General features: G+C 60.1%; 44 protein-coding genes. 28 read left to right on the top strand and 16 right to left on the bottom strand.

Annotated features, from left to right (window positions below):
* Positions 1 to 244 precede the first annotated feature (244 nt).
* Together QP802_RS07490 and QP802_RS07495 are read left to right on the top strand one after the other, a co-directional pair.
* Positions 245 to 445, top strand: coding sequence for a hypothetical protein (locus QP802_RS07490; protein ID WP_256001199.1), 201 nt, complete (start codon positions 245 to 247; stop codon positions 443 to 445).
* Positions 438 to 1,190, top strand: a complete 753-nt coding sequence (locus tag QP802_RS07495) for a hypothetical protein (RefSeq protein WP_284818122.1) — start codon at positions 438 to 440, stop codon at positions 1,188 to 1,190. The genes QP802_RS07490 and QP802_RS07495 overlap by 8 nt, the downstream gene beginning before the upstream one ends.
* Positions 1,191 to 1,200: 10 nt before the next feature.
* Here the strand turns inward: QP802_RS07495 and QP802_RS07500 are convergent, their stop codons facing one another.
* Positions 1,201 to 1,707: a GNAT family N-acetyltransferase gene (locus QP802_RS07500; RefSeq protein ID WP_284818124.1), complete on the bottom strand. Its 507-nt coding sequence runs from the start codon at positions 1,705 to 1,707 to the stop codon at positions 1,201 to 1,203.
* A gap of 169 nt (positions 1,708 to 1,876) precedes the next feature.
* Here QP802_RS07500 and QP802_RS07505 point away from each other — a divergent pair, with 169 nt between their 5' ends.
* Positions 1,877 to 2,008: a hypothetical protein gene (locus tag QP802_RS07505; RefSeq protein WP_284818126.1), complete on the top strand. Its 132-nt coding sequence runs from the start codon at positions 1,877 to 1,879 to the stop codon at positions 2,006 to 2,008.
* A 12-nt stretch (positions 2,009 to 2,020) separates the two neighbouring features.
* Entirely contained in the window at positions 2,021 to 2,452 is a 432-nt protein-coding gene (locus QP802_RS07510; RefSeq protein ID WP_284818128.1) for a DUF488 domain-containing protein, read from the top strand.
* A 14-nt stretch (positions 2,453 to 2,466) separates the two neighbouring features.
* Here the strand turns inward: QP802_RS07510 and QP802_RS07515 are convergent, their stop codons facing one another.
* The 3 genes from QP802_RS07515 to QP802_RS07525 form a co-directional block, all read right to left on the bottom strand.
* On the bottom strand, positions 2,467 to 2,898 hold the full coding sequence (locus QP802_RS07515) for a cupin domain-containing protein (protein ID WP_255365852.1): 432 nt from the start codon (positions 2,896 to 2,898) through the stop codon (positions 2,467 to 2,469).
* 695 nt (positions 2,899 to 3,593) lie between these two features.
* A complete protein-coding gene (locus QP802_RS07520) occupies positions 3,594 to 5,669 on the bottom strand; it encodes a hypothetical protein (protein ID WP_284818131.1) in 2,076 nt (691 codons plus the stop codon).
* A gap of 124 nt (positions 5,670 to 5,793) precedes the next feature.
* Positions 5,794 to 6,096: a hypothetical protein gene (locus QP802_RS07525; protein WP_284818186.1), complete on the bottom strand. Its 303-nt coding sequence runs from the start codon at positions 6,094 to 6,096 to the stop codon at positions 5,794 to 5,796.
* A gap of 293 nt (positions 6,097 to 6,389) precedes the next feature.
* Between QP802_RS07525 and QP802_RS07530 the strand changes: the two genes are divergently transcribed.
* The 3 genes from QP802_RS07530 to QP802_RS07540 all read left to right on the top strand — a co-directional run bounded on the left by QP802_RS07530 (position 6,390) and on the right by QP802_RS07540 (position 12,007).
* Complete coding sequence (locus tag QP802_RS07530; RefSeq protein ID WP_284818133.1) at positions 6,390 to 9,131, top strand: AAA family ATPase; 2,742 nt, start codon at positions 6,390 to 6,392, stop codon at positions 9,129 to 9,131.
* Between the two features lie 697 nt (positions 9,132 to 9,828).
* Positions 9,829 to 10,674 carry a DNA adenine methylase gene (locus QP802_RS07535; RefSeq protein ID WP_256021878.1) on the top strand — a complete coding sequence of 282 codons (846 nt, stop codon included), beginning with the start codon at positions 9,829 to 9,831 and terminating at the stop codon, positions 10,672 to 10,674.
* Positions 10,667 to 12,007, top strand: a complete 1,341-nt coding sequence (locus tag QP802_RS07540; RefSeq protein WP_284818137.1) for a type II restriction enzyme — start codon at positions 10,667 to 10,669, stop codon at positions 12,005 to 12,007. Before QP802_RS07535 ends, QP802_RS07540 begins: the two co-directional genes overlap by 8 nt.
* Before the next feature lie 457 nt (positions 12,008 to 12,464).
* Here QP802_RS07540 and QP802_RS07545 read toward each other — a convergent pair whose 3' ends face one another.
* From QP802_RS07545 to QP802_RS07555, 3 genes are read right to left on the bottom strand one after another with little or no spacing between them, the layout of a single operon-like run.
* Complete coding sequence (locus QP802_RS07545) at positions 12,465 to 12,998, bottom strand: hypothetical protein (protein WP_256021875.1); 534 nt, start codon at positions 12,996 to 12,998, stop codon at positions 12,465 to 12,467.
* Positions 12,995 to 13,462, bottom strand: coding sequence for an HIT family protein (locus tag QP802_RS07550; RefSeq protein ID WP_256021873.1), 468 nt, complete (start codon positions 13,460 to 13,462; stop codon positions 12,995 to 12,997). Before QP802_RS07550 ends, QP802_RS07545 begins: the two co-directional genes overlap by 4 nt.
* Positions 13,432 to 13,908 (bottom strand): TIR domain-containing protein, encoded by a 477-nt coding sequence (locus QP802_RS07555; protein ID WP_256021872.1) that lies wholly within the window; start codon positions 13,906 to 13,908, stop codon positions 13,432 to 13,434. Before QP802_RS07555 ends, QP802_RS07550 begins: the two co-directional genes overlap by 31 nt.
* 157 nt (positions 13,909 to 14,065) lie before the next feature.
* Between QP802_RS07555 and QP802_RS07560 the strand changes: the two genes are divergently transcribed.
* Complete coding sequence (locus QP802_RS07560; RefSeq protein WP_256021870.1) at positions 14,066 to 14,341, top strand: hypothetical protein; 276 nt, start codon at positions 14,066 to 14,068, stop codon at positions 14,339 to 14,341.
* 962 nt (positions 14,342 to 15,303) lie between these two features.
* Here the strand turns inward: QP802_RS07560 and QP802_RS07565 are convergent.
* Both QP802_RS07565 and QP802_RS07570 read right to left on the bottom strand, forming a co-directional pair.
* Positions 15,304 to 16,647 carry a M20 family metallopeptidase gene (locus QP802_RS07565; RefSeq protein WP_407933407.1) on the bottom strand — a complete coding sequence of 448 codons (1,344 nt, stop codon included), beginning with the start codon at positions 16,645 to 16,647 and terminating at the stop codon, positions 15,304 to 15,306.
* Between the two features lie 15 nt (positions 16,648 to 16,662).
* The gene (locus tag QP802_RS07570) at positions 16,663 to 18,141 is read right to left on the bottom strand and encodes an anaerobic C4-dicarboxylate transporter family protein (RefSeq protein WP_284818142.1); all 1,479 of its coding nucleotides are present in this window, start codon (positions 18,139 to 18,141) and stop codon (positions 16,663 to 16,665) included.
* Between the two features lie 258 nt (positions 18,142 to 18,399).
* Here QP802_RS07570 and QP802_RS07575 point away from each other — a divergent pair, with 258 nt between their 5' ends.
* Entirely contained in the window at positions 18,400 to 19,215 is an 816-nt protein-coding gene (locus tag QP802_RS07575; RefSeq protein ID WP_284818144.1) for a hypothetical protein, read from the top strand.
* Between the two features lie 438 nt (positions 19,216 to 19,653).
* On the opposite strand, the gene QP802_RS07580 is transcribed toward QP802_RS07575, so the two are convergent.
* Complete coding sequence (locus tag QP802_RS07580; RefSeq protein WP_284818146.1) at positions 19,654 to 20,952, bottom strand: Fic family protein; 1,299 nt, start codon at positions 20,950 to 20,952, stop codon at positions 19,654 to 19,656.
* A gap of 186 nt (positions 20,953 to 21,138) precedes the next feature.
* On the opposite strand from QP802_RS07580, the gene QP802_RS07585 reads away from it, so the two are divergent.
* Together QP802_RS07585 and QP802_RS07590 are read left to right on the top strand one after the other, a co-directional pair.
* A complete protein-coding gene (locus QP802_RS07585; RefSeq protein ID WP_284818149.1) occupies positions 21,139 to 22,386 on the top strand; it encodes an inorganic phosphate transporter in 1,248 nt (415 codons plus the stop codon).
* A gap of 9 nt (positions 22,387 to 22,395) precedes the next feature.
* Positions 22,396 to 22,644, top strand: a complete 249-nt coding sequence (locus QP802_RS07590; protein ID WP_256021861.1) for a hypothetical protein — start codon at positions 22,396 to 22,398, stop codon at positions 22,642 to 22,644.
* 1,039 nt (positions 22,645 to 23,683) lie between these two features.
* On the opposite strand, the gene trpB is transcribed toward QP802_RS07590, so the two are convergent.
* Positions 23,684 to 25,027 (bottom strand): tryptophan synthase subunit beta, encoded by a 1,344-nt coding sequence (trpB, locus tag QP802_RS07595; protein WP_284818152.1) that lies wholly within the window; start codon positions 25,025 to 25,027, stop codon positions 23,684 to 23,686.
* A gap of 98 nt (positions 25,028 to 25,125) precedes the next feature.
* Here trpB and QP802_RS07600 point away from each other — a divergent pair, with 98 nt between their 5' ends.
* The 5 genes from QP802_RS07600 to QP802_RS07620 all read left to right on the top strand — a co-directional run bounded on the left by QP802_RS07600 (position 25,126) and on the right by QP802_RS07620 (position 31,078).
* The gene (locus QP802_RS07600; protein ID WP_084028516.1) at positions 25,126 to 25,650 is read left to right on the top strand and encodes a PepSY domain-containing protein; all 525 of its coding nucleotides are present in this window, start codon (positions 25,126 to 25,128) and stop codon (positions 25,648 to 25,650) included.
* A 170-nt stretch (positions 25,651 to 25,820) separates the two neighbouring features.
* Positions 25,821 to 27,173, top strand: coding sequence for a TRAP transporter large permease subunit (locus QP802_RS07605; RefSeq protein WP_284818155.1), 1,353 nt, complete (start codon positions 25,821 to 25,823; stop codon positions 27,171 to 27,173).
* A gap of 3 nt (positions 27,174 to 27,176) precedes the next feature.
* A complete protein-coding gene (locus QP802_RS07610; RefSeq protein WP_256060212.1) occupies positions 27,177 to 27,476 on the top strand; it encodes a hypothetical protein in 300 nt (99 codons plus the stop codon).
* 12 nt (positions 27,477 to 27,488) lie between these two features.
* Positions 27,489 to 30,299 (top strand): FAD-binding and (Fe-S)-binding domain-containing protein, encoded by a 2,811-nt coding sequence (locus tag QP802_RS07615; RefSeq protein ID WP_284818158.1) that lies wholly within the window; start codon positions 27,489 to 27,491, stop codon positions 30,297 to 30,299.
* Positions 30,300 to 30,322: 23 nt separating this feature from the next.
* The gene (locus QP802_RS07620) at positions 30,323 to 31,078 is read left to right on the top strand and encodes a nitroreductase family protein (protein ID WP_284818160.1); all 756 of its coding nucleotides are present in this window, start codon (positions 30,323 to 30,325) and stop codon (positions 31,076 to 31,078) included.
* A gap of 184 nt (positions 31,079 to 31,262) precedes the next feature.
* Here the strand turns inward: QP802_RS07620 and QP802_RS07625 are convergent, their stop codons facing one another.
* The gene (locus QP802_RS07625) at positions 31,263 to 31,883 is read right to left on the bottom strand and encodes a hypothetical protein (RefSeq protein WP_284818162.1); all 621 of its coding nucleotides are present in this window, start codon (positions 31,881 to 31,883) and stop codon (positions 31,263 to 31,265) included.
* Positions 31,880 to 33,247, bottom strand: a complete 1,368-nt coding sequence (locus QP802_RS07630; RefSeq protein WP_284818164.1) for an AAA family ATPase — start codon at positions 33,245 to 33,247, stop codon at positions 31,880 to 31,882. Before QP802_RS07630 ends, QP802_RS07625 begins: the two co-directional genes overlap by 4 nt.
* 119 nt (positions 33,248 to 33,366) lie before the next feature.
* Between QP802_RS07630 and QP802_RS07635 the strand changes: the two genes are divergently transcribed.
* From QP802_RS07635 to QP802_RS07660, 6 genes are all read left to right on the top strand, one after another.
* Positions 33,367 to 34,002, top strand: a complete 636-nt coding sequence (locus tag QP802_RS07635) for a hypothetical protein (protein WP_284818166.1) — start codon at positions 33,367 to 33,369, stop codon at positions 34,000 to 34,002.
* A gap of 144 nt (positions 34,003 to 34,146) precedes the next feature.
* The gene (locus QP802_RS07640; RefSeq protein ID WP_284818169.1) at positions 34,147 to 34,692 is read left to right on the top strand and encodes a hypothetical protein; all 546 of its coding nucleotides are present in this window, start codon (positions 34,147 to 34,149) and stop codon (positions 34,690 to 34,692) included.
* Between the two features lie 674 nt (positions 34,693 to 35,366).
* Positions 35,367 to 36,095, top strand: a complete 729-nt coding sequence (gluA, locus tag QP802_RS07645) for a glutamate ABC transporter ATP-binding protein GluA (protein WP_070361658.1) — start codon at positions 35,367 to 35,369, stop codon at positions 36,093 to 36,095.
* A 16-nt stretch (positions 36,096 to 36,111) separates the two neighbouring features.
* Positions 36,112 to 36,978, top strand: coding sequence for a glutamate ABC transporter substrate-binding protein (locus QP802_RS07650; RefSeq protein ID WP_070361657.1), 867 nt, complete (start codon positions 36,112 to 36,114; stop codon positions 36,976 to 36,978).
* A 22-nt stretch (positions 36,979 to 37,000) separates the two neighbouring features.
* The gene (gene gluC, locus QP802_RS07655; RefSeq protein WP_070478673.1) at positions 37,001 to 37,687 is read left to right on the top strand and encodes a glutamate ABC transporter permease GluC; all 687 of its coding nucleotides are present in this window, start codon (positions 37,001 to 37,003) and stop codon (positions 37,685 to 37,687) included.
* Positions 37,687 to 38,625, top strand: a complete 939-nt coding sequence (locus tag QP802_RS07660) for an amino acid ABC transporter permease (RefSeq protein ID WP_070975415.1) — start codon at positions 37,687 to 37,689, stop codon at positions 38,623 to 38,625. Before gluC ends, QP802_RS07660 begins: the two co-directional genes overlap by 1 nt.
* Before the next feature lie 189 nt (positions 38,626 to 38,814).
* Here QP802_RS07660 and QP802_RS07665 read toward each other — a convergent pair whose 3' ends face one another.
* Entirely contained in the window at positions 38,815 to 39,708 is an 894-nt protein-coding gene (locus QP802_RS07665) for an ADP-ribosylglycohydrolase family protein (protein WP_284818171.1), read from the bottom strand.
* A 200-nt stretch (positions 39,709 to 39,908) separates the two neighbouring features.
* Here QP802_RS07665 and QP802_RS07670 point away from each other — a divergent pair, with 200 nt between their 5' ends.
* The 6 genes from QP802_RS07670 (at position 39,909) to QP802_RS07695 (ending at position 46,541) form a co-directional block, all read left to right on the top strand.
* The gene (locus QP802_RS07670) at positions 39,909 to 40,667 is read left to right on the top strand and encodes a sensor histidine kinase (RefSeq protein ID WP_407933408.1); all 759 of its coding nucleotides are present in this window, start codon (positions 39,909 to 39,911) and stop codon (positions 40,665 to 40,667) included.
* Positions 40,657 to 41,370 carry a response regulator transcription factor gene (locus QP802_RS07675; protein WP_256001489.1) on the top strand — a complete coding sequence of 238 codons (714 nt, stop codon included), beginning with the start codon at positions 40,657 to 40,659 and terminating at the stop codon, positions 41,368 to 41,370. The genes QP802_RS07670 and QP802_RS07675 overlap by 11 nt, the downstream gene beginning before the upstream one ends.
* 102 nt (positions 41,371 to 41,472) lie before the next feature.
* Positions 41,473 to 42,843, top strand: a complete 1,371-nt coding sequence (locus QP802_RS07680) for an MFS transporter (RefSeq protein WP_256001491.1) — start codon at positions 41,473 to 41,475, stop codon at positions 42,841 to 42,843.
* A 31-nt stretch (positions 42,844 to 42,874) separates the two neighbouring features.
* Entirely contained in the window at positions 42,875 to 43,885 is a 1,011-nt protein-coding gene (locus QP802_RS07685; RefSeq protein WP_284818176.1) for an extracellular solute-binding protein, read from the top strand.
* Positions 43,882 to 45,519 (top strand): ABC transporter permease family protein, encoded by a 1,638-nt coding sequence (locus QP802_RS07690; protein WP_256001493.1) that lies wholly within the window; start codon positions 43,882 to 43,884, stop codon positions 45,517 to 45,519. Before QP802_RS07685 ends, QP802_RS07690 begins: the two co-directional genes overlap by 4 nt.
* A complete protein-coding gene (locus tag QP802_RS07695; RefSeq protein WP_284818178.1) occupies positions 45,507 to 46,541 on the top strand; it encodes an ABC transporter ATP-binding protein in 1,035 nt (344 codons plus the stop codon). Before QP802_RS07690 ends, QP802_RS07695 begins: the two co-directional genes overlap by 13 nt.
* Before the next feature lie 339 nt (positions 46,542 to 46,880).
* Here QP802_RS07695 and QP802_RS07700 read toward each other — a convergent pair whose 3' ends face one another.
* Positions 46,881 to 48,821 (bottom strand): ABC transporter ATP-binding protein, encoded by a 1,941-nt coding sequence (locus QP802_RS07700; protein ID WP_284818180.1) that lies wholly within the window; start codon positions 48,819 to 48,821, stop codon positions 46,881 to 46,883.
* On the bottom strand, positions 48,821 to 50,539 hold the full coding sequence (locus tag QP802_RS07705) for an ABC transporter ATP-binding protein (protein ID WP_284818181.1): 1,719 nt from the start codon (positions 50,537 to 50,539) through the stop codon (positions 48,821 to 48,823). The genes QP802_RS07700 and QP802_RS07705 overlap by 1 nt, the downstream gene beginning before the upstream one ends.
* Positions 50,540 to 51,395: the final 856 nt, after the last annotated feature.

The following is a 51,395-nucleotide window of genomic DNA, read 5'->3' on the forward strand; positions in this document are numbered from 1 at the left end:
ATAGTGGTGCGCAAGAGGCAGTTTCGGCACGATCGTGCCGGTTTGGGGTACTGGTGGCGTGGTGGGTTGCGACGGCTTCACGGAGTTTGGTCAGCATCGCATTCACGAAGAAAATCCAGAAACATATCGCACAGTCGTTCTATATCGTTTGGGGGTGGCAGGCTCCATTTGTCTTTTGCAAAGTTAAGATAAAGGCATATAGTTCATTTTCAATTTTCACTTGCCCTACCCGAAAGGAGCGATCATGACCGCCCCGCTCGTTGAAAATCTGTCGAAAGAAGCTGCACGTCATGAGCTTGCTGAACTCAAAAAGTCGATCGAATCCCTTTCTGGGGACTCGTTCGAAGAGTTTGAAGAGCGTGCGGACAACTACAATCTCACGCCCCGTGAATTCGCCGTGTGGGAGCGTATTTCGGAACTACGCTGGCTCCTTGGCGATGACTAAAAACGCTGAGCAATTACAGGCCCTGGTCGCCGAGTTCAGCGAAGACCTGGCCGCCACTGTGGAGGCGTTCACCGGACAGCATTTTGAGTTTAGTAGCAAAATAGTTGACAACGGCAGCATTTCGATCCGCCTAAAGCAGATAGAGGACCGTGTAGGCATCATTCCTCTATCTTGGAACGGGCACATAATACTCGGATTGCGTCCGACGTTTAAATGCACCTGGGATTCAACTCACAGTTTCTTGGCCGTGGAGAACTCCAGCTTCGCTGTTCACGCTCAAGCAAAATCAAACGACGAACCGCTTTTCAGAGTTGAGTACGACCGCAACAAAAGCAACAGACCGAGTTCGCACTTCCACGTTCACGCGCATCGGGACGAAGTAGCCCACCTTCTAGGCCTAACAAAGAAGTTGGATTCAACGAACGATCAGAAGATAAAGAAATTTACTTCGGAATTCCCTCGACTCTCAAAAATCCATTTCCCTACTGGTGGGCACCGTTTCCGCCCGTCATTGGAAGATGTCTTAGAGAGCCTCCGCCAGGAGTTCAACCTCGATACCGATCTAGGCAGATGGAAAGCGCACCTAAATAAGTCACGCTTGAAATGGCGAAAGATCCAAACAGCAGCCGTTATACGCGACTGCCCTCAAACGGCATACGAGATACTCGTGAATGAGTTCCAAATGCCCGTGCCCGAAAATTGGGAATGTCCGTCGGATAACGACGCCAAAATCGTTCGAGATTGAACGGAAGAGGTTAGAGGGCGGGGCGTCGGTAAATGAACTCGTGGTCGCGGTGGTTGCCGACCTTGAAGAAGTACTCGCCGGCCTTGGAGAAGCCGTAGCGGTGATAGAAGCGCTGCGCACCAAAGTTCTGTGACCACACGCCGAGCCACGCGGTACGCGGACCAATCCAGTCGAGGACGAGCTCGATGAGGGTGGAGCCGAGGCCGGACTTTTGGTGATCGGCAAGGAGGTAGAGGCGTTTGAGCTCGCGGTCCTCGGGGAGGACGTCGGGGTGGGGGAGACTGCAGGGGCCGGCCAGAGCGTAGCCCACGGGAGCACCGTCATCCTCGACGAGCCAGACGGCATGGTCCGGATCGGCGAGGAGGGTTTTGTGTTTCTGCAGGTCATAGGCTTCGGTAAGGAAGGCCACGAGGTCGGCGGGGTCGTAGAGGTGGCCGAAGGTCTGCGTGAACGTGGCGGTGGACAGTTCGACGAGGGCTTCGGCGTCGTCGGGCCTGGCGCGGCGGATCGTAGGCATGGGAACAGGATAGGGGAAGGGATAGGCGTCACGAGCAGAGTCGGGAATTTGTGAACAGAATTGCAGATGGGAGTAATCCGGGCTTACGGGACATTAGGGCACAGCGGAAGACGTTTGGTGGGACAGTGGGGCGTCGATAAGCAAGAGTCCCTGCGGTACCGTGGGCTGCGTGACTGATGCACTTGCGCCCAAGCCTGAAGACCTCTCGATCGACGCGCCGTCGGAGCTGCGCGCGCAGCTGACGCACCGCACGAACGCAAGGACGAATCGCTGCAGGCCGCCCGTTGGCAAGGCTTCGTGATCTAGGAGGATTATGCGAATTTACACACTCGGGTTTTCACACAAGAGCGCGGAGGAGTTCTTCGACATTCTGCGCGAGTCCGGCGTGCGGCGCGTGGTGGATATTCGCCGCTCGAACACGAACCAGCTCGCCGGGTTTACCAAGAAGGACGACCTGCGCTACTTCCTGCGGGTCATCCTGGACATGCCGTATACGCATGAGCTGGCTCTCGCGCCGTCGGCGGATCTGATGCGCGCGTATCGGCATGACGAGGTTGGCTTCGATGAGTTTTCGAAACAGCTGCGCGAGGAGTACGACGCTGGGGAGGTTTCGTCGCTCGATCGGTCGCTTTTTGACGACGCCGTGCTCCTCTGCTCCGAAGCAGATCCCTCCACCTGTCATCGGTTAGTTGCCGCCGAGTACCTCGCCGAAGTTTGGGACGACGTGGAGATCGTGCACCTTTAGGGTTGTGTTTGGGCTTAGCTGTCTTGCTCGCCGTGGCGTTCGCCGGTGAGCATGCTGAGCAGCAAAATGTTGCCCTGCGACAGGGCATCATCCGGGCAGTAGACCGCGTGCGGCACGTACGCGCGCAGGTGGACGACTTCTCCCTGCTTGAGCGGGAAACGCTCGCCACCGCACTCGAACTCGAGGGACCCGTTGAGGCACTGCACGGTGATCGGGTGGGCCGCCTTGTGATCCGGCAGCGTCTGGCCAGGGCAGAAATTGAAGACGATGAGGTTCGCGCCGTCGCCCTGCAGTAGTCGCTTGACCCCTGGCCGCGCGTTGTCCGGCCTTGGGGCGACGGCGTTGATCGTCTGGATGCAGGTGGCGTGGTCAGTCGAGTCTGCCGAGGCGGCAGCACCAAACACTTCGGGGCGGTTGACAGGTAGGTCGTCTTTTGGCTGAGACATCGTTGATCCAATCTGTGGGGTATCGGGGGTGGTGGCGTCTGGGCGTTTACGCACCATTTTATCGGCTCAGTCCGCAGCGTGTGGCGTACGCAGGATGACTCGTTAGCGGGGCTGACGTTTGGTCAGTGGGTGCATCTTCTCCCCAAGCCTCATGCGGGAGAACGCAATGCTCGCGTAATTCTTTGGAATGAGGCGCTTGAGCCGAACCTCTCATCCTATGGCCAAAACTCCACTAATCGCAGGCGTTTCCACGGCCAGGCACTTGCAGTCAAAGAATTACGCAACCGAGCTACTCATCGACGCCCGCTAGTCAAAATTGAGTCAACACGACCCACCGTAGGTGATGATGGGGCCGAATCGCGCCAACTGCACTGCGATCAACCGGATTCTACGGCGCATGGCGACGACTACGCTCACCCGCCCCAAACCGTGCTCCCCACCGAAGCGATGTGGACTCAAGCGAGTTCACCGTGCGGTGGATCGTTGGCCTCACTATGTTGCATGCCGCGATTATCGACGGCACGCTCGCCCAGTGGGTGCGGAGGCTGGAGGCCTTCTGAAGTAGTTGCCTCCAGCGGAGTCGGGAATTTGTGAACAGAATTGCAGATGGGCGTAATGGGGTTGAGGCACTACACAGTCGCCGCTCAATTCAGTTCACTGATATCCCGTTTCCGGTTGGAGCAGGACAGCGGGGATTAGCGGTTCCGGTTCAGGAAACGCTCCGCGGCACTGCTGCCCTCAATGGCGGTGAAGGCTTTGCCGGGCTCGGAGGAGCACCAGTCGTAAAGGATGGCGGAGGCGGCAGCTAAACCGAAGATCACTGCGGCGACCGTGCCGATACGCTGCACGTTCGGGTCGGAAGCAATCTCCTGGAACCTCCGGTTCGCGTCCGCGATTTGGGCGCGGAGGGCGGAGGAGGGGTCGTCGTTACGCGGGGTGCGACCATCGCGACCGCGATCTGGCGAATCCTGCTGGAACGCAGCCTGAATATCCGCATTGATGCGTGCGAGCTGCTCATTCAGCGCACCGGCGTACGGGCGGGCGAGCTCGCCGCCAACCGCCACAAGCACACCAACCGGCACCAGGTAAAACAGCGGCGACGCAATCGCGTTGGCGAAGCAGCGCTCGGCAGTCTTGCCAGGCGCGGTCGGGGTCGACGTTGCGGGGACGGTCGGGGTGGGCTCCTGCGGGTCCACCGGGGTAGCCGGGGTCGTGGTGACCGTGGTCGTGACGGTCTCCGTGGCCTTTTCGGTCGCTGTGGTGGTCGCCGTAGTGGTCTCGGTGGCTGTGGCCATTACGGTGGTCGGGGTGGTCTCCTTCGTAACGGTGGTCGGGATGGCCTCCTTGGTGGTCGCCGTGGTGGTTTCGGTGGCCGTGACCATTACGGTGGTCGGGGTGGTCTCCTTCGTAACGGTGGTCGGGATGGCCTCCTTGGTGGTCACCGTGATGGTTTCGGTGGTCGGCTCAGAGGTCTTCTCCGTCGTCGTCGCGGTCTCAGTCACCGTCGTTGGAGAGCAATCGCAGTCCGCCGTCGTCGTCGCGGTCGTCGTCGAGGTGGTAGTCGCCGTAGTAGTTACGGTTGTCGTTGGCGTCGTCGTCGAGGTGGTAGTCGTCACTGTCGTGGTCGACACAGTGGGCTCAGTTGGCTCAGTGGGCGGGGTTGTCGGTTTGACCTGGACGGTGGTTGCAGCTGTGGCACGGTTGATGGGGTTGATAATCACGCCACCGACGTAGCTGCTGTAGATGTCCGACGGGTATTCCGCTCCTGGTGTACAAAGCCGGTTGTCGTCATACACTGGTTGCTCGATCATGACGCGGCTGCCGCTGCGGAGGAAGACATCGCCAACCGTGTTGTTGAGGACCTTGTTATCTGGTGTGATTCCCCAGTCGTAAGTTTGCAGCCAGCGCGTATTAGGGAATTCCTTATCACGCTTATCCAAGGTGGCTTGGGCCGTTTGTCGCGATTCGGCGTCAAAAGCCCCGAGGGCAGCTTCGTCGGCGAGGTCCTTTCCGCTTGGGTCGAAAATTGAAATGCTAGCCTTGCCGAGCCTGACGGTATCGGGTTGGGTCACCCCGAGGAAGATTTCGCTGAGCCATGCCCCATATTCGCCCCCTTGAAGTTGGTACTGGGTCTTGGCTACCCAGGTGCAACGCCCGTCGACCATTTGCGCTTCAACGTGAGAATGGTCGGTGTCCCGCACGAACTTAAACTCTGGCGTAATCAGTGCTTGTGCCGCAGCTTTGAATGAAGCCTCACTCTCCGAGACGTCTTCACTGACCTTGGCGGGAAGCGTCAGCGTGAAGTCCCCACCAGTGCCCGCTGCCCCGAGGTCCGCTTCGTACGTTGTGATGTCGGGATCAGTGGATTCAATGGTTTTCAACGGGATGTCCTCAAACGTCTGCGTCCCCCACACGAGCTTCGTTCCTTTTTGGAGAGCGAAAGTGCTCGGCAGTGAGAACTCAATGGACAACCCAGTGATGTCTGACTCTCCTGGCGCCGCGCTCGCCCCTGTTACTGGGTGAGGGGCCTTGACAGAACCTGTCACCGTAGCTGTGACCGTATCCCCGGCCTCGACATCTTTCTTATCCGTTTCAACCTTCACGTCCACGGCCGGAATCTTCGTCGGGTTAGTCACATCGGGGCTCGCCTCCATTCCCTTTGTGTCTTGCTTCACCACATACGCGCCCGCGGTCGGCCCATCCACCGCAGTAATTGACCCGCACGCAATAGCAACTGCGCTGCACACGGCAAGTAGCTTTTTCTGGTTCATTCTCTATTTCTCCACAAATCTGTACAACGCCGAACACAGGCGACTTACACAGATAACAGTAACCCTTTCCTGATGGTTTTCCTAGCGTTTTAATTATCGACGCCCCTCCGCATACCGGGTGCCCCTACACCTCCGGGAGGATGTCGGAGGGCTCGCCGTGGGTGGTGACGAGGAGGGCGTCACGGGCGCGGGAGGCGGCGACGTAGAGGAGGGAGCGCTCTTGCCGGAGGGCGTGTGCCACTTCGGCGTCGGCAAGTCCGCGGAGACGGAAGCGCTGAGGGAGGAGGATGCCAACGACAGCGTTCACCCCGCCCCAAACCGTGCTCCCCACCGAAGTGATGGGGGACTCAGGCGACTTCACCGGGCGGTGGATCGTTGGATTCAAATACCAAGACTTCTCCAAAACAGTAGAGAGCTGGGTAGACATGGTTGTTGTTCACCGACCTGTTCGTAGGCGCGCTGTAGTGAGCAGGACTCCAAGCAGACCATTTCAATGATCTTATGGACCGCCTTCCTCTTAAACTCGACGGAATACTTTCTGGACATAGTGCCTGATCTTTCCTTACCTGAGGTAGGAACTAAATCCAGGACGCTTAACAATTTTGATTGAGTGGTCCTAAAACCGGTGGCTGCTAAACTCTCAGGACAGGCCCTGAGCAGGACTTTGTTATATTTAATTATACATGTTTAGAAATAATGCTTCTTTGAGGGGATGGAATTTTGGCTACTGATTTAAGTGAAGAAATCGTTACCTGGCTCAAGGCGAGAAAAGGACCAGAATGGCAAACTGCACTGCTCCAAAAAATTGCGCACGGAGAGCTAGTCACTAACGAAGACATCGATAACTTTGTGAGCCACTCCATTAATGACGAAATTAAAAAGGTCAAATGCTGGTTTGAAACACCGTCTTTCGACACTTCGGAGCTTTCGAATCAGCTGAGTGTTGATGATTTTGGAGTTCGAACTGAAGCCGACGATCCAATCTCGCTAAAGGAAATAACGCACGTCAGAGGTGTGAATGCCCTGAAACCTGGAGCATCCCTCTTACTTTCTGAATCTGGACTGAATATTGTTTTCGGACACAACGGATCTGGAAAATCTGGCTTTACGCGGATTATGAAGCAGTTTGCGGCCTCACGAGGCCCGGAGACTGTTCTCCCTAATGCTTTAGGTGAATCTACAGAAACTAAGGCAAACGTCACATTTTGCACAGGAGACGACACCGCGACATCCGAATGGACTGGAGGGGAAGCGTTAGTAACAGGAAGCCTTAACCGGGTGAGGGTTTTCGATTCGGTTTCAGCCAGAAGTCATATCAGTGAGAGCAACGAAGTAGCTTATGTGCCCCCACAACTAGAGGTTCTTTCTTCTATGGTGGATTTGCTGGGGCGAGTAAAACAGGCGATTGAAGATCGCCAACTAGGCCTCAAACCACCGCCCGCAAGCTGGAACGCCGTAGGCGATCAGGAATTCAACGACCTGGTGGAAATCCTAGGGACCGACGAAAGTAAAAAGATAATCGAAGAAATACTAGAGTTTACAGACGAGGATTCTGACCGGTTAGCGAAGCTTGAAGCGGATCTGGCAAAGCTAAAAACATCCTCCCCTCAGAAGCTTGCAACGCAACTTTCTTTACATGCAAAACAAATCACCGAGATAGCGAAGACTTTAGAGACCGGCGATCAAAGACTTTCGCTGGACAATGAGAAACAGCTGGTCAGCTTGATCACTCGAAAAGAGTCGGCTTCGAGAAAACTTGAAGAACAAGCCAAAAGCCTACGCTCTTATGACTTGATAGATGGTCTTTCGGAGCCCAGCTGGGGTGTGCTTTGGGAGTCTGCCGTAAAATTCCACAGCTCGATAAGCGGCGCATCTGGTAAGCAATCCGACTTACATAAGGCTGATCGCTGCCCGTTATGCCAGCAAAACTTTTCCGATGAGGCTAAAGACAGAATCAAAGCCTTCCAAGATTTCAAGAAGGGAGAGCTTTCTGTTCAACTAGAACAAGCGACGAAAGCACTTGTTGATTTCAAGGAGATTGTCAATTCGGTACAAACTCGTTCCGACGAGGAACTGGAAGATGTATTAGACCTTATCAGTGCTTACGCAAAAGAGGATGGTGACGATTCCGAAATGTTAGCCCTAGAGGGGTTAATCGTAGCGAGCCACCGGGAAATTGAAGATAGAAAAATCAGATTCCTGGATTTGATTGCTAGCGCGCAAGCAACAAAAGCGGGGGATGAAATAGCACCTTCTGCTCGCGAGCAAGCCGATAACCCCAGTTCTTCCATTGCAAGAACGATTTCGTTGCTTGGCGAGCTATTAGACAGAATCAATGACGAAGCCGCTAAGAATCGTGCTCTTGCGGAATCTGATTCGGCCGAGACGAACGTTGCAAAAGAAATCGAAGTACTCACGCGAAAGAAGCTTTTTGCAGAGGAAAGGGCTGCTTTAAGAGAGCAACACGACGAAGAAGCGCTGAAGAAAGCTATGAAAAAGGCGCTTGGTCGGTGCTCGAGCCAGGCGTACACAAAGCTCATTAAGAATCTATCCTCGGATTATGTCAACGAAATCGGAAGTGTATTCCAGGCCGAACTAAAGGAGCTTGGTCTAGACCCGTCAATTCCTGTCAAATTGCAGTTTGATAAAGCCAAAAAGGGAATTAATCACATCCAGGTTGTCTACAACGATACGAAGAGCCATTCCGTTGGCAACATTCTCAGTGAAGGAGAGCAGAGGATTATCTCGATCGCAGGTTTCTATGCCGACCTGACGAGCACAGGAGACTTTTCCACTCTCATATTCGACGATCCGGTGTCAAGTCTCGACCAGAGGTTTCGAAAAGCAGTAGCGCTGCGCTTAGTTAAAGAGTCGACAAAGCGTCAAGTGCTGGTTTTTACCCACGACAACGTATTTGTGCGACTATTAGAAGAAGCGAGGGGAGATATCAACCTCGATTTAGCAGCGAAGGGCCAAGACAGACTCCCTGAGTTTTCTGAAATAGAAATTGTACGGACAGAGGAAGGTGCTGGTGTCCATCCGCCAGTTGACTGGCGCAGAAGAAATTTGAAGGCTCAAATTGGACAGCTTAAAGATATGGCCCAATCCATAAGGTCAAAAGAAAAGTCTGATCCAGATAATTACCCGCAGAATGCAAAAGTCTTGATGTCTGCAGTCCGTGAAACTTGGGAGCGGGTAGTCGAGGAAAGGCTACTAAATGGCGTCGTATCCCGCTTCGGCCGCGATATCCAGACGAAACGCCTTAAGCCTCTGCATGATATTTCCCCTCAAGATATTGCCAAAGTTAATTTGGGGATGACGATAGAATCCCGGCTTATGACTGGTCACTCAACCCCGCTGTCTGTATCTGCAGAAACCTACCCCACGGCAGATAAAATATCCCAGGAGGTACAGAATCTCGATGACTTCTATAAAGAGCTGGGGCGTAGGGGGCGATCCTAAAAACTCCCGAGACTAAATCTTTGTGTTTCATCCCGTCACGTCCAGAAGTAGCTCAAATGAGCCCACTTTCCGGCCTCTAGAGAGGGTGATCAATCTCTCTCATTTACTGAGGCTGGGGGTCAAGTCCGTGTATGTCTCTCCTGAGAATGATATGGGTTTTCCAGTCGGGTGGAGGCTGTTATCGCTATGGAGCTAGTTTCCAAAAGACCAACGACCACCGCCCCGGTGCTCTAGGTGTCTAGCTAGTGGCCAATTCCAGTAGGCAAAAACCGGCCAAGCCGGGCGTGTCGTTGCCTCGGCCGTCTCGGTTGTCGGCGATGACCACACCGCCGCCGTAGTGCCGGGCATCAATGCGTGCCCGGTAGTGTAAAGGTCATCGTTTGAGCCCACGGCGGTAGCCGAGCGCACCTCGTCTAGGCGCCACCGCTCGGGCTTAGACGTGTCGTCGGCGGTCGCCTGTTCGCGGCTTACCGCGCCGCGCCCCAGTCACCGAGGGCGTCCATGTCGTCACTGTGACCGTAGACCCGCCCGCCGCGTGTGTCGGCATCGGTCGTGGCGTCATGTCCGTAGATACAAGCACCAAATCGGTCAAGGTTGAAGCTTCCTGAGCTGCGGCAAAGGGGCGTCGGAAAGTTTTGTCCTCGGCCTTGAGTAGACTGCACCTGGATTACTCACACGCGACCTCAAGGAGCCCTACATGACACAGGCGCAACGACCTTTGGCCCCAATTTTGAAGTGGGTCGGCGGCAAGCGGCAACTGCTGCCGGAGATAGCGAAGCATGTGCCGGACAGCTACTCGCTATACGTCGAACCGTTCCTCGGGGGAGCCGCCGTGCTGCTGCACGAGCAGCCCGCGAAAGCACGTGTAAATGACTCGAATGCAGAGCTCATCAACGTGTACAAGTGTGTGAAGGAGTCAGCATCAGAGCTCATAGAAACACTAGAAGAACACGCCCAACGCAACGCCGAGCAAGGCAGCGAGTACTACTACTCCGTGCGCGCACTCGACCGGAGTGAAAAATACCGCGAGCTTAGTGACGTCCAGCGAGCCGCCCGCATCCTTTACCTGAATAAAACCTGCTTCAACGGACTCTTTCGCGTGAACTCCGCAGGCCAGCTCAATGTGCCGTATGGGAAATATAAGAACCCGAACATCGTCAACCGCGAGCAGATTTTGGCGCTAGAGGAATATCTGAACGAAGCGGAGGTCGATATGCGTTGCGGCGATTACAAAGACTGCCTCGTAAACCTGCCAAAGGACAGTTTCGTGTATCTAGACCCGCCATACATGCCGCTAAGCCAAACCTCCTCCTTTACTGGGTACACCCAAGAGGGGTTTGGTTACCAAGATCAGGTCACGTTGCGTGACGAGTGCCTTAAACTGCGAGAGCAAGGAATCGCATTTCTACAGTCCAACAGTGACTGCGAAGCGATTCGAGAGCTCTACAAAGACTTTGAAATTCGCTCGGTGAGCGCTCGCCGTGCGGTCAATTCTAACGCAGCCAAACGCGGTTCAATTACGGAGGTACTCATTCGTGGCTAGTACAGAAAGCAAAACAAACACGGCGTGGAACGCACTGCTGGAAAAGTATCCCATTGAGGAAACCGTCGAGACCGAAGGACTCTACCACATCACTGCAGCCGCGATTAAAGAATTCCGCGAACCGCGCCTCATGACGAAATTCGACACTTCCGAATCCGTCGCAGCTCCGCTGAAAGAGAAGAAACTCAACGTCCTACCCACGAGCCGGAGCTCATACGTCATCGGTAAGTTCAACCTCTACCAGGAATTCCCAGAAAGCAGCGACCGCACGCCCACAGCCATCCCGCTGCCAGAGCTCGAAACCCTACGAATCGACAACCTCACCAGCGAATCTAACGCTATTAACGCGCTCGTCGTCTCAGGCGCCCTCAACGACTTCCTCGGCGAAGAACAGGGCGCCCTCATCGAGACTTTCAACGGACGAATGGGCACTGGTAAATTCGACTTTCGCGTGAATCTGCACAGCCCCACGACTCTTGGGGAGAGTTCACCTCTCGAGCATGCCTTGAACGAGCAGGTTCGTATCAACGTGAACAAAGCACAACTTGAGATCGACGGTGGCTTCGAATCTCCAGGCTCCGTGGTGATCATGGAAGCTAAGAACGTCATCAACGACGACTTCAACGTCCGACAACTTTACTTCCCATACCGCCTTTATAAGTCCCGCGTACACAAACCAATCCGACTCGTCTTCTCCCAATTCACTAACCTGACCTACCACCTGTACGAATACACCTTCACCGACCCTGAGAATTTCTCTTCAATTAAACTGATAAAACGCAAGGCCTACAGCTTCGAAGACCAAGGCATCACCGTCGAAGACCTACTGTCCGTGGTACGTGGGACCCTCGTCACCAAATACGACACCCCAGGCAGCTCCGACATCCCATTCATCCAAGCTGATCGCTTCGACCGGGTCCTTTCCCTTATCGAATTCCTCTCCAACCAACCCGACTACGAAGCCACTTCCTCAGAAATCACCAACTTCATGGGCCTCGTCGTCCGACAAACCGCCTACTACACCGCGGCGGCACGCTACCTTGGGGTCGTCGATAGGGTCGGGCCCGGGAAGTACGTTCTCAACGAACAAGGCAACGACATTCTCAACTTCGGATACAAACAACGCCAACTCGCCTACGTCCGTCTCTTCAGCCAGCACCACATCTTCAACACCCTCTTGCGAACCGCGCTCACCACCGGTTGTGTACCCAGCATCGACATCATCACGGACGAAATGCGCCAACACAATATCTGCATCGAAGAATCCACCATCACTCGACGCGCACACTCTGTCGCTAGCTGGATAGGCTGGGTCCTGGCACTCGTGGAGTAGGGGCAGAGAAGCCGCTGAAAAAGTCTTTCCAACTACGGAAACTCCATCGCTTCATTCAGAGAACAAGGTGTGCCACCCATCGAGAGCTCGTGTTTCCAGTGCTACGGGTCCTCTACGAGATGGGGGCTCTGCAGCCTCGCGGGACATCATCACGCAAGTTGCCGAGAACTATGCCGATGATGAAAGGCTACGCCAAATTACGTGCCCCGCCAGACCAAAGGTTAGAGTTCTCGAGTATAAACCTCACGGGTGACTACAGCTCCAGGGCTATGCCTCCAGGGCTATGCCAAGACTCGAATGACCCAAGATAAGTCTCGCTACGACGGCATCCTCACCGATGGTCGCACATGGTGGCTCAGGCCACCTGTCGCGGCGTCGTGAAACGCTAAACTCGTTTTGAGGAAGCGCAAATCTGGTTAGGTCACGTTGACGCGTCGTTCAGTACGGGCCGTTTGGCTCAGTGGGTGGCTGCATACCAAAGAACCGCGATTCCCACGGCGAGGAACCCGCCGTAGAAGGGGAAGATCGACCACGAGAACCAGACTCTAGGATCAAAGAAGAACCAACCGCAGAAGGCTATCCACAAATTCTTCCAGAATCCTAGCCCATTGTCATCCTTGTCCTGCGATGATGGATCGCCATCCGCGTCTGGGATATTTCGGTCGATATCATGCGGGTCGAGCGAGAGTTCGGGAACTCTTTTTCCCGCAACGACGGCATTGTAAAGTCGCCTATACGCTCGCTCTTGCCGCAGGTAACTCGCATCCATGTAGCCGAAGAGTAGAATGGCTGCGATTCCAAGTATTGCCACAGTTTCTGATCGTTGGGTAAGCGCGTATCCGAATGTCGCGGTGACCACAGGCAGGAGCCAGCTCTTCGCCTGCGTCGAGGAGTGGGCCATCCGAGAAACGACGCTTTGAACATAGTCAAGGTGCTTTAGCCAAACGGTTTCGCTCGTGGCCCTGGTCTTCGGCCCGTCTCGCTCCGTCACGGCCGAAGCTTTCTGCAAGCGTCGCGGAGCGCGTCCCAAGTTTCATCTTTCGCGTGTTCAGAGTAGTGAGTCTCCGGAGGCCAGATGCGTCCGATAGCATCGTCCTTCCATCTCGGGACGAGGTGGACGTGAACGTGGTTGACACTCTGCGTGGCGACTTCGCCGTTCGACTGAATAACGTTAAGCCCTTCGGCCCCGATGGCTTCCACGATTACCCGTGACATGCGCGAGATTAGTAGACCGATGTGCTCGGCGTCGTCGTCGCGCAACTCCCAAATAAACGGGACATGCGCGCGCGGGACGATCATGGTGTGGCCCAGTACGGCTGGTTCCGTGGGAAAGAATGCCACTGCCCGATCGTCCCGATACACCTCGCGCGCATCAGGATCGTTCCGTTGCACAATTGTGCAAAACGGGCAACTGGGTTCAGCCGTCACAGACGAGTCTTGCCCTGCGTTGCCCATGTCGTCAAATGATCCTTCAAGTAGTTGTAGGTGGCTTTGGAATCGATCTTCCCTGTCCAGTCGGTCTGTGTCGGATCAAAGATCGGAACTCCTGAGACGCCTGAGACTCTGTCAAAAGGGTTGGGGCCCGATGAATCGACACTTCCCATTGAGGACAGGCCATGGATCCGAATACCGAGAAGAGGCTTCTTGTCATCCCATGCCTTCTGGATCTCATAGCGGACCCATTCACGCGACGCAGTTTCTTTGCCGACAAGAACGATGACGGCTGACTTCCACTTCATCTTGTCAGAGATCCATTCTTTGATGGCATTGTCGCCACCGCTCTTGACAGTCTCCCATTCTTGATGATTAAGGATGGGTTGTCCTTCGAGTGCTCCCATCTGTTCGATGAGTTGCACTCGATGAACATCTCGGTCGTAGTGGAAAGAGTAAAAAACGGCCATGTCCTTCTCCTTTGAACTCGTTCTCGGAGAGAAGCTCGCTCTCCTTCGTTAGTATATCCGAACTCCAGGGCCCACACCCTAGCTTCTGAGAGCGTGCCGGCTGTCGACAGCCGACCTACAGGCCCTGTGTCGGCCCGTCGCGCCGCGGGTCGCTTCGGTGCCGACCGTACTCGAACGGATCTCTGATCTGCCGCTCCCGCTTCGCCACTTGCCGTCGCTGTTGCTCTTGATCGGCACGTTTGGCCTCGAGCAGGCGTACAACCTCGTTCACTGGGAGATTGCAGAGTTCGTCGGCCTCGGCGCGGAGCATGGCGACCTGGTTCTTGGCGTCTCGCGCCACACGGTGCGAGTTGGGCGCGGGGTGGCTTCGATCCGTTCCGCGACTCGCGCGCGTTGCTGCACCCACATGACCTTATCGATGAGCCCGTTGTAATGGTCATCGTTGAGTTGCGCTAGGCGCTCTCGGTCCGCGTCGAGCGTCGCAGCAAGCCCGACCCGCGCAGTCAAGTCACCGCCGGTTGCTTGGCGTGTGGTAGGGTTCAGGAGGATCTGCTCGAACGTTGCCAGCACCGCCTCCTCCACGAGTTTGGAGATTTCGGCGGAGCGGACCGACCGGTGACACCCGCCGTGCGCCGACTGAATGCACCAATAGACGGGACCTCAGTGAATCATCGCAGTTCCACATGTCGAGGAGCTGATCAGACCTGATAACGAGTCAAGCCTGAGCACCTCTATCAAATCCAGTCTTACGTACTTGCACACGCAGCAGTACTTGCTGAGACGGAAAAATCCGGCCGGTCGCAGGCGCGATGGTTTATGCAACTCTGGGCGCACCGACAGCAGCTTTTGACCGGCATCAACATTTTCGTATTCATGGCCACGATTTTGCGTTTACCGCTTTAGACTTGAGTGGTCACACAAGCACAGTGCGGGATGAGGCGCTTGCTGCGCTTGGAGTAGAAGTCCCCATAGCATCGGCAGCTCACGCGGCGCTTTATGCCGTGAGTCCAGCTGAACCTACTTCTTAAGCCCAGCGCAGTGCTGTTAGCGACGGTCGAACTCGATCGAGCCGGTATTCGGGAACACGTCGTAGACATCCTGGACGGAGGTGAGGCGGCATTCATCAAACGACGCCAAAAGTACAACCTGTAATGAGCAGTATTTGGGTGTTCCAGAAGTAAATGTCCGCTTCTATCCACGCGCCACCATAAGTACATGCACCGATCTCACGCCCGGTTGCATGTCTGTCGAATAACACCCTCACTTATTCTGATGGAGCGTTTGCGCTCTGTGGAGGATTCGCCTTTTCCGCGATACGTACGCGGAGTGAGCAGGGGAGAAATCGCTAAGGGCGACACCCAATCCCTTGGGTGTCGCCCTTCGAAGCTCTGGCTATTAGTCGAAGTAATGCTCGACGTCGATAGAGCCGCCGGCGGCTTCGAATTCGTCCTTCACTGCCTTGCGCAGGTCAGCGTCGGTCAGGAAGTCCAGCGCGACTTGGGCTAGGCCGTATGCGCCGTCGACTGCACCGCGGTCACCCTTTTCCGTGCCGACGGATGCTTCGAACTCGCGGGTATGCAGAGCCTGATCCTCGTTCGCGACCTTGATCAGCGGGTGGATGCCCGGCACGCGGTACGACACGTTGCCGAAGTCCGTTGATGCAGCAAGGATCTCGGACACGACGCCGCGCGGAAGTGGATCGCGGCCACGACGACGCTGCGCCTCAACCCAGCGGGAAACCAGTTGATCGTTCGCGCGAACACCGAGGGTTGCGGGGCTGTAGTCCCATTCGATGTCGACGCCACAATCGGTCATCTGCGCGGCACCCCTCACTACGTTCTCAACACGTCGCGAAAGGTCCTTCAGCGTGTCTGGGTACTTGGAGCGGACGTAGAACTTCATCTCCGCTTCCTCAGTAATGATCGATTGGCGGGTGCCGCCCTTCGTGATGATCGCGTGGATCCTATCTGATGGCGGTACCTGCTGACGCAGCACAGCAAGACCTTGGTACGTCATCGCCGCGGCGTCGAGCGCGTTTCGGCCCATGAACGGCTGCGAGGAAGCGTGGGCGGCAACGCCATGGAAGGTGACGTTCAGGACGCGGCGTCCGAGCCAGACCTGGTCTGCAAGGTCGTAGCCGTAGGAGTGGACCATGATGCACGCGTCCATATCCTCTGGCTTGAATGCGCCACCGCGGGCCATGACCTCCTTACCCGACGAGCCCTCCTCAGCTGGGGTGCCGATGTACTTCACGGTGCCCTTGAACGCATCCGGGTTCTCGCGGACGAGTGCTGCCAGGGCAAGGTAGGCGCCCAGGCCGGTTGCAGCCATCACGTTGTGGCCGCAAGCGTGCCCGATCTCGGGGAGGGCGTCGTACTCGGACAGGATCGCGATCGTTGGGCCGTCCCCGTTGACGAGGTGGGATTCAAACGCGGTCTCTACTCCGTAGACACCGACCTCGACATCGAGGTCGTGCTCCTTCAGGATTTCAGCGATGCGCTTGACCGAACCGTATTCTTCAAATGCGGTTTCTGGGTTCGCGTGGAGGTATTGAGACAGACCGATGATGGTGTCGGAGTGGGCGTCGACAAGCTCTTCGAGCCGATCGCACAGCTCCTTCGGCGCACCTTCAGCCGTCGGCGCATGGTAGCGCATCGTCTCCTTCGCGATCTGCGTCTCTGCAGCGAGATGCTGCGTAAATGCGGGATTCGGGGGAGTTGGTTCGTGCATATCGCACATAATGATTCCTTTCTTTTAACCAAATATGGAGCCAAGTGCCATGCCTGTCGCGACAGCGGCGACGATCGCCACTACGCCCGGCAGCATGAACGAGTGATTGAATACAAACTTTCCGATTCGGGTCGTACCAGTGCGGTCGAAGTTGATCGCCGCAACAATCGTGCCGTACGTCGGCAGGAAGAATGCGCCATTGACCGCTGGCCACATACCAGCCAACAGACCCGGCGCGAGCCCAAGCGAAAGACCAAGCGGCATCAACGTACGCGTTGTCGACGCCTGCGAGAACAGCACAATCGAGCACGCAAACAGGGCGATAGCGAACATCCACGGATACTGCGAAACAAGACCCTCCAGGCCACCGACGATAAAGTCTTCGTTCGCCTCAATAACTGTGAGGCCCAGCCACGCGAGGCCGAAAATACCCACAATCGCGATCAAACCGGTCTTCGCAATCGAGGAAGTAGCAACCGCGCCGACCTTCACGTGCGTCACCGCAACCATGATCGCCGCCGCCGACAGCATCAGAATCTGCAACAGCACCGCAATACTCAGCGGCTTTCCTTCTTCCCCTGGAGGACGAAGCTCTGGAATTGCGCCGAAGATCACGACGAGCACGACAGTGACCAAGAAGATCGCGGCAGTGATCCGCGGGGAACCAGGCCGTGCACCATTCTTCTCAGCAGTGATGTCCTCCTCGAGGCGGCCGTCAGCACCAATACTTGCCGACGCCCCCTCCGTCTCCTCGAGCAACGCCACGGAACCCTTGGAGGAAGCCAAAATCTGATCCTTCGCCTGCTCAACCGAGATCTTCTCCCGCTTTGCCTTACGCTGCGCCTTCACAAGAAGCGGAATGTCCTCGACCTCACCAGCCGCCACACGGCGCTGGAACTCCGGATCATCCTCCAACTCCTTGCCATAACGCAACATCACAAGCGACGCGACCAGCACACCAACGATCGTCGCCGGCACCGCAATCAACATGATCTTCGGAAGCGAATAGCCAGCACCCTCAACCACCACGATGAACGCAGCCATCGCAGCCGACACAGGGGAAGCAGTGATGCCCTGCAAACTTGCAACAACACTGACCGAAATCGGGCGCTCAGGGCGAATACCGTTACGCAGCGCCGTATCGTGAATAACCGGCAACAGCGGGTACAAAATGTGGCCAGTACCAGCAGCAAACGTGAAAATATACGCCACCATCGGCGCAATAAAGGTGATGCGCTCCGGGTAACGCTTAATGATCTTCTCCGCCATCCGGACGAAGAAATCAATACCACCAGCAGCCTGCATCGTCGCCGTCGCGCACGTGACTGCCAGAATAATCAGCATCACGTCCACAGGCGGCTTCGCCGGTGTCTCTCGAAAAACAAAAGTCAGAATGAGAAGGCCGATACCTCCCCAGAAGCCGAGGGCGATGCCACCGTGCCGTGAACCCAACCAGATGCACGCCAGCATTACCGCAAGTTCGGCAAGCAAAATCCATGCCATAAGAATCTCCTTAGCGGTGTGTCATATATTTATCCATCTTAAGTTTGATATAGGTAAAATAAATATTTATTCGGAAACTAACCACATGAGATAAGTCACGCCAATAGCGGTCTGGCGTGTGGTATTTTGCGCGCGCATGTGGGGGTGGGGGTATCTTTGGGCTCGGCCGCTGACCGGCCGAAACTTGACAAATGATGAGGGGGGGGGGGGCTTGAATGGTCCTGAATTTTGTTTTTCTCCACCGACTAGGGAGTAACCATGACTCAACCTATCCCAACGCCTGAGCAGTCAATGCCCATGTACGCGCAGCCCGCGCAGCCGGCACCGACGAAGAACACGCTGGGCCTCATTGCGCTTATCGTCGCGATCCTCGGGCTCATTCTTTCGTTCGTGAAGGGCGCGCTGATCGCGGGCTGGGTCCTGCTGCCGATCGGGTTCATCCTGGGCATCGTATCCCTGTTCATGAAGAACAAAAAGAAGGGCATGGGCATCGGGGCGATCGTGGTCTCGGTGGTGGGTGCGATCGTAGCGCCGGTCATGTTCCTGGCCTACATTGGCGACGCCGCCGACGAAGCACTCAACGCACCTCCCGCTCAGACCGGCCCAGAAGGCACAACCATCGAGAACAAGGGGAAGGACGCGCAGGGCACAAGCCGCGACAACCCGCTTCCGATGGGCTCCAGCGTCGAGTCCAAGGAGTGGTCCTACACCATCAACAGCGTCGACCTCAACGCCACCGACGCCGTCATGGCCGAAAACCCATTTAACGACGCCCCGGCCGACGGCCAGCAGTACATCCTGATCAACGTCACCGCCACCTACACCGGCAACGACCCAGAAGGATCCATCCCACTCGGCTCGGTTGCGTACGTATCCGCTGACGGCAACACCTTCTCCTCGCACGATAACCTCGCCGTCGCGCCAGATGACTTCGACCAGCTTGGCACCCTGTACGAAGGCGCAAGCACCACCGGCAACATTGCTATCGCGGTACCTTCGGAAGGAATCGAGAACGGTGTGCTGGCGGTCTCGCCAGACATGTTCTCCGGAAAGTCCTTCGTGGCGGTGCAGTAGTTAGTTTCTTGGGCTCCCCTCCAGGTTGCTGGTAGGGGAGTTTTTTCGTGTCTGGTCGAGGGGCTTAGTCGGCGGGCGCGGGCGGGCGCACCAAAATCCGGGTTTTCTGTTTGCCTCGTTTGTGTTTCCCCAGGTCGCCGCTGTCTCGTGCTGGATTGTGGTGCACAGCTAACGTTCAGGAAGCGCCTTTAGTTGCTTGTGCTCCTCTGGCGCCCTCTCGAGCCGGGTTAAAAGCGTGGGCTTTAAGGAGTGCGACGCTGGTCGGCGAAAATCGGCCGGGCTGGGTGAGAAAGCACGACCTGCATCGCACGCTTCGAAGCGAACGCTTTGAGTGCACAGGGGCGTGCTGCCCGGAGAACCAGGTCGGGACCGTTGCGCTTGGTCTCGGTCGTGCCGTTCCTGTTTGTGGGGTTGCCGGGGTGAGCTGCCAGGGGTGAGCTACCCCTTGAACGCCCGCACCGCGTCGGCGAGTACGACTGCCGACCAGGCGCGGATGCGGGCAGTCAGGCTCACGCTGATGTCCGGGGTGAGCTCGCGACGAAACACTTCCAGGTTCCGTGGACCAGGACGACCAGATGGCTGCGCATACGTACAAGCCACGATGTATTCGGGACGATCGGTAGCCTGCAGATTGGCAAACACGCTGAAGTTTGCGGTCACTTGGGAGCCGGAAGATGAGGTTGGCGTGAGGGAGAAAGAAAAGCCGTCAGCGTCGGTCCAGGTTGGGGTGGTGCAGGTGCGGGCGATGGTGGCGTCGAAAAGTGGGTGGTGTTGCAGTGCCTCAAACTGGCGCTCGAGCTCCGTGAACACCATGTCCGCGAGGCGGAGTGCGGAGGCATCGCCGAGGTCGGCGAGGGCGGAATCGACGTCATTTGTGCCGCCGAGTTCGAGCATCGCGACGTTCATCGTGTCAATCGCCCGCTGCTCAATGAAATCAATGAACGGGCGGAACACACCCGCATCGGCGCTCTCGAGGGCGTCGTAGTAGTGGTGCTTCTGGTCGTCGAAAATTACAAGGGGGATGCCCGGATCCCGATACAAAAACACCGACGCCAACGCGCGCGCCACACGCCCATTGCCATCAGCAAACGGGTGCACGCACACAAACGCATAATGCACATACGACGCCTGCACCACCGGATGCGCCGCCACAAACTCATCCGAACGACACTGCTCCACCAGGCGCTGCATCTCACTCGGCGTCTCCTCCGGGGACGCGTACACGTGCTGCGAACCATCCGGACGCACCGGGGAATTCTGCTGCGACTTATACACGCCACGCTGCAGCGGCTGCTTCTGTCGACGAACCTCACCAGCAATCAGCACCCTGACCTCATACTCGTCCTGGCTCGCCATGATCGTTTCGTGCAGGCGACGGATCAACGACTCCGTCAACGGCCAACGGCCCGTAGCCACATCAAGCGCCAGGTTGTAGCCGTCCATCGCCGCTTCAAACGACGGCCGCGCATGGACACCGCGCTCCTCCATCGCAGATTCCCAACCATGCGCCTGCTTCGCCACCGAATACGTAAAACCACGATCCGAACGAAACACCCCCTCAATCGCATTCGTATCGACGGCAGCAAAGCGCGTCGACTCACGCGAATAGCGAGCACGCTGCTCCGCCCCAAAACACCGAAACTCGGCAGCAAGCCGCTCAAACGACCCGTGCCCGTTCGCTTGGTCGGACCACTCAGCAAACGTCGGAAACGGAACGTACGCAGCGGAATCGTTCACGGTACACCTCCCCAACCTCGGCGTGTCCTCATTGGCACAGACTCTAACACGAACACACCCCCACGCCAGCCCCAGAAGGTGAACAACCGGCGGACGGGCTGGGAAAAGGCCTGGTGGGAGGTGAACAATAGGTAAAAAGTGGAAAAGAGTTTTATTCCGCGCTGGGGAGGAGAATAATGCCAGGTTGTGAGTATCACTATCCTTCTGATTCTGATTATCGCCGTGGCGCTGTTCTTCGACTTCACGAACGGTTTTCACGACACGGCGAACGCGATGGCCACATCCATCGCGACGGGGGCGCTCAAGCCGAAAACGGCGGTGGCGCTCGCGGGCGTCCTTAATCTCATAGGGGCGTTCCTGTCGGTGGCGGTGGCGAAGACGGTGGCGAGTGGCATCGTGAAGTTGGATGGGTTCGACCTGACCGACACCATCGAATCCGAAAAGCTGCTGCTCGTGGTGTTCGCCGGGCTGACCGGTGCCATCATGTGGAACCTGTTCACGTGGCTGTACGGGATTCCATCATCGTCCTCGCACGCGCTGTTCGGCGGGCTGATCGGCGCGGCGATCGCAGCAATCGGGTGGGGAGGTGTCGTGTGGGAAGGCGTCCTGGACAAAATCATCCTGCCCGCAGTATTCGCGCCGTTCGTCGCGGGGATCATTGCGGCCGTCGCGACGTGGCTGGTGTACCGACTCACCGCCAACGCCGAACACGAACACCGCGACACCTACTTCCGCTGGGGACAGGTCGGGACCGCGTCGCTCGTCGCGCTCGCGCACGGCACGTCCGACGCCCAAAAAACGATGGGCGTCATCTTCCTCGCCATGGTCGCCGCCGGGCAATTCGACGCCGACCACACCATGCCCTTCTGGATCCAAGCAGCGTGCGCCCTGGCCATCGCCATCGGCACCTACTCGGGCGGGTTCCGCGTCATCCGCACACTGGGCAAAGGGCTCGTCGAGATCCACCCGCCACAAGGCCTCGCCGCGGAAACATCGTCCGCAGCAATCATCCTGACCTCCTCCCACCTCGGCATGGCACTATCGACGACCCACGTCGCCACCGGCTCCATCATGGGCTCCGGGCTCACGGGCCCAAAGGGTGAAGTGCGCTGGGGAGTCGCCGGAAGGATGGCGCTCGCCTGGATCACCACACTGCCGATCGCGGCAGCCATCTCCTTCGTCACGTGGTGGGTGGCGAAGTGGGCGTCGACAATTGGAGGCGACCTCGTCTGGGGAGGCATCCTCCTCACCGTCATCCTCGCAATTGGCGGCGGCTACATGTTCTACCGCGCGCAACTGCAGCCTGTGCACCGCGACAACGTCAACGACGACTGGGACCCAATCGACGGCCCCGAAGGCCCCCAAACCGGACCGACCGGGCCCGCGCACATCGTCGACACCACCCACGGACTCAACCACCACCTGGGCAAATAGGAGACACCAATGCTGAAATCACTACTCATGGTCCTCGGCGTAGGCATGCTCCTCGGCGCCGGACTGCCGACTCTGTTCTCCATGGCCATCCACTTCCTCTCCCCGGACGAAGACGGCACGGCGGCGAGCGGAGTGCGGCGTTTCGTTGGGTGGGCCTTTTTGGCCGTTGTGCTCGTGGCCGTGGTGGCCGCCATTTTGCTGATCGCGCGCGAACGGATCGAATACTTCACCGGGTGGGACCCGTACCCGTTCCTGTAGGTTTTCGTTCCGGTCGAGGTGTTAAAGGGCAGGGCCATGCTGGTAGCCAGAAACCGTCCTTGGCCAGTGCGAATGCGCGACCTGCATCGCACGCTTCTAATCCCACGCTTTAAATGGGTTGGGAGGTACTTCTGCGGTTCAGCCGTAGATCCTGACTGCACGAGAATGAGGGAAGGTCCGGAAAGCAATCGGTGCGATTACGATCCGGACCTTTATGGCGTTAGTGGCCAACTCGCTAGTCTCACGAAGCCCTTCACTTTGCTTGCCGGCGGGTGAGGGGCTTCGCCTTTACGCTGACATGGAGGCGTTGGGCGACTTCATGTCATACCCCATTATAGACGAGTTGTTGCCCTTCGGTTCAAGCCTGGGGAAATGAGTGTGCTGGCCACCGGGACTCGTTCCAGAAATACCTGCGACACGCCAATAGTGGGTGTTGACAAACTAATTTTGTGGCCCTAGAGTTACCTCAACGTGAACAGAAGGTTAACAACCTTCACACTTTGAAAGGAGGGACCCACATGATGCAGTTGATCAACCAAATCCGCACGTGGTTCCGCGACGAGAACAACGGCGTTGCCACCGGCTTCGACGTACTACCGCTCGCAGTCCTTCCACGGGCATAATTGCAAATGGGTTTGAGCCCGCACCCCTAGCTTTCGTGGCTGGGGGTGCGGGTTTTTGCGTTGGTGAGGGAGTGCGCACCAGATTCCAGGATTTTGGGAGGGCACCTGGGCAAAAGACCAGGTCGCAGGTTGGGCGGGAGGGAATGTGGTGTCCCCCCAACCGAGTGAGTGCCAAAGGACGCAACCCCTTTTTCGCGACCTGGGCTTTTGCCGGATCTGGCAGATGGAATTGCGTCCTTTGGCACTACTGCGAGGAGGCGCGCACCAAATTCCAGGATTTTGGGAAAGCGCCGGGGTAAAAGCCCAGGTCGCCGCAACGTCCAAAGGGAATGTGGTGCACAGGCCATGCACAGGCAGCACACAGGCAGGCGCGGGAAGAAAAAAGGGCCCCACGAGGGACCCTCAAGAACCCAAAACTAGTGGGCGACGGTGTGGCCGGCCTCGCGTTCGTTGGAGGAGCTCGTCATGGAGGCGAGGACTTCGCTGATGTGGAGGTCGCCGATGGGGGCTTGCTCGGGGTCGTCGAAGAGTTGGTCGCCGAGGATGTTGTAGACGTAGTCGAGGTCCTTGTCGCCGCGGCCGGACAGGTTGACCAGCAGGTTGAGCTCGTGGCCGTCGGCGTCGGCGACTTCGGCGAGCTTCAGGGCGTAGGCCAGGGCGTGGGACGACTCGAGGGCGGGAATGATGCCCTCGTAGCGGGAGAGCAGGCGGAAGGCCTGGAGGGCGTCCTCGTCGGTGACGGCGACGTATTGGGCGCGGCCGATCTCGCGGAGGTAGGCGTGCTCGGGGCCGACGCCTGGGTAGTCCAGGCCCGCGGAGACGGAGAAGGACTCAGGGAGGACTTCGCCGTCCTGACCTGTGACGATGTAGGAGCGGGAGCCGTGCAGGATGCCCAGCTTGCCGTGGTTGAGTGGTGCGCCGTGGCGGTCGGTGTCCAGGCCTTCGCCGGCGGGTTCGACGCCGATGAGTTTGACGTCGGCGTTGCCGGGCTCGTCCTTCAGGTATTCGGCGAAGGCGCCGATGGCGTTGGAGCCGCCGCCGACGGCGGCGATGACGGCGTCGGGAAGTCGGCCGGTGTCCTCGAGCATCTGCTGGCGGGACTCGCGCGAAATGACGGCCTGGAACTCCTTGACCAGGGTCGGGAAGGGGTGGGGGCCGCACGCGGAGCCGAGGACGTAGTGGGTGGAGTCAATGTTTTCGACCCAGTCCTGCAGGGCGATGTCGATGGCGTTGGACATGGAGCCGCCGGTGTCGTTGGTGACGGGGACGACGGTGGCGCCCATCAGGCGCATACGGCGCACGTTCGGCTGCTGGCGGGCGACGTCCTGCGCGCCCATGTAGATCGTGCACTCCATACCCATCAGTGCTGCGACCATGGCGGTGGCGGTGCCGTGCTGGCCGGCGCCGGTTTCGGCGATGAGGCGGTTCTTGCCCAGCCGCTTCGCGATCAGCGCCTGCGCCAGCACCTGGTTGCCCTTGTGGGCGCCGCCATGCGCGAGGTCTTCACGCTTCAGGAAAATTTTCGACGACCCAACCCTCGGCAGGTTGGCACATTCGTAGACCGGGGTCGGCCGGCCGAGGAACTTCGCTTGGAGGCGCGAGAGCTCGTCGAGAAACTCCTTGTCCTCGCGGGCCTCGACGAAGGCGCGCTCCAACTGATCGAGCACCGGGTAGAGCGGCTCGGGAACGTACTGCCCGCCGAACTCTCCGAAATATGCAGGTAGAAGCGTGTCGCGCTCAATCTTTTCCACATCGGTCATGGTGAATTTCCTCCGCGTTTGTGAACCTTTGTTGTGCGACACTCTACCTCCAAAACGGGTACGGTGGGGGCTTTCTGAACCCGAACGAAGGAGCAATCATGAAACGCACACTGACAGTCTTGGCCGCGGCGGCACTGCTCGCAGGCTGCTCGAACGGCACGGACGAGGCACCAGCGACGAAGACCGTGACGGAGGCTCCGGAGACCACGGTGGCGACGACGACCACGGCTGCGGCGTCTGAAAGCGCGGGCGAGGCCACCAACGACGCCGCGTACGACGCGATTGAGGCGGCGCGACCATTCGGCACCGTCATTGCCATCGACCGCGAGGACAACACCAACGCCTTCGAGGTCAAGGTCGCGGCAGAGGACAAGATCGTTGAGCTGCATGTCGACGGCAACCACGTGATGGAAAAGGAGTCCGAGCAGGACGCGGAGGACGTCGCGAAGGCGGGCCAGGCAACCGTGGCGATCGAGGACGCGATCAAGGAGGCACTGGGCCAGCACGACGGCATCCTGGACTCGGCGGAGCTCGACGAAGACAATGGCGCGCTGCAGTGGGAGATCAGCATCGATAACCCGGACGGCTCTGACCTGGCGGAACTGAACGTCCCGGCGAAGTAGGGATTACCGCTACTGGGGGTCAAACCCGGGCGGGTGCAACAACGCACCCGCCCGGGTTTTTGCGTTGATGGGGGAGGAGGGGCGTCGATAATTAGTTTGAGCATATAGGCCCGACAACATCCAACGCGTAATGTGTGCCGCGTCACTAATTGGAGTTGAAGGGAGTGAACATGGGCATCGTTGCGTTGATAGTGTTCATCGCGATCACGGTTGTGTTCAATGTTTTGCTAAAGCGCAATATTGCAGAAGCGCTGCTGATCGGCCTGGTGGGCGTGGCACTCGTCGGCGGAACGAGGGCGCCAGAACTGCTGTGGCTGGGAATTAAAAAGGCCGTCTCCTCGGAGGTCACGTTCGCCGGTATGGCGTTCGTGTTCATGGGGATCATTGTGCAGTCGACGGGCTTGATTGACAGGCTAATTACCATCCTGAACTCGATCTTCGGCCGGCTGCGCGGCGGGGCGGGCTACGTGTCCACCCTGGCCTCGGCGATGATGGGACTCATCGCGGGATCGACCGCTGGCAACTCCGCCACAGTCGGCTCCGTGACCATCCCGTGGATGAAGCAGACCGGCTTCTCCTCCAACAGGGCAGCGACCCTTGTCGCAGGTAACTCCGGCCTGGGCGTGGCGCTGCCGCCGAACTCCACCATGTTCATCATTCTGGCGATGCCGGCGGCTGCGGCGTCGTCGGCAAGTCAGGTGTACGTCGCGCTGGCCTGCGCCGGTGCGTATGCGGTGCTCTACCGCCTGGCGGTCGTGTTCTTCTGGACCAAGAAGGACCGCATCCCCAAGACCCCGAAGGACCAGATCGTGCCGTTCGGGCAGGCGTGGGCGCAGGGGTGGCGCTCGCCGTCGATCTTCCTCGGCATCATCATCCCGGTGCTGCTCACCATCGGCCCGCTGGCCAACTGGTTCAAAAACTCCACCGGCGTCGGCGAGGACGGCATCAAGGCCATCTCCATCATCGTGTGGGTGCCGGTGCTGATCACGCTCATCGCGCTCATCGAAGGTGCGGGCCGCATCCGCCGCAACAACGCCCAGTTCAGGGCGCAGATCGTCCGGGACCTGCCGAGCTTCGCCACCGTGGGCATCTCGCTGTTCGCAGCGCTCGCGGCCGCGTCCATCATGGAGGAACTCGGCGTGGGCGACCAGCTCTCCAACACGCTCGGGGCGATGGACCTGCCGAAGTGGGTCATGATCCTCGTCGTCGGCGTGCTCGCCGTCGTCGTGGCAACCCCGCTGTCTTCCACTGCGACGGCAGCCGCCATCGGCGCCCCGGCAGTCGCGGCGCTCACCACGGTGGGCATCGACCCGACGGTGGCGATCGTCGTCACCCTGCTGTGCACCTCGACGGAGGGGGCGTCGCCACCCGTGGGCGCGCCGATCTACCTCTCGGCCGCGATGGCGGAAGCCAACCCGACCAAGATGTTCATCCCGCTCATCATCTACTTTGTCCTGCCGATGATCCTGCTGGCGTGGCTCGTCGGCATGGGACTGGTCCCCGTCTACGTACCAGGAGCGTAAACCATGAACCCAATCTTCAAGCTCTTCTATTTCCTGTTCTACGTCTTCCTCGCCGCGTTCCTCCTCGGCGGGCTCGCGCTCGTCGGCATTCAGGCGGTCGGCCTTGTCACCGGCAGCGGCGACACCATCACCGGCGCCAAAGCGGCGCTCGCGCCATGGGTCTTCGGCGCAGCTACACTTTGTGCAGTATCCGCATTCGTGCTCGGCTACCGCCCAGAAGCGCTCCGAGCACAACGCGAACAACGCAAACGCGACAAAGAAGTGCAGTTCCACGAGCACCGCGACGAAAACAGCGCAGAATAACAGAGGACACGCATGAACACCACGCCACACGCCATCCGGGCCAAGCTCCGCAAAGACATGCCGACCCGGGCCGCCTACTCCTCTGACGCATCACTCTTCCGACGCGTCCCGGCGGCAGTACTCGAACCCAGCAGCGCACAAGACGTGCTCGACGGCATCGCCTACGCACGCGAACGCGGCTGGTCCATCGTAGGGCGTGGTGGTGGATCCTCCGTGGCTGGCAACGCCATCGGCGACGGCCTCGTCATCGACACCTCCCGCTACTTCAACCGCATCCTCGACATCGACCCGGATGCCAAAACGGCCACCGTGGAACCCGGCGTCATCTGCGACCAACTCCGCGACGCCGCCGCACCCCACGGCCTGACCTACGGTCCCGACCCCTCCACCCACTCCCGTTGCACCATCGGCGGCATGGTGGCCAATAACGCCTGCGGCTCCCACTCGGTGGCCTACGGTACCTCCGCCGACAACCTCGTCGACATCACGCTCGCACTCGCCGACGGCAGGGAAGTCACCTTCAGCGCCGACGGCTGCGACGACCCCACGCTTCACGACGCCCTCTCCGCCCTCTACACCCGAAACCAGGAACTGATCCAGCGGGAACTCGGGCGCTTCCCGCGCCAAGTCTCCGGGTACGGACTGCACTACCTGGGCACCGACATGGCCAAAGCCATCGCCGGGTCCGAAGGCACCCTCGGGGTGATTACGCGGATGACCGTGAGGCTCGTCGATAAGCCGAAGTACACCGCACTGGCCGTGCTGTCCTTCGCCGACGTCTTCGCCGCCGCCGACGCCGCCCCCAAACTGCGCCAACCCGGTGTGGCCACCATCGAAGGCATGGGCGGCGACCTCCTCGACGCCCTGCGCAGCAAAAACGGGCAAGAACACGCCGGCGAGAACCTCCCCGGCCAACCCCACGCCGGCGGCTGGCTCTACTGCGAAACCGAAGGCAACACCCTCGAGGAAGCCATCGCCGCCGCCGAGGCGCTCACCACCACCGTCGAACACACCGGGGCCGTCGTGGTCAGCGACCACACCGAAGCCCGCGCGCTGTGGCGCATCCGCGAAGCATCCGCAGGCACCGTCACCCGCCTCCCCGACGGCGGCGAAGCCTGGCCCAACTGGGAAGACTCCGCCGTACCGCCCGAAAACCTGGCCAGCTACCTGCGCGGACTCTACGACCTCATGGACACCTACGGCTACCGCGGCATCCCATTTGGCCACTTCGGCGAAGGCTGCGTCCACGTCCGCATCAGTTTTGACTTCCACTCAACAGAGGGCATCACCAACTTCAACAACTTCATGAACGACGCCGCCACACTCGTCACCAAGCACGGCGGGTCCCTGTCCGGCGAACACGGCGACGGCCGCGCACGCTCATCCCTGCTGCACACCATGTACAGCCCCGAAATGCGCGCCATCTTCGAAGAATTCAAACTGCTCTTCGACCCGCAACGCATCATGAACCCCGGTGTCCTCGTCTGGGCCGACGCCGTCACCGACGGCCTGCGCATGGAACCCGCCCAACGCACCCACGAAATCACACCCGTCCAACTCTTCCCACGCGACAACGGCAGCTTCACCGACGCCGTCAACCGCTGCGTCGGCGTCTCCGCCTGCCGCTCCATGGACGGCTCCATGTGCCCCTCCTTCCAAATCACCCACGACGAAATCCACTCCACCCGCGGCCGCGCCCGCATCCTCTCCGAACTCTTCCGCGGCGAAACCATCACCGGCGACGACGCCGAATCCGCCCTCGACCTGTGCCTCTCCTGCAAAGCGTGCGCCTCCGAATGCCCCGTCAACGTGGACATGGCCACCTACAAAGCAGAGTTCCTCAACGACCACTACGCCGGCCGCGTCCGCCCACGCGTCCACTACCTCATGGGCTGGCTGCCAATCCTCAGCCACATCGCCCACAAACTCCCGCTCGTGCCACGCATCACGAACTGGGCCCTCCACGCCCCCGGCGTATCGACGGCCGTCGCGAAACTCGGCGGCGTCGACACCGGGCGGCCGCTCATCAGCTTCGCGCCGGAGTCGCTGCAGAAGTGGGCGCGGAAGCGTTCGGGTGCTGCTGGTTCGGGAGCTTCGCGTGAGCGGATTGTGCTGTGGCCAGACAGCTTCAACAACAAACTCAACACCGGCCCGGCGCGAGCGGCCGTCGAAACGCTGGAGATGCTCGGCTACGAGGTCATCATCCCCGACGGCTTCGTGTGCTGCGGCCTGACCTGGCACTCCACCGGCCAACTCGCGATGACGCGGCGCGTGCTCGAGCACTCCGCGCACGTGCTCAAGCCGTACCTGGACCAAGGGCTGCAGGTTGTCGCGCTGGAGCCGTCGTGCACCGTCATGCTGCAACACGACGCCACCACCCAAACCGCCGACCCCGCCGTACGCGAACTCGCCGAAGCCACCCACACCTTCGCCGAAATCGTCGCCCCGAAGATCCAGGCGCTCGTCGCCGAGGGCAAGGTACGCAAGCACAGCGGCAGCATCCTCACCCAAGTGCACTGCCACGAGAAGTCACTCGGCGACCCGCAACAGTCCTCCCTGATCCTGGCGGCGCTCGGCTACGACGAGGAACAGATCCAAACCGGGTGCTGCGGCCTCGCCGGCAACTGGGGCTTCGAAGACGGCCACGCCGAAATGTCCCTGGAGCTGGGAGAACGCGAGCTGTTCCCGCGCGTGAGGGAACACGACGGGCCCGTCGTCGCCGACGGATTCTCCTGCCGCACCCAAGTCGAGCAGGGCACGGGCACCCAGGCGCAGCACGTCGCCGAAATCGTGCGCGATGTGCTTCGGGAGGAGCTCGGGTAGCCGATTTCAAGTACCGTGTGGGCATGAACCACACCATCGAACACCAGCTACAGCACAGGACGATCCGCGAGTTTGAGCGGAGGGGCGTCGATAAGGAGGTGCTGGACCAGCTCTTCGAGGTCGCGATGCGCACAGCGAGCTCGCGCGGCCTGCAGCAAGCCAGCATCATCCACGTCACCGATACCGACCTCCAGCGAAAGCTGGCGGAGATCGGGCAGCAGGAATACGTCGGGCGCGCGCCCGTCTACCTGCTCTTCATCGTCGACACCGCGCGCAACGCGGCGCTGCTGGAGGAGCCTTCGGCGGCCGGGCACACCCGTCCATTCGTCGAAGGGTTTACCGACGCCTGCCTCATGGCTCAAAACGTTGTCAACGCGGCGGAATCGCTCGGGATGGGAGCCAACTACCTCGGCAACATCCACAACGACCTCCAAGCCGTCGTTGACCTGCTGGAACTGCCACGCTTTACCTTCCCGGTCGTCGGGCTGACCCTGGGCTGGCCCGCCCAAGACCCACAACTCAAACCACGCATCCCGGCGCGGCTTCGCGTCATGGAAAACACCTACCAGGCCCCCGCGAGCTGGTCCGAGGCGCTGGGGGAGTACGACCAGGAGATGACCACCTACTACGACCTCCGAGACGCCAACCGCAGGTCCGACAACTTCTTCCGCCAAGTCCGCGCAGGGTTGCCGACGCACGCCGTGCCGCAGGACGGGTCCCTCGACGTGGCGAGGCGACAGGGGTTCGAGATCTGGTTTTTTGGGAGCGAGTGCCAATAGACGCAATTCCTGTTGGGGGAGGGGGTAAAAGCCCAGGTCGTGAAAAGGGGGTTGCGTCCTTTGGCACTGGGGTGAGGGGGAGCGCACCAAATTCCCCCTCGTGGAGTTGGCGAACTGGGGAAACGCCGAGGGGGTCTGGCGGAAAACGGGAATGTGGTGTCCCATCGGGAGGGAGTGAGTGAGGCTAGAGGCCTGTTTGTGCGCTGAGGATCTCGTCGCGCAAGCGCTCGAAGGACTCGCACCCCTCCAAGAAGCTCACATTGGTGAGTGCCTCGACCCAACGGGACCGGTCCGTCGTGAAGCGGGAATCGTGCTTTCGCTTTCGGCGCCCGCGGGTGGCGAAGTGGGCGTCGTGAAGCTGTTTTAGCCGATCCTTCGCCGCAATATTCGGGATAGTTTTCCTGGCTGGCAGATCCTTCGCAGGAATGTTGATCCCCAGCTGTGCCTGATACTGCGGACTGTGCAGTGCGTGGAGCACCCACGCCTCAGTCATTTTCACCGGCACAACGGGAACAACCGCGAACTCCGGGCTGACCTCTTCGGACGCCTGGTGGACTTCAAGCGCACGGCGCTCATAGCCGTCATTGTCTGCATCCCGATGGACAAAAACAATGTCAGGCGTCTGGCCCTCATCCATGATGAGCTGAAGGACATCAGCCGTGCGCTTCGACCCCGCGAAAGACTGAGGCAAGATTTGAGAATCAGCCCCAAAGCCGAGATCAATGAGCAGCGCCTTGAGCGGGCTCATTAGGCCGTTATCGCTAGAGCCCTCGCGAACTAGCAGACAGTACAGTGGCCTACTCATCGATCCCCCTCATGATCTGCCGCAAAGAGCTCCCGGAAGTTGAGCTCCGGGAAGGACTCGCGAAGAAGCTCCTCAACGTTCGCAGCCGACGCCTTCACCTTCGACTTCCTCCAGCTCCCCTCCGCCACCACCGGGGTAAGGACGAGCGAGCCATCCATCGGATCCTTCGACCCCAGCAGTAGCTCATCGAAATTGTCTTTGTGCAGCGCTAAAAATGCTGGTGAATGGGTATTCACGATGACCTGACGAAGCGGATTCTCCAACCCGATTGCTTCCTCAGGGTCCACGCTCAAATCGTGCAACAGCCAATACATCGCCTGAATCTTCAACGGGTGAATGCCGTTCTCGGGCTCTTCGAAGCAGATCAGGCGACTGCCCTCTGAGTCCAACAAGATCGTCCCCAGGACTAGGAAGCGCAACGTCCCGTCAGAAAGAGAACGGGCAGACACCACACCGCCATTACCGACCTGCGCCTGCAGCGTAAACACCTGGCGTGCCTCGTCAAAGTCCACCGTAACGCTGCGTACATCGACAAGATCTCCGACGACATCAGCAAGCTCCGCAAGCACATCATGATCCGGCGACTGCCCCACAAGACGGTCCAGCGTCTTCGGCAGGTTCCCGCCCTTCGCACTAATAAAGTCGGGAGCCAACGCCTCGCTCGGCGCGCGCATGGCACTCGGCTCAAGGGAAAGGTACATCCACGCATCCAGCTCCCGGCGCGCCGCCATAATCACCGGATACTGGTCCTGCTGCCCATACACCGACAGCGCAGTACGGGCCGGCGCATCCCCGCTCAGCGACACCAACGACGGCCTTCCCTGACTTCCATGCCGCACATGGATTTGTCGTTCCTGCTCACTCGTCTCAATAAACGCTTTTCGACGTCCGCCCATGATCGCAGACTCAACAAAGCTTTTCTTTGCCCAACCCAGCTTCTCTCGAGCATCCGCCTTCGTGAGCGGTTTTAGCTCCTCACGGGTGACAACAATGCTGGAAACATTCCTATTGTTGCCAACAGTCACGTACCGCAGCTCAAGATCAACCTCATACCGGAGATACGTCTGATCAGCAGTAATCGACTTGCCGAAGGAATCCTCAAACTCCTTCTCCGTAATCATCTCCGCAGAAAACGACATCTTGCCACCCGGCGCGAAAATATCGCGCACGTCGCCGCCATTGCCCCGGATCTTGATGGCAGCCTCATTCAACGTCCGCGACCCAGTGAGCGCTAGGAACTGGAGGGCGTCGAAAAGATTAGATTTACCAATAGCATTCGCCCCGGCGACACAGGTGTATGGGCCGAGGTCGATAGCTAGGTTGCGCAGGTTCTTAAACCCATCAACTTCAAAGCGGGTAAGCATACCGAAATACTAACCCACGCCTAGCTAGTCAAAGACGCGATGGAACCAAAGCGCGCGACGCAGCGTCAAACTCTTGAAGAACCTGAACCATCAGGTTCCCCGACAGGAAAGGACACCACATGAAGCGAATCATTACTTCCGCAACCGCCGTAGCCCTGTTGGCTACGACCGCAACACCAGCACACGCAGCGAACGTTGAGTACCGGAATGGCACCTGCACGTTCACCCTGTTCGACGACGAACTTCCCAGCCTCAAAGCAAGCACCATCGCACCCAAGAAAGCACTTTCGGAGGATGGGTTACGCGAGGCATTCGCGCTGGTAACGCCACAAGAAGCATCCGAAAAGCTGGCGCTCCTCGATCAGGAGGTCACCGCACTCACCAAGCAGCGCTCCGAACTTCTCGACGCCACCACCATCGGCACAGCCGACGAACAACAACTTAAACAGCTCAACTCCCAGCTCAAGTTCCTTCGCGCTTTCGAGCCTGCCCTGAAAGCCTGCTCTCAGCGCGAAAATCACGGGAAATGGACAGTTAAGACCACAAGCCCACGGCCAAAGCAAACTGCACCAAAGCAGACCGGGTCAATCGGCAACAGCGAAGGAAGTAGCATTAAAGATGTGAGCCCAGCAGAGATGCGCGATTGGCTCAGCGTCGCTGGCCCACTCGCCGGGATCTTCCTCGCAGTAGTGCTCGGCGCGGCCGCACTCGTGACCGTGGTATTCCCAACATTGGCGCCGAAGCTGCCGTTCTAGGCGCACCTATTTCGGGGGTAGTTAGGGGATGAACTCCAAACATTTATCGAAAAACTGTTTCCCGAATAGTGGGGATTCAATATATTTTCGAGCTAGGTAGTTCACCTAAAGCCCCTTATTTCTTACCCCTGAAAAGAGGTTCACATGAAGAAGATCATCACCGCCGCAGTTGCTTCGGCAGTCATCGCTGGTGGCCTGGCCGCTCCAGCACAGGCAGCTGACAACCAGCCACAGGAGACCAAGTGCAAGATCACCTACCCGGTTGCCAAGGAAGGCGACAAGGCCGAAACGAAGGAATTCACCAAGGCTGAGGCTGACGCACGGCTGAAGAAGGACATCGAGGCTTCGGCCAAACTGGTCAAGGAGCGCGCTGAGGTCGAGGCACAGCTCAAGGACAAGAAGATCAAGCAGGAAGACGCCGACAAGAAGTTCAAGGAGATCGACGCAAAGCTCGCCACCCTGAACGCCACCGCCCCAGCACTTCGCGCTTGCGCAGCTGGCAAGGACCTCTCCCCATCCAGCTCCAAGATCGAGTCCACCCTCAGCTCCATTGACGGCAAGCTGAACAACTACGGCATCGGTGCCGTAGCTGGTGGCTCCGTTCTCGCGCTGATCGCCCTGATCGCAGTGGCCCTGCCACAGGTTGCACCGATGCTGCCACCAGCAGTGCGCGACGCGCTTCCTTTCTAAGAAGCATCTCACCGATAGATGTGGGCGACCCATGTGGGTCGCCCATTTTTTATGCGCTTGGGCTAGAAGCCTAGGGGGCGCGCACCAAATTCCAGGATTTTCGCAGGCGGGTTTGGAAAAGACCAGGTCAGCTAGGGCGCGGGAGGGAATGTGGTGTCCCATCGGGGGTGCCAGTGCCAAAGGACGCAATTCCTGGTGGGGGTGAGGGCAAAAGCCCAGGTCGTGAAAAGGGGGTTGCGTGCTTTGGCACTGGGGTGAGGGGGAGCGCACCAAATTCCCCCTCGTGGAGTTGGCGACCTGGGGAAACGCCGAGGGGGTCTGGCGGAAAACGGGAATGTGGTGTCTGGGCGGGGGACACGCGCACCAGATTCCTGGTTTTTCGGCGGCCAGGTTTGGAAAAGCCTAGGTCGGCGGGGGTACGGGAGGGAATGTGGTGCGCGCGACAGGGGAGTGAGTGCCAAAGGACGCAATTCCTCGTGGGGGTGAGATCAAAAGCTCAGGTCGGCTGCGAACCGGAAGGGAAGTAGGCGCGCAGTTCAGGCAGTGGGGGTGAACTTTCGGGCGAAAAGCACCCGAGAACTATACAAAGTGTGGGCCAGGCCACTAACCTGCCCGATATGACACACAGCACATTCACTGCCCAGAGTGGGTCGGGCAATAGCTCCAGTGAAGCCATGATTGACCTAGCGGGCGTACAGAAGCACTTCGGCGACTACCACGCGCTCCGAGACATCAACCTTACTGTGCCGAAAGGCCAGGTAGTGGTGGTGCTCGGGCCGTCGGGGTCGGGGAAGTCGACGCTGTGCCGCACGATCAACAGGCTCGAAACGATTGACGAAGGCACCATCACCATTGACGGGGTCCCGCTGCCAGAGGAGGGCAAGGCCCTTGCGAAGTTGCGGGCGGACGTCGGGATGGTGTTCCAATCCTTCAACCTGTTCCCGCACCTGACCATCAAGGACAACGTGACGCTTGGTCCGTTGAAGGTGCGGAAGCAGGGGAAGGGGGACGTCGAGAAGCGGGCGATTGAGCTGCTGGACCGCGTGGGCATCGCGAATCAGGCGGACAAGTACCCGGCGCAACTGTCGGGTGGGCAGCAGCAGCGCGTCGCGATTGCGCGGGCGCTCGCCATGTCACCCAAAGTCATGCTTTTCGACGAGCCCACCTCCGCCCTCGACCCCGAAATGGTCAATGAAGTGCTTGATGTCATGGCCAACCTCGCCAACGAGGGGATGACGATGCTCGTGGTCACACACGAAATGGGCTTCGCCCGGCGCGTCGCCGACCGCATCATCTTCATGGCAGACGGCGCGATCATCGAAGACGCCACACCCGAAGAGTTCTTCACCAACCCGAAGACCGACAGGGCGAAAGACTTCCTGGCCAAAATCCTGGCCCACTAACCGAAAGGACAACACCATGAACATCCGTTACGCCGCACTCACCGCCGCGCTCTCCGCTGCTGCCGCAACCCTCGTCGCCTGTGGCGGCGGTGCCGGCGAAGGCACCGACCTCCTCGGCCAGATCGAATCCGGCCAGGTCACCCTGGGCACCAAGTATGACCAGCCGGGCCTCGGCCTGCGCAACCCGGACGGCACCATGTCCGGCCTCGACGTCGACGTGGCGACGTACGTGGTCAACCACATCGCGAAGGCGAACGGCTGGGCAGAACCGACCATCACCTGGCGCGAAAGTCCATCCGCACAGCGTGAAACCCTCATCCAGAACGGCGAGGTCGGCGCCATCGCGGCGACCTACTCCATCAACAAGGGCCGCTCCGAATCCGTCAACTTCGGCGGACCATACCTGGTCACGCACCAGGCGCTCCTGGTCAGCAACGACAACACCGACATCAAGGGCCTCGAGGACCTCGACGGCAAGATCCTCTGCTCCGTCACCGGCTCCACCCCAGCCCAGAAGGTCAAGGACGCCCTGCCAGGCGTGCAGCTGCAGGAGTACGACACCTACTCCTCCTGCGTCGAAGCACTCCGCCAAGGCAACATCGACGCCATGACCACCGACGCCACCATCCTGCTCGGCTACTCCGCCCAAACCCCAGGCGACTTCAAAGTCGTCGAAATGACCAAGGACGGCAAACCATTCACCGACGAGTACTACGGCATCGGCCTGGCAAAGGGCGACACCGCAGGCACCGACGCCATCAACAACGCGCTCAAGGAACTGCAAACGTCCGGAGAGTTCGACGCCCTCGTCGATAAGAACCTTGGCGGCGACGACGCAGTCGACGCCGGCACCCCTGGCGACCTCTCCTTCATCGAACAGTAAGACCCCCTAAGGCAGGAACATCATGTCCACACTCTGGTCCGACCTGGGCCCGCAGCTCTGGGCAGCCTTCTGGCTGACCATCAAGCTCACCATCTACTCCGCAATCGGCTCCATGATTGTGGGCACGATCCTCACCGCGATGCGAGTCGCACCCATCCCCGTGCTGCGCGCGATGTCCACGTTCTACATCAACGTCGTGCGCAACACACCCCTGACCCTCATCATCATCTTCTGCTCCTTCGGGCTCTACCAAAACCTCGGCATCACCCTCGCCGATAGAGAGTCCGCGACGTTCCTGGTAGACAACAACTTCCGCCTCGCCGTACTCGGGTTCATCATTTACACCTCGGCGTTCGTCGCGGAATCGCTGCGCTCCGGCATCAACACCGTCCACTTCGGGCAAGCCGAAGCCGCCCGATCCCTCGGACTCAGCTTCGGCCAAACATTCAGCAACATCATCTTCCCCCAAGCCGTCCGCGCAGCCATCGTACCGCTCGGCAACACGCTCATCGCGCTGACGAAAAACACCACCATCGCATCCGCAATCGGTGTCGCCGAAGCATCCCTCCTGATGAAATCCACCATCGAAAACCACGCCAACATGCTCTTCCCCATCTTCGGGATCTTCGCACTCGGCTTCATCATCCTCACCCTGCCAACCGGCCTCGCCCTTGGCGCCCTCTCCGAACGCATGGCGGTGAAAAAATAATGAGCGTCCGCGCAACAGTACTTTACGACGTCCCCGGCCCCAACGGCCGCCGCACCAACCGCATCCTCACCGGCATCAGCCTCGCCGTCTGCCTCGGCATTGCCGCATGGGTCTTCTGGAAACTGCAGGCCAACGGACAACTCGCCGCCGCGAAATGGACTCCGTTCCTCAACTCCCAAACCTGGACCACCTACATCCTCCCCGGCCTCATGGGCACCCTCAAAGCCGCGGTGGCATCCATCCTGCTCGCGCTGGCCGTCGGCATCCTCCTCGGCCTCGGCAGGCTGTCCCGCAATCGTTTTGTTCGTTGGGTGTGTGGCGTCATCGTCGAGATCTTCCGAGCCATCCCAGTGCTCCTCCTCATGATCTTCGCCTACCAACTCTTCGCCATCTACCACCTCGCCCCGCCAAAGCACCTGGCGTTCGCCGCCGTCGTCTTCGGGCTCACCATGTACAACGGGTCCGTCATCGCCGAAATCCTCCGCTCCGGCATCAAAAGCCTCCCCAAAGGCCAAACCGAAGCCGCCGAAGCACTCGGCCTCACCTACCCGCAAACCATGCGGACCATCCTGCTGCCCCAAGCCATCGCCGCCATGCTGCCAGCCCTGATCGCCCAAATGATCATCGCGCTCAAAGACTCCGCACTCGGCTACCAGATCGGCTACGTCGAAGTCGTCCGCTCCGGCATCCAAAGCGCATCCGCCAACCAGAACTTCCTGGCATCGCTGGCCGTCGTGGCCATCATCATGATCCTCATCAACTGGGGACTCACCGTCCTCGCCCAACGCGTCGAACGCCAACTGCGCGCCGGCCGCGCCCGCCGCAACATCTTCGCCAAGGTGCCCGAACTCGCTGACCAGGGGTTGGACACCAAGGACAACGTCAACGTCGACTGGCACGACCCCGACTACGTGGAGATCCGGAACCCGGACGAATAGTTGCTGAGGACTCCAGTGCCAAAGGACGCAATTCCTGTTGGGGGAGGGGCTAAAAGCCCTGGTCGTGAAAAGGGGGATGCGTCCTTTGGCACTGGGGTGAGGGGGAGTGCACCAGATTCCCCCTCGTGGAGTTGACGACCTGGGGAAACGCGGAGGCGCCCTCTCAAAAAACGGGAATGTGGTGCGTGGCTAGGAGAGGAGGGCGTCAACCAGGTCGAGGGCGCCCTCGACGGAAAACTCCTCGGGTCGGTTCGCTTTGTGGGTGGAGTAGGCGTCGATAATCTGGCGCCACCTGCGAGGAATCCCATCCTCCCCGTACACCGCGCCCAGGAACGCGCCGGCGATCGCGGCGTTTGTGTCCGTGTCGCCGCCCATCCCGACAATCGCGACGAGGTCCTCCTCGAAAGACGAACCGTTCGCGACGAAATAACACACAATATTCCAGGCGAACTGCACGTACCCCATGCGATGGCTATAAACATCCACGGGAAGGTACTGCATGAACTCCCTAATTGTCGACGCCTCATCCCCAGCCGCCGCGAGCAGCGCCTCGCGAGGATCCTCACCGCTGATCGTGCGGGCGAGCGCCTCACAGTACATACCGTTGATGGCCACCGGGTACTCGTTGGGGTGAGTCAGGCGGGCGTCGGTGCGGGCGTGGTCGCCGGCGAGCTGCGGGTCGTGCGCGTACGCGATGCCGATCGGGCTGACCCGCATCAACGCACCATTCGACTTGCTAGCCGCATTCGGCGCAAACGGTGGCCGAAGCGCAGCCGCACACGTATTGCCGATATCCGGCGGGAACGACGCCGCCCACCGCACATACGACTCGAACACGTCCTTTTCTTCGTACCCGCCGCAGCGCACCATGCTGCGGGCAAGCGCCAGCGCCAGCTCAGAGTCGTCGGTGGCCTGGCCCGGCGCGACATTGAACGGGCCGCCACCAGTCAGCTCGCGGACACCGTCCGGGAACCGGGAGCGAATCTGTGCGGGGGAAGAGAACTCGACTAGCGCGCCGAGGTTATCGCCAATGATCTGGCCGTACATGGCGCCTCGGGCCCGCGCGCGTAATGACTGATCCATGATGGGTTCCTTTCTCTGGTGGTTGCAACCATCAGGATACGAACGGGACCCGACACGGCAGGCACGTGAGGCGAAACTATGTTCGAGGTTGGGGTGCCAGTGCCAAAGGACGCAATTCTTGCTGAGGGAGAAGGTAAAAGCCCAGGTCGCGAAAAGGGGCGTGCGTCCTTTGTCACTGAGGCAGCGCTAAGATGTCAAGAATGAAGCCAATGATAGGGAGTGCGATTGAGGCGGTGGTGGGGCGTCGAAAAGTGAGGAGGTGCCAGGACATCACTGATGAGCAGGTGTTGGCACACGAGATTCGCACGCCACTGTCGCTGATTCAGGGGGCGGCGGAACTGCTGGCGGACGAGGAGGATGAGGGAAAGAGGCGTCGATTGGTGGGGACGATTCAGACGAACTCGGCGAGGGCGATTCAGATTGCGGAGTCGCTGCTGTTGCAAGCGAAACTCCATAATGGTACCTATAACCTGCAGAAACAGGCGGTTGATGTGCGGGCGCTGCTGCGGGAGACAGCGCAGGAAATGCGGGCGATTAGCCAAGTACCGATCGTTGTGGATGACCCGGGCGACCCCCTCACGGTTGAGGCGGACCCGCAGCTGCTGCGGCACGCACTGTGGAACGTGCTGAACAACGCTGCACGCTACGCGGGCGGGGACCACGATATTGTGGTCCACTCGGAGGCCAGCGCGACCAAGGTGATTATTACTGTGGCGGACTTCGGGCCAGGCATGTCGACGAAGCAGCGTAAGCAGCTGTTCGTGCCGTTCTCGCAGTTCAATACCCGTGGTGGCAACCAGCGGGTGCCGACGGGTGCCGGGCTGGGGATGGTGATCATGGCCGATATCGTGGGACGGCACGGTGGGGAAGTGTTGGTGGATTCGAGTGCGGACCACGGGACGTCGGTGCTCATGACGCTGCCGAAGGGCACGATGGCAGGGGGCGAGGATGACAAGTAGGCACGTGCTGATCGTCGATGATGAGCCGCAGATGGTGCAGATCGTCGGCTACGCGATGGAGATGGAGGGGTGGCGGACGTCGAGCGCGGGGACGGCCCGGGAGGGCTGGCAGATACTCAACGAACAGCACTGCGACCTGGTTATTCTCGACGTGATGTTGCCGGACATGTCCGGCACCGCCCTGTGCCAACGCATCCGGGCTGCGGGCGAGTTCGCCGACACACCCGTGATTATGCTGACCGCGCTCGGCGAAACCGAGAAGCGCGTCGCCGGGCTGGAGGCGGGGGCGGACGACTACCTGGCGAAGCCGTTTTCCCCACGCGAGTTGGTGCTGCGCGCCCGGGCGTTGCTGCGACGCAGCGGCGTGTCACAAGAGATCACTGCCAAACCGATTGTGGTGGGTGAGGTTTCGGTGCACCCGCTAAGTCACGCGGTGGAGGTGCACGGGAGGGCCGTCGATATGACGGAGACGGAGAGCAAACTTCTGCGGGCGCTGCTTGTGCGGCCCGGGGAAGTGGTGGGGGTTCGCCAGCTGCTGAACGAGGTATGGGAAACCAGCGCGACGCAGGGCGGTAGGAACATGGTGAAGTCCACCATGTATCGGCTACGGAAGAAGCTTGAGGACGCCGGCATGCCCCCGGACGCCATCGCATCCATTCGAGGCAAAGGCTACGTCTGGGCGGCGGCAGAGCCCCCACGGTAACAGGACTGTTACCAACTGTTACCAGCAGCAAAAGCACTGTTACCAGGCAGGACACACAATCAGTAGTGGAAATACTGAGAGTGCACAAAAGGAGTGCCTGCCATGTTCAAATGGTTACAAGCCCCGGGGCCGATTCCACGGCTCCCGGAGGAGGAAGTAGACAAGCTGTACCCGCGGATGCGTCTGCAAGTATTCATGGGTATCTTCCTTGGCTACGCAGGTTTTTACCTGATCCGAAACAATATTTCGGCGATCGCCCCCTTGCTGATTGACGAAAGTGGCGCGATCGATAAGCCGGCGATCGGCATTATCGGCAACGCGGTGCTGGTTAGCTACGGGTTGTCGAAGTTCTTCAGCGCCATGATTTCGGACAAGTCCAACGCGCGCTACTTCCTGCCACTTGGCTTGGCGCTGTCCGCCTTGATGAACTTGGTGGTCGCGTTCGTGCCGTGGGTGTCTGCGAGCGTCGGCGTGTTCGCCACCGTGATGTTCCTGAACGGCTGGTTCCAGGGCATGGGCTACCCACCGTGTGGGCGTATCGTCGTGCAGTGGTTCTCGACGAGCGAGCGCGGCTGGAAAGGCTCACTGTGGAACACCTCCCACAACCTGGGTGCGTTCGGTCTGCCGGTGCTGGTCGGTATCGGCCTGAGCATCACGGGCCAGAACTGGCGCGCCGCCTACTGGCTGCCGGCACTCGTCGCGCTTGTGGTGGCGCTCATCGCGTTCCTGTTGATCCGCGACAACCCGCCATCAGTCGGCCTGCCGCCAATCGACGAATACCGCGACGACCCAGCAAAGGTCGCTGAGGACACCGGCGAGAAACTCTCCACGAAAGACCTGGTATTCAAGCACATCCTGCACAGCCGCATCATCATGCTGCTCGCGTTCGCGAACGTGTTTGTTTACGCGCTGCGGTACGGTGTGCTCCACTGGATCACCACCTACCTTTCTGAGCAGCACCACATGAGCATCGGCAGCGGCCTGGTCGGCTTCGCCGCCTTCGAGCTGGCCGGGTTCATCGGCACCATCCTGTGCGGCTGGCTTTCGGACAAAGTCTTCCACGGCAACCGCTCCGCATCCATCTCCCTGTTCACCCTGGGCGCAGGCCTGTCCATCGCGGCGTACTGGCTCTCCCCGGTAGGCACCCCGTTCTGGCTGATGGTGCTGTACGTCGCCCTGATCGGTGGGTTCATCTACGGCCCAGTCGGCCTGATCGGCCTGCAGGCTCTCGACCTTTCCCCACGCAACGTGGCAGGCACCGCCGCAGGCTTCACCGGCCTGTTCGGCTACCTGCTCGGCGCGACCCTGGCATCCACCGGTGTGGGCTTCCTGGTGAAGTACGCCGGCTGGGACGTCACCTTCATCGTCTTCCTCGTGTTCACTGTCCTGATCCTGCTCATCTTCCAGGTCATCTGGCGCGAAGAGAAGAAGCTCATGCAGCAGCGTGAAGCGGAGATGCAGGCGCACGCCTAAACACGCCTAAACTCCCCTAAACTACAGCACTGTGTTTGCAAAGTGGCTCCGCTTGCCAGCGATCATCGTGGTGGCCATCGTCTCGGCCACCACGATGTACCGCACCCTCATCCCGCAGAACACTGACCTGACCATCATGTGTTCCAACGACGCCACCGTCTGCGAGCAGTGGAAACTCGACATCCGGCGCGAGCTCGGCCTGGACGTCCGCTATGTCAGTCTCCCCACCCAGGAGGCGCTGAAACGTTTACAAACCGGGTCACGCGAATTCGACCTCTGGGTCGGAGGCCCCAGCGAAAACTACCGATTCGCGGCTCGCCTCGGGCTCCTCGACGCCACCAACCCACCCGCAGCCACCACCATCCCCGCCGAGTTTCAAGACCCCCACGGATACTGGTTCGGGGTGTACGCCTCCATCCTCAGCCTGTGCAGCAACCCCGACGCCTTCCAAAACCTGAGCACTGACATGCCCACCACCTGGCGTGACCTGCTCCGCCCCGAACTCAACGGGTGGGTTTCCGCGCCATCACCGCTGACGTCCGGCACCGGGTACGCCATACTGCTCAGCATGCAATCCGCAGGCCTCGAACCCGCAGAGATCCAGAACATCATACGCAACATCGACCGCTTCACCCGGTCCGGCAACGCCCCCAGTGACGTTGTCGCGCACGGCGAGGCGGCCGTCGCTATCTCATACGAGCCCTACTGCCAAAATAAAACCACCCGTGCCGGCGCGCCCCTGACCATTACCTACCCCTCCGAAGGGACATCGTTCGAGATCGCCTCCGGAGGGATCGTCGCCCAGGGCAGCAACAAGGCCGCCGCGCGGATCGTGATGAACTGGCTCCTCTCACCGAGCGGGCAGACCTCCGCCCGGCGCGTCGGCCTCCCACAAATCCCTACCAACAGCGCCGTCGCCGGCAACATCACCGAGGTGCTCGCAACCACCCACGGCATCACCGCCATCCGCCCCGACCTCGCCGACGCAGAACGCGAACGGTGGATGACCTGGTTCGCCAACACAACAGGGGAGCGGCCATGAAAGCCCTCCTCGGAGCCACCGCGACCATCACCACAATCTTCGTGATCGTGCTCGGCCTGCCGTACGGCGCGCTCATCCAAGAGGCACTCGCCGACACCAGCGCGCTCCACGGCCTACCCCTCACGCCACTCCTGACCAGCAGCACTATCGCGCTCATCGCCACCCTGGCAACCACGGCACTGGGCACCATCGGTGCCCTCGCAGCCACGCGGTGTGGGCGAATGGGCGTCGTCACGCTCGACATGATGCTGTTGTTCCAGCTCACCATCCCACACCCCGTCATCGGTGCAGGGTGGAAAGTCATCCTCGGGCGCACCGGAGTCCTCCCATGGCCCCTCACCGACGACTTCACCGGGCTCACCGCCCTCACCTTCACCTTCATCACCTCCTTCCTGCCGCTCGCATACTTCGCGCAACGCACCGCACTCGCCCCTATCGACGCCCGCGAAGTCAACGCCGCGCGCCTCGGCGGCGCCCACGACTGGAGCCTCTTCCGCCTCATCTACCTGCCACGCCTCGCCCTCTTCACCCCTGCGATCTGCGTATTCATCTTCAGCGCCATCCTCTCCGACCCCATCACCCCAAATATCATCGCCCCACGCACCCCCATCGCCGCCACCACCATCTGGTTCAGCTCACACTCCTACGGCAACCAGGGCGAAGAAGCCTGGCTCGCGCTCCTCCTCACCCTGCCAGTCCTCGCAGTATTCGGCCTGGCCGCCACGTACTACATGCGCCTACTGCGGCGCATGCCCGGCATCATCCAACTCATCCGCACCACCCACCCCACCACACCAGGCCGCGAACACGCCGTCGGCGCCACCACGCGCACCCCGCAATGGATCCTTGCCTGCGGCATCGCGTTCAGCGCCACCTTCCTCACCCTCGCCACCCACCGCGGCATCACAGAAGGCGGCCAACCCCCAATCGGCAACGCCGTCATGAACACCGTCGGCCTCAGCTTCATCGTCCTCATCTGCTCACTCGCCCTCAGCGCCGCCGCTCTCGCCGCCCGTGCCACCAGCGGCAACCACCTCGGCTGGATCGGCCGCCGACTTATCGACGCCACCTTCGCCCTCATCGCCACCGCCCCCGGGGCAACCATCGGATGCGGACTCCGCATCATCGCCACTCAACCCTCCCTCGACAGCCCAGCAAACCCAGCCGCAGCCTTCACCGCCGTCGTCCTCGCCTGCCTCCCCAGCTCCCTCGCCATCACATACTTCCTCCTCGTTTACATCGGCCCCCTCATGTCCCAAGGCGAATACCGCACCGCACTCCTCCAAGGCGTCGGCCCCATCCGCGCCACCACCACCATCGTCCTACCACGCTCCGCACACCTGCTCATCCTCGGCTTCCTCGCCGTCTTCTCCAACACCACCGTCCTCGCCGTCCCACTCCTCTGGGTCAGCACACCCGACACACCACTCCTCATCCTCCGACTCTTCATGCTTCTCGACGCCGCAAACTACCCCGCAGCCCTCTCCATCAGCATCACCGTCTCCCTCTTCATCGTCGGCATCGCAGCCATCGTCGGAGTCGGAGTCGGCGGCATGGGTGGCATCGGTGGCATCGGGAACCGAAGGGGCGTCGACACGCACTGGCGAAAGGACCACCAACCATGGCAGCAATAACCATCCGCAACCTCCTCAACACCATCAACCTCGACGCCGACCCCTGCGAACTCATCGTCATCCTCGGACGCTCCGGAGCAGGAAAAACCACAATGCTCAAAGCACTCGCCGGCCTCACCCACGCCCCCGGACACATCACCATCGACGGCCAACCCATCCACCACCTCCCACCCCACAAACGCCCCATCACCATGATGATGGACCACCCCGCCCTCTTCCCACACCTCACCATCACCGACAACATCCGATTCACCGGCGCCAACCACGACGCCGTCAACGTCGCCATGCTCAGCCTCGGCATCGACGACCTCGCACACCGCTACCCCCACCAACTCTCCACCGGCCAACAACAAAAAGTCGCCCTCGCACGCGCCCTCGTCCAACAACCCACCCTCATGCTCTTCGACGAACCCCTCGCCCACGTCGACACATACTCATCCAAACAACTCAAACAACAAATCCTCCGCACCCACCAACGACTCGGCAGCACCACCTTCTACGTCACCCACGACATCGACGAAGCCTTCTCCATCGCCGACCGCATCATCTACCTCACCAACGGCCACATCACCCAAGACGCCGCACCCCAAGACCTCCGCGAACAACCCGCCACCGTCGAAATCGCCCGCCACCTCGGCGCCACCATCTTCATCCCCACCACCGGCACCATCACCCACACCCAGTACGGCACCGCCACCGCCCACGTCACCCTCCTCGGCCAACACCACACCATCCCAGCCGAACCCACCCTCACCACCAACGACACTCTCGTCGCCATCGGCTATCCCACCAGCGCAATCGCCACACCAACCGGCCAACAAGCCCGCCACCTCACCGACAACATCGGCCAAATCACCCGCAGCGTTTACATGGGGGAATACCAAGAAGTTGGCATTGAAACGTCCTACGGGAGAATCGTCCTCCACTGCGACCCCGACACCCCACTCGCATACACCGCCCCCGGTGACGAAGTCCACATCCACCTCAACCCCGCAAAAATGTGGTGCACCCGAGCAGGGTAGGGGGCCATGGTGTCTGACCTGGTGGGGTGAGTGGAGGCGCGCACCAGATTCCTGCGCGTGGAATTGGCGACCTGAGGAAACGACGAAGGGTTGATCTAGGAAATCAAGGAATGTGGTGCGCGGCAAGAGGGGCCGTGCACCACATTCCTGGTTTTCGGCAGCCGGGTTTGGAAAAGTCCAGGTCGGCGCGGACGAGTGGGGGAATGTGGTGTCTCGTCGGGTGGGCTGAGTGACAAAAGACGCACCCCTTAACACATAGCCCTTTTGTTACCTGTATGTTTGAATGGCTAGATGATTTAGGGATGCGTCCTTTGTCACTGGGACCAGGGGGTCAGGGACCTAGTCCTCGGAGAAGCCGGCCTGGTTGAGCTCCCAGTAGGCGCCGCGGCGGGCAAGGAGGGAGGCGTGGTCGCCCTGCTCGGCGATGTGGCCGTCCTGCATGACCAGGATGAGGTCGGCGTCGCGGATGGTGGAGAGGCGGTGGGCGATGACGAAGCTGGTGCGGTCGGCTTGGAGGGCGGCCATGGCGTGCTGCACCAGCAGCTCGGTGCGGGTGTCCACGCTGGAGGTGGCTTCGTCGAGGATGAGCAGGGACGGCTTCGAGACGAAGGCGCGCGCGATCGTGATCAGTTGGCGTTCGCCGGCGGAGAGGGCGCCGCCGTCCTGGTCGATGACGGTGTGGTAGCCGTCGGGGAGGGTGTGCACGAAGCGGTCGACAAGGGTGGCTTTGGCGGCGGCGATGACGTCCTCGTCGGTGGCGTCGAGGCGGCCGTAGCGGATGTTTTCCAGGATGGTGCCTTCGAAGAGGGTGGCGTCCTGAAGCACCATGCCGACCTGGCTGCGCAGGTCCTGGCGCGACATCGACTGCGTATCGACGCCATCAAGGAGAATCTGGCCCGAGTCGATGTCGTAGAAGCGCATCAACAGGTTGACCAGGGTGGTTTTGCCCGCGCCGGTGGGCCCGACGATGGCGACCTTCTGGCCCGGCTGCACCTCGAGGTTGAGGTCCTGAATGAGGGGAGTGTCGGTGTAGGAGAAGTGGACGTCGATAAATTGGACGTGCCCGGAGGCGCGCTTCGGGCTGGTGTGTGACTCGCGGGGCTCCTCGGGGGCGTCGAGGAACTCGAAGACGCGCTCGGCGGACGCGACGCCGCTTTGCACCATCTGAGCCATACCGCCGAGCTCCCCGAGCGGCTGGTTGAACTGACGCGAGTACTGGATGAACGCCGTCGCCGCGCCGAGCGTCAGCGAACCGTTGGCGACCTTCAGGCCGCCGAAGACCGCGATGAGGACGTAGGAGAGGTAGGAGATGAACTGCATGATCGGCATCATGAGCCCGGAGAGGAACTGCGCGGAGGCGGAGGCGGTGTAGAGGTCGTGGTTGCGGGCGTCGAAAAGTTCTTGGGAGGCGTCCTGGCGGCCGAAGAGCGTGATCACCTCGTGGCCGGAGAAAGACTCCTCGATGTGCCCGTTGAGCTGGCCCGTTGCGCGCCACTGCTGCTTGAAGTGCCGCTGCGAACGCTTACCGATCACCCCAACCACCAGCGCCGTCAACGGAATCGAGACGAGGGCAAGCAGGGTGAGCTGCCACGACACCGTAAACATCATCGCCATAATGCCCAACACCATCAGCACTGACTGCAACGCCTGCGACAGCGCCTGCTGCAACGTCTGCTGCACATTATCGACGTCGTTCGTTGTGCGCGACAGGATATCGCCGCGCTGGCCGCGGTCGAAGTAGCTCAGCGGCACCCGGTTCAGCTTCGCCTCCACCTGGGCGCGCAGGCGGTAAATCTCGCGCATGACCATGCGGTTCAGCAGGAAACCCTGCAGCCACATCAGCAGGCTCGCGCCGACGTAGAGCGCCAGCACCGCCAGGATCAGCTCGCCGAGGCGCGAGAAATCGACGCCCACACCAGGGGTCACATCCATCCCGGAAAGCATGTCCGCGAACGTGTCCTGGCCGCCCGCGCGCAACCCCTCAATCACCTGCTCCTGGGTGGCACCGGCGGGCAGGTGCGCGCCGATCGCGCCCGAAAAGATGACGTCCATGGCGTGGCCCATCACGCGCGGGGCGTACACATTCAGCCCGACGGACACGCACACCAGCGCCACCACCAGGGCAAACAACGCCTTGTGCGGGGCCAGCAGACCGACCAGCCGCTTCGCTGACGGCCAGAAGTTCTTCGCGGAGCGCGGGGCGCCGCCGAAGTGGCCGTCCATGGAGCCCTCGAGCTTCTGGATTTCCTCGTCTGTGAGTTCGACTTGGTCCTTAGCCATTATTTTGCCTCCACCGTCTGCTGGGAACGGACAATTTCCTGATACGTCGGCGAGGATTTCAGCAGCTCATCGTGGGTGCCGCGGGCCACGATACGGCCGGCGTCGAGCACCAGGATCTGGTCCGCGTTCTGGATCGAGCTGACACGCTGCGCCACCACGATCACCGTCGCCTCGGCGACGTGCTCGGCGAGCGCTGCGCGCAGCCGCGCGTCCGTGGTCATGTCGAGGGCGGAGAAAGAGTCGTCGAAGAGGAGGACGCCACGCTGCTCCACGATCGCGCGCGCGATACAGAGGCGCTGGCGCTGCCCGCCGGACACGTTCGTGCCGCCCTGGGAAATCGGCATCTCGAGGTCATCCACGAAGGTGGCCTGCGCGATCTCGAGCGTCCGCCACAGCTGCTCATCCGTCGCATCCGGGCTGGCCACACGCAAATTCGACGCCACCGTCCCCGAGAACAAATACGGTTTCTGCGGCACCATCGCCACCGCATCCACCAGCTGCCCACGGCGTAACGACGCCACATCCCGACCACCAACCAGCACCCGACCGCCCGTCGGCGCATACAGACGCGGAATCAACCCCAACAACGTCGACTTGCCTGAACCCGTCGAGCCGATAATCGCGGTCGTTTCGCCAGGGTTGGCTTGGAAGGAGATGCCGTCCAGCACCGGCTCCTCCGCGCCCGGGTACGTGAAGGTCACGTCCTCGAAGGTGACGGTGCTGTCTGTCGGGTCGCTGGCTGCGCTGGTGTGTGGCTCGGTCAGCGACGGCTCGTGCTTCAGCACCTCCGTAATGCGGGTGGCGCACACCAGGGCGCGCGGGAGCATCATCGCCATGAACGCGCCCATCATCACCGCCGCCAGGATTTGTAGGAGGTACTGCAGGAACGCCGTCAACGACCCGACCTGCACCTCACCCGCATCCACACGGTGGCCGCCGAACCAGAGGACCGCCGCAGTCGCCAGGTTCAGGATCAGCATGATCACCGGGAACATCATCACAAACAAATTGCCGATCCTCAGACTCAACCGCGTGAGGTCGGCATTGGCGGCGTCGAAACGCTCGGACTCGAACTCCTCCCGCGTAAACGCGCGCACCACGCGCACGCCCGCGATCTGCTCGCGGAGCACGCCATTAATACGGTCAATCTTCGACTGCATCGAGCGGAACAACGGAAGAAGGAGGCCGATCAGCGCCGCCACAACCACCGCCAACACGACTACGGAGACGGCGACCAGCCAGCTCATCCCCGGATCCTCCCGAACCGCCATGACCACGCCGCCGACCATCATGATCGGCACCGCCACCATAAAGTTCAAGAACATCAAGAACACCTGCTGGACCTGCTGCACGTCATTCGTCCCGCGCGTAATCAGCGTCGCCGAGCCGAAGTGCGACATATCCTCCGCCGAGAACCGCGACACCCGACCAAACACTTCCTCGCGGATATCGCGGCCCGTGCCCATCGCGGCCCTCGACCCGAACCAGACGGCCGCACACGCCGCGATCACCTGTACAAACGCCACAGCAAGCATCACGCCGCCGGTACGCCAGATGAAGGGGACGTCACCTTGGGAGACGCCTTCGTCGATAATTTTTGCGTTCAGGCTGCGCAGGTAGAGCGTCGCCGCAGTCGTGATTGCCTGCAGCAACACCACCGCGAGCATCGCGCCGCGGTATGGGCGCGCGTGCCTGCGCAGGAGCCTTAGGAGGTCCATGGGCGGTCCTTTTCAGATTGTGGAATTGGAAAGTTCGATTGTAGGCGTCATTCTTGGAGGGGGACAGGTAGTGATGATGAGTTTGCTCGAGATTTTGTGAACAGAATTGCGTTTTTGCTTGCGCCCCACTTTTCGCTTTCCGACGCCCACTTCGCCCCCACCGCGCCAACCGGGTACCATGGAACGCGGTCAGTCACCATTGCCTGTCACATTGCTAGTCTCTGCTGACAGCAACAGCGTGACGACCTCCTTTCGGGTCTGGTGGGGCCCGAACCTAAAGGGCCTGGTGGGGCCCATGGTGGGGCAGCCCGCGCGGTACTACGGTACGGCGCGGGCTGTTTTGGTTGGGGGTGGGGCGGTTGCCCCCAGACCGAGCCGACGAGAAAGTTCCCAATGTTTTTTGAAAACCGGGAACGTTCTTTGTGGACAGGCGTCTCCACCTGGGGAAATACCGCGGCTGGTCGACCGGAACAGGCCCGAAACCCAAAATGGTTCCCGGGCGCGGGAACAATTTGTGTTGGGGCGGTAGTGCGTATTGGATATGAAACGGATAGGCCGTATACTGACGGGAGTGAAACGGGAAAACGCCCGTACTATACAGGTCCCAGGCCCTCACCGTCGTGAGGGCCTGCCCTTTTTGTTGGGGTGGTCGTACTCACCCCCAACCCTTCCTTCCTGGGCTTAAGGGACATTTTGTGTGTTTTTACGGCGTGTCGCGATAAGGGACATTTTGTGTGTAACTAGCCGCGTCCAGCCCACCCTCTTCTCACGCCTAAGCTGGGTTCCACTGATGATCAATGCCGGTATCGAATTCTTTCGGCCCGTCGACCTCTTCCCGTCGACCTACTCCGGTTTA

This window comes from Corynebacterium sp. UMB10119B, from assembly GCF_030228125.1.
In the GTDB taxonomy this organism is placed as follows: domain Bacteria; phylum Actinomycetota; class Actinomycetes; order Mycobacteriales; family Mycobacteriaceae; genus Corynebacterium; species Corynebacterium pseudogenitalium.

What these genes read in the sequence shown, in the direction of transcription:
- QP802_RS07590 (WP_256021861.1), top strand. Translation starts at nt 22,396, where the DNA reads ATGCTGAAATCACTACTCATGGTCCTCGGCGTAGGCATGCTCCTCGGC.
- QP802_RS07650 (WP_070361657.1), top strand. Translation starts at nt 36,112, where the DNA reads ATGAACATCCGTTACGCCGCACTCACCGCCGCGCTCTCCGCTGCTGCC.
- QP802_RS07705 (WP_284818181.1), bottom strand. Translation starts at nt 50,539, where the DNA reads ATGGACCTCCTAAGGCTCCTGCGCAGGCACGCGCGCCCATACCGCGGC.
- trpB (WP_284818152.1), bottom strand. Translation starts at nt 25,027, where the DNA reads ATGACCGATGTGGAAAAGATTGAGCGCGACACGCTTCTACCTGCATAT.
- QP802_RS07670 (WP_407933408.1), top strand. Translation starts at nt 39,909, where the DNA reads ATGAAGCCAATGATAGGGAGTGCGATTGAGGCGGTGGTGGGGCGTCGA.
- QP802_RS07610 (WP_256060212.1), top strand. Translation starts at nt 27,177, where the DNA reads ATGAACCCAATCTTCAAGCTCTTCTATTTCCTGTTCTACGTCTTCCTC.
- QP802_RS07640 (WP_284818169.1), top strand. Translation starts at nt 34,147, where the DNA reads ATGAAGAAGATCATCACCGCCGCAGTTGCTTCGGCAGTCATCGCTGGT.
- QP802_RS07515 (WP_255365852.1), bottom strand. Translation starts at nt 2,898, where the DNA reads ATGTCTCAGCCAAAAGACGACCTACCTGTCAACCGCCCCGAAGTGTTT.
- QP802_RS07490 (WP_256001199.1), top strand. Translation starts at nt 245, where the DNA reads ATGACCGCCCCGCTCGTTGAAAATCTGTCGAAAGAAGCTGCACGTCAT.
- QP802_RS07600 (WP_084028516.1), top strand. Translation starts at nt 25,126, where the DNA reads ATGAAACGCACACTGACAGTCTTGGCCGCGGCGGCACTGCTCGCAGGC.
- QP802_RS07535 (WP_256021878.1), top strand. Translation starts at nt 9,829, where the DNA reads ATGACACAGGCGCAACGACCTTTGGCCCCAATTTTGAAGTGGGTCGGC.
- QP802_RS07565 (WP_407933407.1), bottom strand. Translation starts at nt 16,647, where the DNA reads ATGTGCGATATGCACGAACCAACTCCCCCGAATCCCGCATTTACGCAG.
- QP802_RS07500 (WP_284818124.1), bottom strand. Translation starts at nt 1,707, where the DNA reads ATGCCTACGATCCGCCGCGCCAGGCCCGACGACGCCGAAGCCCTCGTC.
- QP802_RS07690 (WP_256001493.1), top strand. Translation starts at nt 43,882, where the DNA reads ATGAAAGCCCTCCTCGGAGCCACCGCGACCATCACCACAATCTTCGTG.
- QP802_RS07510 (WP_284818128.1), top strand. Translation starts at nt 2,021, where the DNA reads ATGCGAATTTACACACTCGGGTTTTCACACAAGAGCGCGGAGGAGTTC.
- QP802_RS07555 (WP_256021872.1), bottom strand. Translation starts at nt 13,908, where the DNA reads ATGGCCGTTTTTTACTCTTTCCACTACGACCGAGATGTTCATCGAGTG.
- QP802_RS07570 (WP_284818142.1), bottom strand. Translation starts at nt 18,141, where the DNA reads ATGGCATGGATTTTGCTTGCCGAACTTGCGGTAATGCTGGCGTGCATC.
- QP802_RS07695 (WP_284818178.1), top strand. Translation starts at nt 45,507, where the DNA reads ATGGCAGCAATAACCATCCGCAACCTCCTCAACACCATCAACCTCGAC.
- QP802_RS07575 (WP_284818144.1), top strand. Translation starts at nt 18,400, where the DNA reads ATGACTCAACCTATCCCAACGCCTGAGCAGTCAATGCCCATGTACGCG.
- QP802_RS07630 (WP_284818164.1), bottom strand. Translation starts at nt 33,247, where the DNA reads ATGCTTACCCGCTTTGAAGTTGATGGGTTTAAGAACCTGCGCAACCTA.
- QP802_RS07680 (WP_256001491.1), top strand. Translation starts at nt 41,473, where the DNA reads ATGTTCAAATGGTTACAAGCCCCGGGGCCGATTCCACGGCTCCCGGAG.
- QP802_RS07665 (WP_284818171.1), bottom strand. Translation starts at nt 39,708, where the DNA reads ATGGATCAGTCATTACGCGCGCGGGCCCGAGGCGCCATGTACGGCCAG.
- QP802_RS07605 (WP_284818155.1), top strand. Translation starts at nt 25,821, where the DNA reads ATGGGCATCGTTGCGTTGATAGTGTTCATCGCGATCACGGTTGTGTTC.
- QP802_RS07635 (WP_284818166.1), top strand. Translation starts at nt 33,367, where the DNA reads ATGAAGCGAATCATTACTTCCGCAACCGCCGTAGCCCTGTTGGCTACG.
- QP802_RS07520 (WP_284818131.1), bottom strand. Translation starts at nt 5,669, where the DNA reads ATGAACCAGAAAAAGCTACTTGCCGTGTGCAGCGCAGTTGCTATTGCG.
- gluC (WP_070478673.1), top strand. Translation starts at nt 37,001, where the DNA reads ATGTCCACACTCTGGTCCGACCTGGGCCCGCAGCTCTGGGCAGCCTTC.
- QP802_RS07525 (WP_284818186.1), bottom strand. Translation starts at nt 6,096, where the DNA reads ATGTCTACCCAGCTCTCTACTGTTTTGGAGAAGTCTTGGTATTTGAAT.
- gluA (WP_070361658.1), top strand. Translation starts at nt 35,367, where the DNA reads ATGATTGACCTAGCGGGCGTACAGAAGCACTTCGGCGACTACCACGCG.
- QP802_RS07625 (WP_284818162.1), bottom strand. Translation starts at nt 31,883, where the DNA reads ATGAGTAGGCCACTGTACTGTCTGCTAGTTCGCGAGGGCTCTAGCGAT.
- QP802_RS07495 (WP_284818122.1), top strand. Translation starts at nt 438, where the DNA reads ATGACTAAAAACGCTGAGCAATTACAGGCCCTGGTCGCCGAGTTCAGC.
- QP802_RS07660 (WP_070975415.1), top strand. Translation starts at nt 37,687, where the DNA reads ATGAGCGTCCGCGCAACAGTACTTTACGACGTCCCCGGCCCCAACGGC.
- QP802_RS07620 (WP_284818160.1), top strand. Translation starts at nt 30,323, where the DNA reads ATGAACCACACCATCGAACACCAGCTACAGCACAGGACGATCCGCGAG.
- QP802_RS07675 (WP_256001489.1), top strand. Translation starts at nt 40,657, where the DNA reads ATGACAAGTAGGCACGTGCTGATCGTCGATGATGAGCCGCAGATGGTG.
- QP802_RS07615 (WP_284818158.1), top strand. Translation starts at nt 27,489, where the DNA reads ATGAACACCACGCCACACGCCATCCGGGCCAAGCTCCGCAAAGACATG.
- QP802_RS07550 (WP_256021873.1), bottom strand. Translation starts at nt 13,462, where the DNA reads ATGGGCAACGCAGGGCAAGACTCGTCTGTGACGGCTGAACCCAGTTGC.
- QP802_RS07700 (WP_284818180.1), bottom strand. Translation starts at nt 48,821, where the DNA reads ATGGCTAAGGACCAAGTCGAACTCACAGACGAGGAAATCCAGAAGCTC.